The organism is Mucilaginibacter mallensis (genome assembly GCF_900105165.1).
Lineage (GTDB): Bacteria > Bacteroidota > Bacteroidia > Sphingobacteriales > Sphingobacteriaceae > Mucilaginibacter > Mucilaginibacter mallensis.
Genome location: NZ_LT629740.1, coordinates 865,074 through 922,744, shown reverse-complemented (window position 1 = coordinate 922,744; position 57,671 = coordinate 865,074). Strand labels below are relative to the sequence as shown.

Sequence of the window (57,671 nt, the reverse complement as noted above, 5' to 3'; positions counted from 1 at the left end):
TGCTGCTCATCAAAAAGTACATTACTGATCTTGGTATCATGATGGATAACCCTTACCGGCACTTCCTTATTGGCTAAAATAGTGCGGTAGGTTTGCAGGATGTTATTGTGCTTATAAACCTCTTTTATCTCTTCGAAGGCTTCTGCGATTCTTTCGCTGGTTGCATTTCTTGAGGCTGCTTCAAATTGCTCAAACCTTAGCTCAAGGTTATGAAAATCAGTTAACGTATATTTAAGTGCAGTTGGATCAAAGTCCTTAAGCAAATAAGTGAACTTGCCAAATTGCTTTGCTGCCTCAAAGGCCTGTTTTTCGTTACTTATAAAATTGATGGTTTGCGATCCCTTTACAAAAGGGAACAGCCTGTAAAATTTACCACCATCCGATTCAACTAAAAAATCACCAGAGATGGAAGGTATGGGCCCAACAAATAAATAATCGGGGTATAGTTTATTCAGATAATCTTGTATCAGCGTTAAATTGTTGGCAATATATTCCGGCGACTTAAAAACATCACTGTTTATTTGTTGTAGAATATATACTTCTCCCCTGCCCGATACTTTGAATGTATGGTTGATGAGCCCCGACCCAAAAAACTGGATCTGGTAGTCAGCTGCATTCATTCCAAAACTTTGTAATATCTTTTCAAGCATGCTTATTGTGTGTCAAGGTTTCAGTTGGTAATTTTTATAAGCTGATCTTTATCTGTTTTTAACCAGCTGGTTTTTATGTGTACAGTTCCTTTTTTATCACCGGCATCAAAATAACATCCTGTTTTTGCACGGTTAAATTCATCTGCCGAAGCATATATCTTCACAGGCGCGCCATTAACAGCAACAGATTTAGGTGCTGCGGCCTGATGAACATCAAGCACGTAAACCCTTTGCAGATATTTGCCTGCATAATTACCCACAGCAGCGTGTATGCTTACCTGCACATCATTAGCGGCTGCAACCTCTATTAAAGTTTTAGCAAATGCCCCTTCGCGGTAATCGCGGGTTAGGCCATCATCTTCATATAAGTTAAAGGATGATTTTTTATATGGATAGATCTCCAGTGTTAAGCTGTCGGCTCTCTTTTCGCCATCATAGTTCATGGCGGGGTACATTGGGATGATAGCGCCTTGTTTTACAAATAGCGGCAACTTATCCAACGGAGCAGGGTAATTATTTAACCAGGTGTTACCGGTATAGGCCTTGCCGTCCCAGTAATCATACCAGGTACCTTTTGGCAGGTAGATGCTATCTCTTTTGGCCTGGCTTTTATAAACCGGAGCCACTAAAAACGATTCGCCATTCATGAACTGGTATTGTGTTTGTTTGCCCCAGGTAACCGGGTCATTAGGAAACTCCAGCACCATGGCTCTTGAAGTAGGTACACCGGTTTCATGCGCCTGGGCACAATAAGTATACATATAAGGTGTTAGGCGCATTTTCAGCTCGAGGTACTTGCGATTGATGGTTGTGTAAGGTTCGCCGTAAATATAAGGTTGTTTATCCTTTTTTGCCCAACCACTCATCACCATAAATACCGGTGTAAAGCATTTCCATTGCAGATCGCGCACGTAGGTGGAATCACTGCCCCTGAAAATACCGTCAACATCGCCCGTAGCCGCATTAAATGCTGATAAGCCCGAGCCAATCACTGTTGGGATATGGAAACGGATATACTCCCAGTTGCCTGATTGATCGCCGCTCCAAACTGTTGAATATTTTTGTGTACCAGCCCAGCCCATTACGCTCCATATAAAGCCGCGTGCGTTGCTGTTATTCTCAATACCATTATAGGCGGCCTTACAGCCATCCAAAGCAAATTTATACCCCGGACCAACCCATGCCACATCCAGTTTACACAAACGTGTGCCCGACTGGCCAACTTCTCTTGCTATTTTATCAATGCCGTTTTCCGTCCATAGGCCGGTATAAAAACCACGTTTATGCAGCTCTGCAACTGTCGAATCAAGCTTTACATATCCGCAGCCGTAGCCATCATTAGGCAATATCCAACCGCGCGGCATGTTGTTATCTACATATTTATCAGCCACCAGCTTAATAACATCTGGCGTAGTGCCATTTATGCCGCTGCCAACGTAATTTTTAGTATCATAACCTTTTGTACCTCGGTTATAACAATTGGCATCGCCCAGGCTAAGTGCCCAGCGTGGCATTAAAAATGGGCGGCCTGTTATTTGGGTATAACCGTTAAGTATTTTCTTTAACGATGGCCCGTAGAAATAAAAGGCATCAAAACGGTTCTCATTGTGGGTGAATTTCAGATTTTGTTTGAAGGAATATACACCTACATCAAACGTGTTCCTGAAAACACCATAACCAGCTGTCGACATATAGAATGGTGCCGGGTTTGCCCTGCCACCATCGTCCCAGCCATTACCTTTTTCAATTAATATATCTTTATCCCTGTGCGAGAAATAACCGTTTTGCATACCGCAGCCATAAAAGTATTCGTTAGGCTGCCTGTCCATAGTTTGCGATGTTTTGGCGCCAAAGCTTATCGGTTTGGTTTCAGCCCATACTTTGTGGGTATCGGTAACATCGTATAAAGCAAAACGCAAAGGCTGTTTGTAAACCCTCAGCACGCATTCCTTGCTTTTTAACTGGTAATACGTTCCTTTATCAATAGCTTTTACCTGCGGATTTTTAATAGCATAATTCTCTACTATATCATTCCCGGCAGGGTTGGTGAACTCCCCATCAGGTGCCAGCCAGATCCTGAAGATATCATCCGTATAAAATATAACCTTAGTTTTTGAGATTCCTGCCGACAGGTCGAACTCATTCTTATCTGCTTTAAACCCGGTTACATTACCTACGTATGATTCCTTGGCATAAATCTTTTGCTCGAGGTGATCGTTATCCGGATTTTCATCACCATCCAGCTTAACAGCAAAAACCAGGCTGTGCAATGGCCTTGTTAACAGGTCGGCAGCTGGAAATTTCACACTGATCTCTTCACCGGGATTAATAGGGTGCGCGCTGGCGACAACCGTGGTTGTTAATGTCTGCTTATTATCAATCAAACAAGTAACTTTAAAATCCTGGCTGATGGTTTCAATACCTGTATTCTTCAGGCTTAAAGCCAACACATCATGGTGCGTAAAGGTATTATCGTTCTCGCTGTTGGAGGTTAAATTTGTTATGGCGATGTCTTTCTTATAACCTTCTGCCAGTGATATATCATCAATCATCCAATACCAGCTATAATAGCCCTTCCAATAAAAGCGGATGAATACTTTAGCCTGATTAGCCGCGACTTTACTGATATTCACCTCCTGGTTTATAGGGTTGAACATATCGGCAGCAGCCGGCAGGTTATTCTTTACATCAAAATCGGTCCAGTGAAGGCTATCGGTACTTACACCAACATATAAGCCTGCACCTGCTGCCGCGTTAAAATCATTATAACGAAAAGTTTGCTGAAAGCGCAGTATTACGGATGAATGTGATGAGCAGTTTATACTCCTGGTTTGTATCCACGCATCAGGATATTGTTTCTTTTTAGCCCAACTTGGCTGATCTTCATCAACCATATAACCTGGTTGAAATTGCAGGTAAAAACCACGGCTTTTTGAAGCGATGGGTGGTGCCTGTTGTTGGTATTGGTACGAACCCGGATAAGGCTGATCTGTTACAATCCATTCCACACCATTGGTATTGCTCATATCCACATTCTTCCAGCCATCGGGAAATTTACCCGCGCTTGAATTAAAATCCTCCTTCCAAAATACTTTTGCATTTTTAGTGCTCACCTGTGCCCATGAGTTTGCAACCGTGATTAATGAAATTATAAGCAGTACCAGTTTTTTCATATGTTGAGTCTACAATTAATTATTGCCTGAAAATGAGCATATACCCATCAATTACAGATTGATAGGTTTAAGTTTCTATACCAAACGTAATTAATTAAAACCCCAAAAAAGTGTGCAAACGTTTGTCTAAAATGATATTGACAAAGCAGGAAAAGAGAAATAGCGATGATTTAAATCGTAGCTTTTTCGTTGATTACTAACTGCGACTCTACAGTTATATTATAATAAGCCTGTTTGGCATCATCCTTAACAGGGTTATTGAGCAGGTCGATCAGGATATCGGTAGCTTTTTGCCCCTGCAGGTATGGGAATTGCTCAACCGAAGCCACAGGCACATAGTCCATGTAATTAATGAGGGGTAAATTGGCATAACTTACAAAGGTAAGCTCCTCGTTTATCGCAATATCTTGTGAGCGTGCGTAACGGATAGCGAAAAGCGCCACATAATCATTAAAAGTAACAATGGCGGTTGGCTTTCTCTTGTTGCTGAGCAGTTCCTGCATAGCGCCGATGGTTCCCGCTTCTGTTAAATCACAATTAACCAGTAATGATGGATCAAATTTAAGTCTGTTTTTGATAAGCGCCTGTATATAGCCTTCCCTGCGTTCGCCGGTGGCATATAAGGTTGTTGGACCGTTTATCATCCCAATAACACGATGGCCGCGCTTTAACAGGAAGCTTACCGCTTCAAAGGTGCCGGTTTCCATATTGCAGGCTACGCTGTGTATGTTTTGCAGGGATGGTATCCTATCGAAAAACACTACCGGAATATTTGATTTTCTAAAAACCTCGAAATGGTCGTAAGATGATGTATTTTTTGTGACAGAGATAAGCATACCATCAACCCGCTGATTTTTCATTTTGGCTACCAGCTTGCGTTCGGTTTCTTCGTTGTCATGTGATTGTGCCAGCAGAACAGTATAATTCCTTTTGTTCGCGGTATCCTCAATACCACTTACCGCTGTTGAAAAAAATGCCTCGGAAAGTTCGGGCAGTATTACCCCAATATTGTATGATTTTCCTTTCTGAAAGAAGATCGCAGTTTGATTTGGTTCGTAGTTTAGCTCCTTTGCCAGCTGTTTAATTCGCATTTTAGTAACCAAGCCAATGCTCGGATGATCATGCAGCGCGCGGGAAACGGTAGAAATTGAGATATTTAATGCTTTAGCGATCTCCTTTATAGTTGCCGGTTTCTTTACCATGATTTACTAAAGTAATTTAAATATTAAATTAATGAAAATTTTGCTGCTATAAATTAAAACATCCAGTTATTTTTATTGTATTCGATGTATTATTATGGTTACAGTTCCGGGTATATAGCGAGCAGTCCCCGGTTGGTAACAGATCATAGAAAGCCTGTTATTCCATTTGCTAACAGATCATACAAACGTTTGCGCTATGTTCCGGCGCTCATGCACTGGTTATGTTATCCTTATATGCATAAATTAGGAATGAATTAATGTCAGTGCATATAATCAGCGAATAAATTCATAAAAGCTGGGATAAGTCAACCTTCAATATTTAATTAAACCATTAATCAATATAACAGTATGAAAAGGCGCAGTTTCCTGGCAAAATCCATAATTGGCGGTGTAAGTATGACCGGTATAGGCACATTACAACCGGTTTTCAGTAAACCTAATGAAAAATTGGCCAAAGGAAAAGCTTTAATTACAATTGGTATTTGTACCGATCTGCACCACGACCTTATTCCTGATGGAGAAGCGCGCTTACAGGCATTTATTAATGAAATGAATGAATTAAAGCCGGATTTCATTATACAAATGGGCGACTTTTGCGTACCCAAACCCGCAAATCAGCCATTAATGGATGTATGGAACCAGTTTAAAGGCGATAAATACCACGTTATTGGCAATCATGATGTTGACGGTGGCTTTACACAAGACCAGGTGCTCAGTTTTTGGAATGCGAAAGACAAATATTATTCGTTCGATAGAAACGGTTACCACTTTATTGTTTTAAACGGGAATGAAAGGCCATCGGGCGATACATCCAAAGGTTACCCTCGTTCAATAACAGAAACTCAGCGCAACTGGCTTAAGCAGGATATTGACAGCACCAAATTGCCGGTAATAGTTTTTTGCCACCAGGGAATAGACAATGACATGGAGGGCATAAAAGAAGGCAGCATGGTTCGCCTTGTTTTTGAAAGGGCAAATCTGAAAGCTGGTTTTAAAAAAGTACAACTCGTGCTAAGCGGCCATAACCACGAAGATTATCTGAATACCTATAATAATGTACATTACCTGCAGGTGAATAGTGCATCGTACCAATTCTCCCATTTAAAAGATAACGGCTACGATTTTGCATTAACCAAAGATCCGCTTTGGGCCGTGCTGACCATATACGACAATGGCACTATACATGTAAAGGGAAAATAATCAACTTATAAGGCAGGTCAGGAAAAAGATTGGGCGCCGTATGATGGTTACCCTACTGTTCCTTATATATCCGACCGGATTATAAATATCGGGTAATTCATTATCAACATAAATTGCTATTTTTATTTTAGCTGTGGATATCATTTCATCAGCCAAACCTTTTTATTATTCTTGACTTTTACAGTAATATCCTAAACGCTATGACATTAAAGTGGCTTATTCCGGTTGTCCTATTATTGAGTTTTAACGCACAGGCACAAAAAAAAATTAAATGGCCAAATCATAAAAAGGCGGTTATTGTGCTTACTTATGATGACGCGCTTGATTCGCAATTGAATACGGCGGTACCCCAACTGGAATCGGCGGGATTAAAGGCAACGTTTTTTTTAACCGGGGATATTAACAGCGTAACTATACCCAAATGGCGGGCGCTGAGCAAAAGGGGCTTTGAGTTGGGTAATCATACTATCTATCACCCCTGCTCAAGCAGCGATGATAATCCGGTTGCATCTGAAACTTATACCCTCGGCGCTATAGTGCGCGAAATTGAGATCATGAATAATTATTTATTTGCTATAGATGGCAAAGCGACCCACACCTTTGCCTACCCGTGTACAGAAACAACTGTAGGCCACGGACAAGATTATTCGGACTCGTTACGTAAATATGGCCTGGTGAAATATGCGCGCATTGGAGGCGATGTTGATGATGGTGTGATCACAGATTTTAAACACCTCGACCTGATGAAAATACCATCCTACGGACTGGAAGATAATACCCCCGGCGAGAAGCTAATTGACTTTGTAAAGCGCGTAAAGAAAAGCGGTGGCATGGGTATTTTCATGATCCATGGTGTAGGCGGCGATTATATCACCACATCAACCAAAGCACACAGGGAATTGATTACTTATCTTAAAAATAATAAAAAAGATATTTGGATAACCACCTTTCAGCAGGCTATGGATTACGCGGTAGCAGCCAGCAAAACTAATTAACATGAGTTAGGAATAAGCACTATTCAATATCAGGCTTTTTTGTGTCGCGACTATTTTATATTGTTAAAATGTTTAAATTAGATACATGAAAAAAGTAACCGGTATAGGCGGCATCTTCTTTAAATGCGATGATCCGCAGAAAATGCAAGACTGGTATGCCCAAAATCTGGGCCTGCCAGTTGAAAAATACGGAACCATGTTCAAATGGAGAGACGCAGATGATCCGGATAAAGAGGGAACTACTGTTTGGAGCCCTTTTAAAAACGACACCAAATATTTTGAGCCTTCGAAAAAAGATTTCATGATCAATTACCGTGTCGAGAATATTGAAGCCTTGGTAGAACAGCTAAAAACTGACGGTGTAACCATTATTGATGAGATAGCTACTTACGATTACGGCAAATTTGTCCATATCCTCGATCCCGAAGGAAACAGCATCGAGCTTTGGGAAGACATTTAGTGCATGGTGAACAGTGAATGTTTACCCGCTCTGTTTCACAGTTCATGAATAAAAGACCTGCTATATTAAATTAAGCTTTAGCTATACAATTCAATCAGCGTTTTTAATTCCGTTTGCAGGGTATATGTTTTATTGGCATTGTACCAGGCATGCACCCGTGGGATGATATCGTGCAGGGTTAAGCCTTCACCTTTCCACGCTTTCAGCAGGGTTTGCAGTTCGGCAGGCCTTGGGCCCCAATGGCCAAGCACCTGCAGATCTTCACTCAACACCACCATTTTTGGTATAGAACGGCCGCCATCGGTTAGATTGTCATCCATCACATCCAGGTTGCTATCACGAAACAACACACGCAGCTTTACTTTCTCAGGTATGGCTTTTTCAATAACATGCAGCATGGGCACATTAAAGGCGGCATCGCCGCACCAACCTTCGGTAAGTACCAGCCATGTAGTGGCAGGCGCTTTTTCAAGCGCTGCCTTTAAGCTGTCGAAAACCTGGTAGCTATGGTCATATTCTTCCATCAGCTTTATATTATTGATAATGTGCGGCCTCACTTTTTCGGCTATCGCGTCCGCTGGTGGTAAGGATAGCATTTCATCCAGCTTTTGCCTGTAAGCGGTATAAGTATATGCGCTATCAATTAGCTGATGTGTATAGGTAAACGACATAGACCTTATTTTATAATGTTAAGCGGATGGCAGTTATTTCACCTCCGCCAAATATTTATGTACAAAACTAATAGCCATTGAACCCTCGCCAACTGCCGATGCCACCCTGTTCATCGCACCTGAGCGTACATCACCGGCGGCAAAAATACCTGGGCAACTTGTTTCTAACGAATATGGCTCACGGGCTTGTTTCCATATTTTATTAAAGCCATCGTAGTTTTTGAGCATACGGCCGGTCTCCAAAAAGCCTTTATCATCTTTAATAATATCCAGTTTGAGCCATTCGGTAAAAGGCTTTGCCCCTATAAATATATACAGGGCCGCTGCCGGGCAGGTTTGCTTTTCGTGGGTATCTACATTACATAAAACCAATTGTTCCAGCCTGTCTGACCCTATGGCCTGCGCAATTTCGGTTTTGCCTTTTACATATATATTGGTGGTTTCCTTTATCTGGTCGATAAGGTAGGCTGACATGGTGCTCGTCAAATCTTCCTTGCGCACCAGTATATATACGTTTTTAGCAAATTTGGAGAGGTACATTGCTGCCTGCCCCGCCGAATTACCACCGCCAACTACATAAACTTCCTGATCTTTGCAGGCAGTAGCTTCGGTCATGGCGGCACCGTAATAGATACCTGCGCCTGTGAAATCCGAGATGCCCAGGGTTTCCAATTTGCGGTAATCAACCCCAGTGGTAATTACAACACTACGTGTATCCACGCAACCACCGTCCTCAAACCGTACTTTTTTATAACCATCATTTTGCTCGATAGCCTCTACCGATTTTGGCGATAAAAACTCCGTACCCAAACGTGCAGCCTGTGTCATGGCGCGGCGGGTAAGTTCTGACCCGCTTATGCCTGATGGGAAACCTAAATAGTTCTCAATCCTGCTGCTGGTGCCGGCCTGGCCTCCCGGCGCACGGCGCTCAATCAACAATGTTTTTAAACCTTCGGATGCACCGTAAACCCCGGCAGCCAATCCCGCAGGACCAGCGCCAATGATCACCACATCATACATATCGTTCTTCAGCTCAGGGTTAAGGTTTATTTTGCTGGCGATAGCTGCAATACTTGGCCTGATGAGATATGATCCATCCTCAAAAAACACCACTGGCAGGTCTTTAATATCCAAGCTATTTAGCTTCAGCAAGATTTGCCCCTCGTCATTAGCCTGGATATCCAGCCATTGGTAAGGCACCAGGTTACCCGCTAAAAAGTCTTTGATCTCGTGCGATAGCTGAGAGTATTGATAACCCACCACCCTGATGCCTGTAAAGCCGGGGCGGTATTTATTTTGCCAGTCGTCCAATAAACCATCAATAACCGGGTATAATTTTTCTTCAGGCGGATCCCATGGCTTTACCAGGTAATAATCCAACTGAACAGTATTGATAGCTTTTATAGCTGCTTCCGTATCAGCATAAGCGGTAATCAGTACACGCTTTGCTTCAGGATAAAATTTCATTGCCTTTTCCAGGAAGGCTACACCCTCCATTTCGGGCATGCGCTGGTCTGAAAGGAACATGGCAATGGTTTCGCCTTTATTTTTAAGTTCCAGCAAACTATCAATACCCTCCTTAATTATGGTTGTACCCAGTATGCGGTAGCTATTGCGGTAGCTGCTTTTTAAATCGCGGGTAAGCGCGCGCAGTACGTGGGCATCATCATCAATACAAAATATAATAGGAAGGCTCATAGGTGTGTTTTACGTGATCTAAATTAAAAAAAATCCGGCTTACCCGTCAATAGGGAAACAAACTATAAATTCTGTTCTGCCGGGAACAGAGTTTACTTTTATGGAACCGCGGTGCTGCTTTACAATACGGCTAACCACATCAAGCCCTAAACCCGTTCCTTTGCCAATTGGCTTGGTGGTAAAAAAGGGATCGAATATCTGCGAACGGATATTATCAGGTATGCCCGGTCCGTTATCAATAATGGCTACCTCTACAAACTCTTTATCGCGCCTTGTTCTTATCTCTAGTACTCCCTTACCTGCCGGCTCCATGGCATCCAGCGCGTTATCCACCAGGTTTGTCCAAACCTGGTTCAATTCGCCTATCATGGCCTTAACAGGCGGCAGGGTTTTATCAAAATCCTTCTTTAGCTCTATACTGCCCTTGCGTATCTTGTACAACAGCATCACTAAACTATTCTTTATACCATCGTGGATATCGGCATATTGCTTATCATGCCCCTGATCCATATGGGTAAAGTTTTTTACAGAGCCCACCAGATCGGCAATACGCCTTGATGCGCCTTCAATATCCTGTACCATTTTTTCGGTCACCAGGTTATTATTCACCCAGTTGATCACCGAATCAGTGTATTGCTCTGGAATATGCTTTAAAAACTCCTCCACTTCCTCAATACTTACGCCAAAGTCAACAAAGTTTTCGGCTACATCCTGCGCGTTAGTAATATTATGATCGTCAAGCCACACAACCATGTCATCCTCCATATCACTCCGCTCCATCATGCTCAGGGTTGGTTTTTCCTTTTCATTCAGCAAGCGCCATATCAGGTTATTTACTATCTCAACATCCTCCCTGCTTATCTCTATTTCAACAATATCCTGTAAGGTTTTCCGTACCGATTGCAAATGTTTTTTTAATGAGTAGGCCCCACGCACAATGGCCGATGCAGGGTTGTTCAGCTCATGGGCAAGGCCTGCCGAAAGTTTACCCAGCGCCATCATCTTTTCATTCTGCTGTTGCAGGGCAGTAAAGTTGCGTACCCTGTTAGTGAGGATATGCACCAGCGCACGCGTCAGTTCAAAATGTGTGCGTATCATCTCCGGTATTTTTGCAGCCGGGAATGACAGTATTTGCGTGTCAGTCATCACCTCGCCGTAAGCGCTCCCTATCTTTCCTCGTGAGAATGGCAGGTAGCCCATTATATCCTTCGGACTAAAACTTATAAATTCCCGTATTTCCTTATTTTGCAGCATATACATCCTGAGGCTGCCCTCAACCACAATATAGGTTGCATCCATAGGTTTGCCGGGCTCCATCAAAAAATCACCCTGCTTAAGCATTATGTTTTCGCTGTTATCAATAAACCATTGCAGCTGTGGTGCAGGCACATCCTGTAAAGCTTCGATAGATAATAGCCAGTCGGTTGTTACTTTCATTTCAGTATATTACTTACAGCATGAAGTTAGGACAAAAGATCGAAACTTGTGGCTGTCATTTGTTTTTTAAGGGTCAGTTTTTTTGTGCCGGTGTTATCCTGAACTCCGTTTTATAGTTATTGCGCAGTATGCCAATGTATTGGAACTGGCCTATTTTATCCTCAGTCAATGCCTTGTACAAACTATAAGAGCTTTCAATAGGCTGGTTATTAAATGACAGTATAATATCACCGCTCAAAATACCCGCTTTCTCTGCCGGGCTACCCACTGCAACCTCCGAAATAAACAAAGCCTGCTTGTTCACCAGCTCATGTATGGCGCGTAGTTTAGGCACCAGATCTATCTGCTGCATTACTACGCCCAAATAGGCCCGTTTCACCTTTCCAAAGCGGATGAGCTGATTAGCCACATCCTTAGCGGTATTAATGCTGATGGCAAAGCACAAGCCCTGCGCCCCCCTGATGGTTGCAGTATTAACACCTACCACCTCGCCATCGGCATTGATGAGCGGACCACCGGAGTTACCCGGATTGAGCGCTGCATCGGTTTGGATCATGCTATCCATCATCCTGCCGGTTTGCCCTTCAAGCGTTCGGCCCAAAGCACTTACCACGCCAGCCGTAACCGTATGCTGAAAACCCAGCGGATTACCGATAGCAATTACCAGCTGACCAATCTTCAATCCCTCAGCATCACCCAGTTTTACCGGCTTAAAATCGGCTTCCGAAATTTTGAGGATGGCCAGATCTGTATCCGGGTCTTCGCCAATAAGCTCGGCCTGACTGGTACTGCCATCATGTAGTTTTACCCTTATGATTTGTGCCTTATGCACCACATGGCTATTGGTAAACAAATAGCCATCCGAAGAAAACAGGAAGCCCGAACCTGTGCCGGCTAGTACTTCCTTGTTCTTTTCTTTTTTATAGAGTTCTATTTTAACCACCGCTGTTTTTACTTTCTCAACAGCTTCAATAATGGTTTCGGAATACGCATCCATGGTTGTCCTTTTTTTGAAGATAGGGTAGCACAAATCGCATTCCTATTCCAAAAAAATATAAAATCCGGTTATTATGTCGTGTTTTGCTAAAAACGACCTGATTTGCTGGCATGCAATGGCTATAAAAGCGGCGATAATAACCGGCACAGCTTTTCGGGGAGCTGTTTAAACAATGTGCGCTTTGCCCATGTTTTGCGGTTGATCTGTACCGCATCTTTTATATCATCATAAAAGGCATCGCGCAGTTGTTGCGCTATTTTAGTGTCGTAGATCATACTGTTCACCTCAAAATTAAGCTCGAAGCTACGGTGATCCATGTTAGCTGTGCCGATGATAGCCAGTTGTCCATCCGCTACCATGGTCTTGGCATGAACGAAACCTTTTTTGTACAGGTAGATCTCAGCACCAGCATCCAGTATCTCGCCATAGTACGACCGTGCCGCCGCATTTACCAATGCCGAATCCGACACATCGGGTACCAGCAGCTTTATCTTTACACCACTTAATGCCGCTACACGCATAACATCCAATATACTTTCACCAGGGATAAAATAAGGTGATGTAATCAGCAACTCATCCTGTGCCATGCCTATGGTTTCCATCAGCGAAAACATGATGGTAGGTGTATCTGAATCGGGACCACTGGCGGCTATCTGTACAATGGCCTTGCCATGTTTGCTTGGGGTTGAGCAGAAGTAATCGGGCAGGATGGGCAGCTTTTTTCCCGAGCAAAAATTCCAGTCGCATATAAACAGGTATTGCAGGTAATATACACCCGGGCCATCAATACGCACATGCGTATCACGCCAGTAAAGCTGCTTTTTGTCGATACCGTTGATATACCTGTCGCTCACGTTTATACCGCCTACAAAACCCGTACAACCATCAATAACAATGATCTTGCGGTGATCGCGATAATTGGTGCGGTTGGATAAGGCGATGAACAATATCTTATAAAAAGGATAAGCCTCTACCCCTGCCGCGTTCAGGTCATCCACAAACTTATTACGGATGGATCGGCTCCCAAAATCATCATAAATAAACCGCACCTTAACCCCTTCGGCAACCTTTTGTACCAGGATGTCTTTCACCTGGTTGCCAATGTTATCATCCTCAAAAATATAATACTCCATGTGGATGTGGTGCTTCGCATCCCTTAATGCCTGCAATACTTCGGGGAACTTATTCTCGCCGTTCAGCAACAGCTTTACCTCATTGTTGCCAGTGAGCGGGCTGTTATCATTCATCAGCATCCGGGCCAGTTTTTTATGGCTCTTTACCTCATGCTCGCCGCTATCCAATGATTTTTCCGATTCATGCACTATCTTCTCCCTGATCTCTGCCAGCAGATGGTGATCGTTCACTATCTTTTTGCTGTACAGCTTGTTTTTTCGGTAGTTGGCGCCTACGGCAAAGTAAATGACCATGCCTATCACCGGCAGAAAAATAACCACCAGCAAGTAAGCAAACGTTTTGGTGGTCGACTGGATATCATACAGTATCCTAAGACAAACAAATATAATGAGGAGGATATAAGCTGTCCCTATAAGTATGTCCAGGTGCATTCTGATTTTATTTAGTTTGAGTTTGCCTTCCGGCGATACGTTCTAAATACAGTTTAAACGATTTTTTGTTCCAACCGGTTAGCCTGCCTTTCTGTATGATCATGTTTTCGTTATCCATAGCCGATAAAGGGTAACGTAATGCAAATGGCTCCCGCGTATTTTGCCAGCCCTGTACTTGCTCAAACCGCAGGATATTTACATAGATGGTTTTACCCGAATCAGTTACGGTATAATAATCATCGGCAAAGGTTATTAAGTTATTTTTCAGGCTGGCATTGCCTGATTTATTTATTAAGAAATCATTTTTAGGATGAAACCCATAAACAATGGCCGACTTATCCCAAATAGAACTATACCCCGTATAATAACCGCTACCGGCATTAGCTACCACATACCACAGCATATTATTGAACGGCGCAGGTGTGGTAAAATAATTTTGCTGTTTGATAGTGGCATCAACCTTATTATCGATTGCTATTTTATTGATAGCCGAAAAGCACAAATAAGCCACCGAAACCGCAATAGCCATTGACGCCCATGTAACACGATGTTTAGCCTTACTGCTTTTAAATATCAACAGCAATGCTACCACCACCAGGCTGATAGTAAACAAGGGGTCAGCCACATATAGCAAATTAATGGAGAAGCGGTGATGACTGAATGGCTCCAACAACCCGGTGCCGTAACTGTTGCAGGTATCGAGCAGGTCATGCAGCCCTAATTGAAAACAGAAGAAGAATGCCAGCGTTGCAAAGGGAATGTTAGGTTTTCGGTGGATATTTTTTGCCAGCCAGGCCAGCAGCAAGCCAATTACCAAAGCAAAAAACAGGGAATGCGTAATACCCCGGTGAAACAATAGAGCCCTATCGCCGCGCATAAAAATACCGGGGAGGGTATCAATATCAGGCAAGTTTTGCGCGACGATGCCCCATAGCAAAGCCTTTTTACCCAGCTTTTTACTCAATAATATTTCGCCAACACAAGCACCTAAAGCTATATGGGTAATAGAATCCATAAATGATAGTATATCCTCTTTGTTTTAAAGGGGCGGAAGATAATAATGTTTGAGGGAAATAGCTGAACCCGTCCGTACCTAATTTGGTGAAGTACATTAAAAGCGTCCGTCCGCTCAAGGTATGGACAACAGCGGACACGCTACGGACCCTGGCTACCGCAAGCGTCTCGCTTGTGGTTAATAGACTACTATCATTTTGTATGTAAACCACAAGCGAGACGCTTGCGGTAGCGAAATGTTAAAACACCTTTGCAATTACCGTTAAAATACCCCCCTATTAAAATTATCTATCTATTAACTTTATGAAATTAAATCCTGCCAACCTAATATTTAAGATCTATAACCTTTTTATAAAAACTTATCAAAATGAAAAAAATAACAACCCTGAAAATAATCGGCATAGGCCTGGTTATTTTTGCATCTTTTTTTTTTACCGGTTGTGCTACCCGTAACAAAACAGTAAATATAAACGGAGTGGCGCAAACACCGGTTGACCTTAATGATGTTATTGCAGCCTTGAAAGTACAATATGAAATTGCTAAGGAGCAATTAAACGGTATTAAAATAACCCCTGATAATGCATCAGTTACCGTACAAGTTACAAATACATATACAGCAGCAGGGGATATATCGGTTTTAATATTTAAACCGACATATACTAACAAAGTGTTAAAATCCAGTTCGGTTACATTTGATCTGCAGGCCCCACAAGCAGATGCTATAAAATCCCGTGTAAGCTTAATACGATCCAACGCAAAACCTGATTCTTCCCTGGCTAAACTGATAATATCAGCAGCTAAAGCATACGATAAACTTGACCCGACCCCTATACCCGGCTTAAATAAACAAGACTTTGTTATTGATGTAATATTTTCTATAGAAAATGATGCCAATTTAGGTCTTACATTTAAGGTACTGGGTACTGGTGTAGATGCCAGTTATGAATATGATAGGGCTGTTCAACATGAGTTAAAACTTACCTGCGAAATAAAACAATAGCATATAAATAAGGATATTTTCAGCACTCTTATTGCACCCCCTGCTGGCTCATGCATGCCGCGGGTACTATATGCAATAGACTATATCTTGCCTTAAAAGCGACTGTACAGAGCAGATTGCTATCTATTGAGTCGCGTGAAGCCGCTCATGGGCGCGGAGCCCTAGTCCTTTTGTCTTCGCCACAAAAGGACCAAAAAGACAAGTCAGTAGAAATGCTTCTTTGCCGCACGGGGCCAACCCTGCAAATCAGGCAAAACCTGGGCTGGAATCTTTTTGCGGCCATATTGCGCACCATCCTATGCGCTGCAAAAATTTCCTATGCCCTGCCACGCACAAGGCCGCCATCGTTTTGCCTGATTTCACCCGAAGCTGTTCTACTGACAGGGGAAGAAAAAGCTTCATCCAATTTTCAAAAACAAAATACTTTAATTGAACCGTGATAAAAAGTGGGCAAAGGCTCGACAAAAAGCGCGGGCCTGGGTGTTTTGCCTGTGGGCGGAAGGATCTTTTTGTCTTGATCTTTTGGTTACTTTTGGATCAAGCCAAAAGTAACTAGTGTCATGTCAACAGTCTTTAGTCGTAAGTCTAAAGCCATATTTCGTTCTTTTTGAATTTTGACTCAAGACTTTAGGCTCATGACTAGCGACATTTTATGATTGACACGACACTAGGGCTCCGCGCCCATGAGCGGCTTCACATGATAGGTCAACGATATGCTAATTCGCCCTGCACAATAGAGGATTACTTCGTCCCTCGCAATGACGTACGGTAATGCGATGAACGGCTTTTTGACTTTTGACTTCTCAGTCTCATTGTTTCCTAACAATCTGACTATTCACCTCTATCTCCTTCAGCAACCCCGGCGAATTAACCGTGCTGCTAAAGCTCTTATCGGGATTGGTTTGCGATATTTTAGCCAGATCGTTATTGGTTTGATCCAGTTCCCTCATCAGGCTGTTGATCTCCTTTAAGTGCGAGTTGAAGAATTTCACCTTGTTGTTATAGGTATCTACCTTATAATTATTAGCTGCCGCGTTTGCCGATTTGGTGGTATCCGATGCCATAGCCGTATATGGGGACAAATTATTTACCGTTGTCTCAATCGGCACCAATGATGGCGTTGCATCCTTCGGATCAATAGCTTGCAGGCTTAGTCGTACCGGGTCGGGGTTGTAGGCTACCAGGCTCTTGTATTCATCCACAATGGCAGCTATAATTTTATGCTGATTATCATAGGTTTCGGCTATGATCTTATTCTTTACATTGTTTTTAAAGCCATTAAATAGTAGCGATGTAAAGTCGTAAGCCTTGGTTCGCAGCACTGCGCCTTGTACCGAGTAGTAATTACTCAGCGTTTTATTTTTGGTATACATTACCCCCAAACTGGTGCTGAAAACCTGCGCCGGGGTGCTTAGGGAAAGATCGGCCTCATTACCGAAGTTGTAGAATTGTTTGCCGTATATCTCCAAATCGTCTATCCGTTCATACGACGACAGGAAGTATAACCGGTAACGCTGGTACTCCTGATCGGGGTTATCGATCTGGGCGTAGCAGTTCTGTAAGAATGCCTCTACTGCCTTATCATTAAATATCTGGTAGATATCCGCTTCAGCCGATGGCTTCCACCTGATGAGGGAAAGCTTGGCCTTAAATTCCAGCTCGGCGGTATTGTTTACCCGTAACGAGTCGAACATCTTGGCTACAAAATAGCCAACCTGCGCGTTAGCCATGCCGCGCTGCTCCTTGTTCACCATGGCGTATAAACTATCCTGTATCGTCAGGTAGTTTTCGCTGTTGTTCCAGAATGATGGCTCCAGTGGCGGCAATAATAGCCGGTTGGTTTTGGTATCCACAAAAATGAAGGTCCCCAGCGGGTAAACGTTCTGGAAGTTGTTCTCCAGCATGGATAGGCTGCTCATGGATGATGAATCCATCTTCAGTAAAAAGTTGAGCACCTTGTTATGTTCCAGCTTTACGCTCAGGCCCTCCAGCGACTCGAAATTGGAAGTTTGTTTTTCGGGGATGATGATGGGGATATAGTAAACCGTGCTCTTGTTCTGATCCAGCATAGCGAAATCCCGCTTTACCGTTACCGAGGTTTGATCTTCCGCATCCTGACCGTAAAAGGCAACCGTATCGCCCTTCTCCACCGAAACTTCTTTCACCTTTTCCTCACCGGGTTTCAGGTTCATCAATGTTTTTAACTTAAACCCTCCCGATTTTTTATTGATGCGATAAAACACTGCCACATTGGTTTTGGCGGTGTTTTTTATCTTGAATTTAAAGCCGATAGCGCCTGCAAAAAAAGGCGATAGCAGAAATATGATCAGCAATAAAATTTTGGAAATAGCTTTTAATGCGCTTTTGTAGTAATTGGCTGTTGTTTTCATAGAGGTATCTACAGTAACGTTTTAAAAGCCGCTTTAGTTTCATTTTTTGTAACAATGGCATTACGGAAGAAGGATGCGGTTGAGTAAATTACCAAATAAGCTTAGGTTACCGCAAGCGTCCCGCTTGTGGTTCTACGTCCGCAAGTGTTCGCACTGGTAGCGGACAGACAGAATAGCCACAAGCGGGACGCTTGCGGGAGCGAAGGTTAACATTTGAGCGGACGGAATAGCCATAAGCGGAATGCCTGCGGTGGCGAGAATGGTGAGTAGTAGCTTGGTTTTGAAACCCTTACCTCCCTTCCCCGAGGAAGGAATCGCACAAGCCTCTGCCTTAGAAATCTTTCAAAACAACTAATACAAAAACAAAAAAAGCCCGGATCGCTCCGGGCCTTTACATTGAATTAAACACCCCAAATTATTTCATGCTATCATGGATCTTGTTGATCGCATCCAGGTGCATTTGTACGGTTGGTGCTACTTTAGCAGCAAAAGCTTTCAGTTGCGGATCGGTTCCGTTTTTGGCTTCATCCTGCATCAGCGTTAATGCTTTTTTATGCCCACCTATCATGGCATCAACATAAGCTTTATCAAAGTCGGCACCGGTTTTTTTGCCTACATCATCCATTTTTTTCATGGTGGCACTATCGCACATGGTTGGCAGGGTAATATTCTTGGTTTTAGCTATCGCCGCAAGCGTATCATTTGCCTTGCCATGATCAGTGACCATCATGTTAGCAAAATCTTTGATCTGGGCGTTGCTGGTTTTTGTGAGGGCCAGCTTGGCAAATTCAACTTCGGCCATGCCGCCGTTGGCAGCTGCGGTAGCAAATTTGGCATCATCGCTGTTTACGGCAATACCACCTGTTGCCGCAGCATTGGCTGTGGTATCCTTAGTTTTATTAAGGCTATCGGCGCTTTCTTTGGCGTCTTTAGCGCCATGATTACACGACTGGAAAGTTAGTGCTCCAGCAGCAATCATTAATACATAACTTAGTTTTTTCATGGTAGTACAATTTAGTTTTTCTTATCAACAGCCTATCTGCCAATAAGTTTTAACTACCTGTTTCATCTATGTTTTTATGGATCTCTTTTACATCGGTGCTGGATTTCATTTCTTCCAGTTCCTTATCTCCCGCATGGGTTGCTATGCCTAGTTTTTGCTGTATCTCGTGCAACATGGTCAGCATTTTGGTAATTTCCTCTTCGGCACGCACATTTACTTCAAATTCAACCTGCTGACTAACCTTATCTATCTTCCCCTGCCTGTTTTGGTTGATGAGCACCGATACCGATAGGATAATAGCGAATATAGATACCGTCATCTCCAATACAGGAAAAGGAAACGGATCGAATGGCTTTGACGCACTAAGATTATAGGTTATCCATACCACGAAAATTATGATGCAGATGATCAAAAAAGTGATGCTGCCCAATATACTGGCCACAAAAACCGCGAAATGGTCGGCCCTTGTTCGTGTAAAATCCAGCGACGACTTCAAATTTGGTGTTTCAACCTGCTTAGTAATTATTTGCTGCTTTGCCATTAATTGATGATAAATAATTCATTATCACAATAAATGCTCAAACGACAATAATGTTTCAGCTGCTTTTTAGGGTGATGACGGTTATCTCGGGCCATATGCCTATCCGGCCCTGGTAGCCCAGGAAACCAAAACCTCGGTTTACATACAGGTACTTGCCCGCGTTTTCATAAAGACCGGCCCATTGCGGGTACATATATTTTACCGGGCTCCATTTAAAGCCGAACAGCTCAATACCAAACTGCATACCATGGGTGTGCCCTGCTAATGTCAGGTTGATATGCTTTTTATTCTCCAATGTCTTAGCTTCCCAGTGTGATGGATCATGCGACATCAGGATTTTAAATTCATCATTCCGCACATCTTCAGTTGCCTTGGTTAAACTGCCATATTTATGAAAGCCACCCTTGCCCCAGTTTTCAACGCCTATCAACGCGATAGATTCACCGTTCTTTTCAATCTGCACGGCCTCATTTAGCAATAACTTAAAGCCGATATCGCCATGAACTTCTTTCAAGCGTACAAGATTAGCGGCTTTTTCTTCCTCGCTATCCCACTTGGTATAATCACCATAATCATGGTTACCCAATACCGAGTATTTACCCATAGGCGCTTTTAGCCTTGAAAAGAATGGGATCCACTGATCCATTTCAGCTGCGCGGCTGTTCACCAGGTCGCCTGTAAATAGTATCATATCACTCTTTTGAGCGTTAACCATGTTGATGCCTTTTTCAACACCTTTTTCACTGGTAAAACTACCGGAATGGATGTCGGATAACTGGGTAAGTGTAAATCCGTCAAATGCTTTGGGCAGGTCATCAAACTTTAGCGTTACCTTATGCACTTTGTAGCGGTGACGGCCGCCTATCATGCCGTATATGAGCCCGAAAAATGGTATGGCAGCAATGATGAGCGCTATTTCGCTTACCCATTCCCTGCGGGCAGGATAAACGGAGGTGGTGATATAAAGCAGCATCCGGCTCAGATCTTCGAGCAATAAGATAGGGAATACCAAAATTTTAGGTACCAGCGATATCAGCATAAAAGCCATCAGCCATGAGGTTAACCTCGGCGGCGTTGTACCCGGTTTACTGAGTAATGTACCATATACAACAATGCAGCTAAGTACGATATCAAACAGCCAGTAGATCCAATAAATGATGGTGGCCTGCGTTAAAGTTTCAATTGCCTGGAAAAAGTAAATATCGGCTACTATCCAAAGTAGCAGTATAAAGGGGATTCTTTGTTTCATGTATAATTACAATAATGACGATTTTAAATATCTATTGTTTTGATGCTGAGGGATTTTTACATCCGCATGAGTATCGAACAATAAATTAGGGCGAAAGGTGCGTAATTTCATTTATAGATTACGCCCATTATTATAAATTTGACAAATGATCATCAGAAATAATGAGAACTGGTTCCGGATGCTTTTTGTATGGCAAGGCTCCGTATTACCAAAAGTATTACCGCGCTTACTGCTATTGCTTGTACTTTCTATTGGTGTGGTGTATTTTAAAGGCAAGCTGTTTCATTATAAAATACCGCTAAATCCGGCCCCATTTACCTTATTTGGTATAGCGCTGGCGCTTTTCCTGGGTTTCAGGAACAATGCCAGTTATGAGCGCTTTTGGGAAGCACGCAAGCTTTGGGGCGCGCTGCTTAATGATACACGCTCACTGGCCCGGCAGGCATTAACCATCAGTGGTTACTCGCCCGAAAGCGAAGAGGTTGCCACTTTTATAAATTACCTGATCGCTTTTACCTATGCTCTAAAGCACCAGTTACGACACACTGATGCCAATAAAGATCTGCAACAACGGCTATCCCCGGAATTGGCCGATCAACTTAAAACCACCATCTATAAACCCATTATATTAATGCGTGAAATGAGCGCATGGGTACAGCGGGCAGGTACACATGCTATACTCCGGGCATCATTCGACCAAAATCTGGATAAGCTTTCAGATATTGTTGGCGGCTGCGAACGTATCGCATCAACACCCATACCTTATACTTACCGGGTATTGCTGCACCGTACCGTTTATATCTATTGCTTTTTACTGCCCTTTGGTTTTGTTGATAGTTTGGGCTGGTTAACACCGCTCATTGTTACCTTCATCGCTTACACCTTTGTAGCCCTTGAAGCTATTGCTGAAGAAATTGAAGACCCCTTCGGCATGGAATCAAACGATCTGGCGCTAAACACAATGAGCCTGATGATTGAAACCACCTTGCTCGAAATGGCCGGAAAACCATTACCCAAACAAACTAAAATTAAAGATTATACGCTGGATTAAGAGCTATTGTCAAGTCAACAGTCTTTAGTCGTAAGTCTAAAGCCCATATTTCGCTCTTTTTGAGTTTTGACTCAAGACTTTAGGCTTATGACTAGCGACATTCTATAATTGACACTACACTATGTATTCCTTTATACAATTTGTTGTATATTAGTTTATAAACTTAAATAGCCTAACCGTTTATAAATGGAAGTATTCAGTCACATAAAATATGTTATTGCCATAACCCTTAGCTTTAGCATAGCACATTTATTGAGGGGTACGGTAAAATTCATACAGCACCCTAACCGCGTAAAGCCTTATATCACCCATTTGTTGTGGGTAATATATATGTATTTAACCCTCATCCACTTTTGGTGGTTCGAGCTCAGGTTAACCGAAATTAAGCAATGGTATTTCTTCTCGTACTTCTTTATCGTTCTCTACATCACCAATTATTATGTGATATGTACCATCCTCTACCCCGACGATATTAACGATTACAAAGATTATAAGGACTATTTCTTTTCCAGACGGGGCTGGTTTTTTGGCTTGCTGTCAGTTGCCTTTGTTGCCGATATTTTTGATACGCTGATAAAAGGTACAGATTATTTTTACCATTTTGGATGGGAGGTACCTGTCAGGAACGCGGTGCTTTTAATACTTTGCCTGGTGGGCATAAAGGTTAAAAGTCCTAAGTTCCATTTAGCACTGGTCATACTGTTTATTTTATACGAGCTCCTCTTTATAGCGCGGCTGTATGATATCCCGATAAAGTAATATCAGATAATAAACGGTTAGTATTTGTTAAGAATCATCCGGACCAAAGCTTAACTTTGTGGGCATTTTAACACCGTAATTATGACACACAAAGAAAAGTTGAGTGCTATACGCCAGCAGATGAAAGCCAATGGTGTAGCAGCATATATCATCCCCTCGTCTGATCCGCATATCAGCGAATACCTGCCCGATTTTTATAAATGCCTGTACTTTGCATCAGGTTTTACAGGCTCAGCCGGAACGCTGGTGATCACCCAGGATTTCGCAGGCTTATGGACCGATTTCCGCTACTTTGTGCAAGCCGGTGAACAACTGAAAAACAGCGGATACGAATTGGTGAAACTTAAGGTACAACACGCTCCCGAATATATACAATGGCTGCATGATATCCTGGATGACCATGCCGTGGTAGCTTTTAACGATAAACTGTTATCCGTGCTATTAGGTGAACTACTGGAAAAACAACTCGCCGATAAACAGATCGTGTTTAAAAGTTATGACTTCTTAGATCCAATCTGGGCAGGCAGACCGGCATTGCCAACCGCTCCTGCTTTTTTGATAGATGAAAAATATACGGGCCAGTCTACTGCCAGTAAGCTATCGGCCTTAAGGCAATCATTAAACACTTCAAAAGCAAGTCACCATTTTATCTCTTCATTGGATGATATTGCCTGGTTATTTAACATCCGTGGTAAGGATGTGAGCTATAACCCGGTAGTTTTAAGTTTCGCGCTTATCAGTGCCGAAAATGCCGCGCTGTTTATTGATCCGGCTAAATTATCAGCAGAAGATACAAGCACCTTACATAAAGCAGGTGTACAGGTTTTGCCTTATGATGATATTGCAACATCATTAGCCGCGTTGCCTGCAGACAGCAGCGTATTGATTGACCCAAAACGTAACTGCTTTGGCTTGTATAAACAAATACCTGCATCTGCAACCATTATACAGGAGCTTAACCCTACCACGCTTTTCAAAGCCCTTAAAAACGAAACCGAAGTTGAGAACATGCGCACTGCCATGGTAAAAGACGGCATAGCCATGACCCGCTTTTTTAAATGGGTTGAAGAAAACATCGGTAAAACAAAGATCACTGAACTTTCTGCTGCCGAAAAACTACAAGGCTTCAGGACAGAACAGGATGGCTTTGCCGGGATCAGTTTTAATACCATTGCAGGCTTTAAAGGCCATGGTGCATTGCCCCATTATTCTGCAACGCCTGAAAGCGACAGCGAAGTTTTATCTGAAGGTTTATTTTTGGTTGATTCGGGCGGACAGTACCACTACGGCACTACCGATATTACCCGCATGATACCTATGGGTAATAATACTGAAGAAGAAAAGACCGATTACACGCTGGTATTAAAAGCGATGATAGAGGGTTCAAAAACCTTATATCCAAAGGGGACATGTGGCTACCAGATCGATGCAATTTGTCGCCGCCCGTTATGGGACCATGCCATCAATTATGGTCATGGTACTGGTCATGGCATAGGTTTTTATTTAAATGTGCATGAAGGTCCGCAGGTATTTAACCCAACCAATGTTGCAATACCGGTTGAGCTGGGCATGGTCACCTCAATAGAGCCGGGTATATACCGCCCCGGCAAACATGGCGTGCGTATCGAGAACCTGGTGCTCACCATTAAACACAGCACCAATGAATTTAACGAATTCTATGCCTTTGAAACACTCACACTGGCATTGATAGATACCTCACTGATCCAAAAAGACTTGCTGGAAAAAAGCCATATCAACTGGCTTAATCATTACCACCAGCTGGTATATGAAAAACTGAGCCCGCATTTATCGGCAGATGAACAGGCATGGCTTAAGGAGAAAGCGAAAGCGATTTAAATAAGAAAAGCACCCGTTTATGGCGGGTGCTTTTTTGTTTGAAAAATTAATTAGCCTGCTTTTTACTGCTGCTAATATATGTATGCAGATGTTGGAGGAAAATCTTACATTTAGCTATGGCATTGAGAGACAAATTTGATAGAACGTTTATAGTAAATACATCACTGCCCAAAGCTGTTATTGTAAACACTTTTAAAGAACGTATAGAAGAGTCCTCAAAAGATAGTTGGCTTACGATCAAAGACATCAATTACAAGAAAATACAGGTTGATGATTACCGCGCGGTAATCAAACAAGATCCATTTTTCTTTGGTCAAATCGGAGGTATCGGCGTAGCCATATTACATTTTGAAACAAGTAGTAGCTTCACGGAAATAAAAGCGGTTGTTAAGCCGTTTGTTAATGGTATTTGGTTTCTAATTGGTTTCCTGGTATTATTCAGCGCAGTTTGTATTTGGTTCACGCCCGGAATAGGTAAATTCCTTTTTGTTGCACTTGCCTGGATTATGTTTTTAACCCCCGTGTACATAAGTTTTGCTATTAGAAGATATAGATTAACGAATTACTTGAAGGCCGTATTAATTGACATTGGGGTTCAGGAAGATTTGGTTAAAGCTTAATCCTTCTCATTATAACTTACTCATTGTTTTATATAAATCCTTCAGATCGCCTGATTTTAAATTAAAAGACAAGGAAGTATGCCTTGAATAAATTGTTTCCCCTGTACCCGAATTGATAACACATACGATTTTGCTTGAGCTGTCCTTGATAAACAACAGGTAATATATAGGCTTATTTTCATTCAGGATCAGCGAATCCAGCCCCTTTTTCGTAACAACTTTGTATGGTGCATGATAATCTGCCAACACATTACTGGCGTCGTATGTTCCAGTGTCATTTCCAACAAAAGTATTGTATTTAATAAAGTTAAAATCAGGCAGGTATAGCGTACTATTCGCTAATTCGGGTAGCTGTTCTTTATTGGTAATATCATCGTAAGCCTTAATCTTTTTGCCAGCACGAAGCAATATGGTTAATTGTTGCATATAGTTTTTTAGCATACCTGGGCTCCAATTATACAGTACTCCCCCGCCATCGAAGTCCATGTCGTTAAAAAAATCTCTGATCTTAGAAAAGCTTCTTGAAATGAAAGCTTCCGGGGACACGGAAAGGGCTATGCGGGCTATTGGGTCTTCATCGCTTTGTTTAAGCGCACGGTCTTTTTTGAAGAATTTATCTTTACAGGTCCAAAAACAGAGATAATAATAGATGTTGGTAGTATTATTTTCTGTTACATACGTAGCTTCCAAACTTAAAAAACTGTCTCCCGGGCTAATATTTACATCAGGATCATTACCCGAAAGTAAGCGTATATTTTTTGTCAGTGTCCAATTTTCTTGAAGCGCACTCAGATAACGGTTGGCATCTGGGAAATTAACGTTTTTAACCATCACATAGGTGGTGCCGTTTCTTATATTATCAAGTTTCCGGGCATCCACGATAGTAATCTGGGCATTGGCATTCAGGACAAGAAAAGCCCATAAAAGAGTGATGAGTGTAAGCTTTATGTTCATGATAAGGTTGAAACTCCAAATTTAATATTTTTAACGGTATTTCTTAAAAGGTTTCCATTGCTCCCGCTGTTCGAAGTTTCCAAACTTCGAACCCAGATGTGCGTAGTCTCCGACTACAGCAAAATAATTCTCTCATTTCCTCCACATTTTGTTGACTTTTGATTGTTTTTTATGTAATATTGATATTACAATCGTTCGTAAAGTCGTTATTTATTATACCAATTATAGATCTTATGAAAACGCTCGATAAAATTCATGAATGGGGTGACAGTCATTACCCAAAATGGTTAGATTTTGTAAGGATCGCCCTCGGATTAGTCCTCATATGGAAAGGGATTGAGTTTATATTTAATCTCAATGTACTCGCAGATTTCCTGAACGAAACCGGGTTGACGGATGAAATAGGCACGTCAGTATTTTTAACTTTATTAACATACCTCATCATCGCTTTGCACCTTGCAGGCGGCATTTGTATTGCCCTGGGTATACGTACCCGTTTATTTTGCCTGCTTAATTTACCGATACTGTTTGGCGCGGTGTTCCTGGTTAATTTCCGGGAAAACATATTCAAACCTTATTCTGAATTCTGGCTATCGCTGTTCGTGCTACTGGCTGTTATCTGCTTTTTTGTGGAAGGCAACGGTTATTTGGCCATTGAACGTGGAAGAGATGGAATGTAGTTGTAATCAGTGAACGATAAATTAACTAATTTGAAGATTTGAGAATGTGCTGATTTGAAGATGATTTAAATACACAAGTTGATTTTCAAATTTTCAAATCACCAAATTTTCAAATCACTCAATCACTAATTCACTAATTCACTAATTCACTAAATATTAAAAGCCATAATACTTAAAAAAGCATTTATCTTTGCCACCAAAATTTACGAATCATATAATTCATGGCAAAGGCATCTGAAATTAAAGTAGGAAATATTTTACGCTTCAACGGCGAATTGGTAACTGTTATAGAAGTGCTGCACCGCACACCGGGTAAAGGCGGCGCATTTTATTTAGATAAATTCCGTAACATTAAAACCGGAAGAATTGTGGAGGCGCGTTTAGCAACCGACGAACAGGTTGAAATTTGCCGTGTAGAAACCAATGATTACCAATACCTGTATGAAGAAGGCGACCATCTGGTGATAATGGATAATACCACATATGATCAGTTTAATATCCCAAAAGCATTGTTCGGCCCATCAGCAAAATTCCTGAAAGAAGGTATGAACGTGATCGTATCTTTTGAAAGCGAAGAACCCATCATGGCGCAAGCGCCTAACTTCGTGGAGCTGGAAATAACCTATGCCGAGCATGCTGTTAAAGGCGATACATCCTCAGGCGCGTTAAAAACCGCGACAACAGAAAATGGCATCGAAATAAAAGTACCCTTATTTGTAAACCAGGGCGATAAAATAAAGGTAGATACCCGCACGGGAGAATATGTTGAGCGTGTAAAATAAATAACTGATATAAAAATATTTTTAGCGGCTCTATGCAATGAGAGCCGCTTTTTTTGTGGGTTTCGGTTTAAGCATACGTGGTTGTTCTCTCTGTGGTTTTATACCATAGATGTCCGGAAGATTGCATTTCTATTTTAATTCCCTCCCACGGGAGGGGTGTGGTTGATGTGAAGTGGCAGGGAGGGGTTTATACATCAAATAAGCTGTTAAACCCCACCCTTCCCCGCCCCAAGGCGGGAATCGCACAAGGCCAATGCTTCCTTTTTTCATCTTCCGAGCACCTATGCGTCTTATACATATCATATGAATAAACATCCTATCTTAGTGTTATCAATGAAACGCTATCGCAACCTACTCTTAGCCATCTGTCTCATCAGTATGAGTAGAACCGTTGTTGCTCAACAACATTCATTTAATAGTTATAATGTCCCATTGTATAAAGGGCATCCCGCAAAGCTAAAGCTGAAAGGTAACGCACTGGCAGAGCAATATCGAACCGCAATACGAACCACGTATTATTCTACAAAAGACCAAGTAGCGTACCATGGATCAACCGGTCTGAACTTTGGAGGCCATTATTGCTTTGTATACTGGGGCTGTGGATCAGATTGCCAGTACGCTGTTGTTGTTGATTTAAAAACAGGAATCGTGTATCCTGGTACAGACGCTGAGCGGGGATATAAGTTCCAGCCCAACAGCAGGCTAATTATTGTAAACCCTGATCCTGAACCTACCACTACAACGTATAAAGAAGAATATTGGGTATGGAATGAAGCTGGGAAGAAGTTTACTAAGCTTCGTTAGTCCGCTGTTCGAAGTTTCCAAATCGGACCAATATGCACGTAGTCTCTCACTACCCATCCAGACATAATAATAAATACCTCATTATAGCTGTTAAACCACTTTTAATAGCTATCTGTTACTTAAACAGTAACCTGATAATTATACACTTATATACAATTCAATCATATATTTATCCAAATTAAGACTTATATTCAATTTTGGATTAGATGAAGTATAACCCGATGATATCTAATTATAAGATAATTATTAAGAAAAATATCTTATTATAATTGCTGTTATAATCTTAATTTAACCTAACCGATTAATGAAATAGTTGCATGACAAAACCTTTACCCATAAAACTGCATCTTTATATATTTTGGAGTATTCTATATGGTACAATAACTTTTATATGTACTTCCTCCTGCTTCGCCCAAACTGACCATATCAAGGTATTTTTTGAGAAACTTAGTACAGCTAAGCATGATACGGACAGGGTAAATATCTATTACTCTATTTCCAGGCTCTATTGGAATAAAAATGCCGACAGCGCGCTGTTAATGGCAGATAAATCCCTTGAACTTGCAAAAAAGATCCATTTTGAAAAAGGTATTGCACTGGGGTATCTTGCAAAGGGAGTAGCCCTGGGATACAAAGGGAATTGGCCAGAATCCCTCGACTGCCACTTACAATGCCTGCGCATCAGTGAAAAACTGGGCATGGAGGGATTAACCGGAAACGAATATAATAATATAGCCGGCATGTACACCTCTTTGGAGGATTATGCAAAAGCACTTTATTATAACCGGCAAGCTTATAAGATAGCCCTGAAACAGCATGATCCTACAGGCTTTGCTACCTATCCCCTACTGGTAAACATGGGGGAAATATTTAAGTACAAAGGCCAGCCTGATTCTGCCATTGCCTATAATTCCCGGGCGCTAATTATAGCAAAAAGAGTAAAAGACCCCAGCAGCATTGCCACCGCATTATATAATATAGGCGAAAATTACATTACCAAAAAAAACTACACACAGGCGCAAACTTCCTTTTATGAGGCCCTTAATATTGCGCAAAAAGCAGGCGATGATGAAGATGTTGCCTACTCCCATACCGGCCTGGCGCTTACCTCATATTATACCGGTAAATATGATTCCAGTATGCTGTATGCACAAAAAGGTCTTGAAGAGAGCAAAAAATCTGGCATTGTTGAACTCATTCAAACAGCTTATCATGTATTATACTTAACCCATCAAAAAATGGGCAATTATAAGCAGGCACTCTATTACCGGAACCTTGAAGTTGAATTAAACGATAGTTTAAATACGGTAGGAAAACAAAAAGCCATCAGGAATATACAGTCGACCTATGAACTGGATAAAAAGCAAAGGCAAATTGACTTGCTGAATAAGGATAAAATTATAAGTCAGAAAGAACTGGAAAAAATAAAATTAAAACGGGATATTTTAACGGCTGGGGCCGTGCTTTTGATATTACTTGCGTTCGTTCTTTTCAGAAACTACACACAAAAAAGAAGACTTAGCGAGCAATTGGCCTTGCAAAATAAAAATATATCGGAACAAAACGAACGCCTGGAAGAACTGGTACTGGTTAAGGACCGGCTTTTTTCCATTATAGGGCATGATTTGAGAGGCCCCATCCACGCGCTCTATCAAATGATAAATGTATTAAAGGAAGAAGATTTATCTGAAGAAGAAAGTGAATTTTGGATTGAGAAAGCAGGCGAATATCTGACAATAACCTCACATTTACTTGAAAACCTGCTGTATTGGGCGAAAAGCCAGATGGATGGCATCCACACAAATCCAACCCGCTTTGATGTGCAAAAGGTAATTGAACAAAATATAACGCTGATAAAAGCAAGGGCTGCCGAAAAAAAAGTGACGGTAACCGCTATGAATATAACCACACCTGAAATTGTTTATGGGGATGAAATAATGATTGATATCGTGATCAGGAATTTGGTGGAGAACGCCGTAAAATTTTCAAAAGCTGGTGATATTGTTACGCTAGGCGCTGAAAAAAAAGAATCATTAACACTGATAACAGTAAAAGATAACGGAAAAGGCATCCCGGAGGAAGCACAGGCAAAAATATTTGACAAGCTTTCATCCTACACAACCTTTGGCACAGCCAGCGAAAAAGGAAGCGGGCTCGGTCTTTTATTATGTAAGGAACTTGTAGAAAAAAATAACGGTACTTTATGGTTTGAAAGTAAGACAGATATAGGAAGCTCCTTCTATTTCACCATACCATCATCATAAGATTGCCGTTTTAAACACTGATTATTTGCAACCAATTCACATTATTTGAACTTCCGCTATTCGAAGTTTCTATAAACAACGGCGTTAACATTAACTCCGGCACCTACGGCGGCAAATAAAATGGTTTCGTTTTTATTAAAGCTATGGCCCGGCATTTGCGCTTTATTAATCAGGTCGTATAAAGTTGGTAAGGTGGCTACGGAACTATTGCCCAACCATGATATCGTCATCGGCATAATCTCAAAAGGGATACTCTTAGTTTCGCAGAGCTCAAACAAGAGTTTCAAAATTGCCTCATCCATTTTATTATTGGCCTGATGGATGAGCACTTTGCTGATATCTGTTAAAGATAAATTAGCTTTTTCAATACATTTTTTTATGACGCCGGGCACTACTTTTAGTACCTGCTCATATAATTTATGCCCGCTCATTTTTAAAAAAAGCCGGTTATCGCCGAACCCCGGTTTATTGGAGGCACCCATTTTTAAAGCGTAAACCAATTCGTCGGCAATTGTTTCCGCGTGATGGGCCAGTATACCTATTGGCACTGCACTTTCCTTAGCAGCTAGCACAACTGCTCCGGCACCATCCGCAAATATCATACAGTCCCTGTCATGCGGATCGCTTATCCTCGAGAGCGTTTCAGCCCCAATAACCAATACTTTTTTTGCGTTTCCTGAACGCAGGTAACCATCGGCCTGTATCATACCCTGTAACCAGCCTGCACAACCAAATGGAAGATCATAGGCAACGGTTTGAGGGTTAACAATACCCAGGCGGTGCTTTACCCTTGAAGCCAAAGCCGGCACCATATCGCTCACCAGGTTTTTGGAAGTAACATCGCCAAAATTATGTGCCACAATGATATAATCGAGCGACTCTGCATCAATCCCCCCAGACTCTAATGCACTCTGAGCTGCAAAAAAAGCGATATCAGATGTAACCAGGTCATCAATAACATATCTTCTTTCACGAATACCCGTTATTTGTTCCAGCTGTGAAATGACCACTTCGTTTGCTTTGGATAAGGCCACGCCATTCCTGTCAAAAAAGGTATGATCTAAAAAATCGGCATTTTTTACGGTAACTGTTGGGATATAGCTACCACTGGCTACGATGATGGAATACGTTTGAACAGACATGATAATTTTCGGAAAAGTAACACATTTTATATGAAATTTGCAAATACTTTTCCCACTGTTCGAAGTTTCCAGATCGGATGAATATGTCCGTCGTCTCCGGATGGTATCAGCCGGGAGCAAACCCAATATCTTAACTATTCATGAATTTCCTTCAACAGGTAAATTATGCCCGCCGGGTAGCTTGCCATCTGTAATGAATCAAAGTCGATTTTTAAATTAGGTACGTTAATTTCCAGGTTTTTTTGCTGAAAGCGGACAATTTTCCCCCCGCGTTTAATTTCAAGGATATGCTCAGGGTCTTTGTTCGATGTGATCTCTTTCAGTAAACCGGTTTGCCCGGGTAATATATGCAGGGGCTGACCGCCAGGGGCATGATCGCCCAGGTTGAAGATTTGTTTAGCTGCCGAATTCATAAATAGAACTTCCGCCTTTTCATTGGTACCGATAATGGCATCCGGCGTTTCCTCTATAAGCTTTGTTACCCGGTTCTCGGCCGCTAAAACTTTACTGAGGCTTGCGTTTTCCAGCGTACCAAGCTCAACCGCCATAGTATTAAAAGCATTGGCAAGCCGGGCAAACTCTTCACTCCCCTTGAAATCCAGACGGGCATCATAATTTTTCCGGCTTATCTCCTGCAAAGCCTCTATCAATGCCTCCAGCGGATTAAGTATAAAGCCGGGGAAACCGGCAATCAAAATGAAAAGAATAAAAAAAGTAATTAATACCATGCTACCCAGGTAAAGGGTTGCCTTGTTGACGGTTGCATGCGTGCTATCATTTTTAGAAACAATCGCCTGCATGTTTAATCCATCGATCGTGGTGAGCAGGGACCGGATCTTTTTTTCTGCCTGGCGTTGTTCATTTAAACCTGATGATGGGTTCGTCAGCACGCCAAAACAGTAACGCACACCACTTGTAGCCTCCCGCTCCCCATGTTCGGTAATATTATTTTCCTGTTTTTTAAGAGCCAGATCAAATGTTCCAGCTGCAAGGGAATTCAGCGGCAGATCCTGCTCATCCAATACCGAGCGCATCGCCCGCGTAAAAGTTAATGTCTGGTAATTATTTTTTAAGGTGATGCTGGCGGTTTTGGAGATGACTTCGATATAATACAGGGAAACGGCTCCAAAGACCAGGACTACTATAAATAATAGCCCGAAACCCAAAAAAAGCTTTTTTTTGATTCTCATGATGCAATAATAAAGGCCGGGGAAAGATTAAAAATAATAACAAAAGGCCACATTTACAATACATCAGCTAATTTTTATTTCCGGTTGATTTGGTTATCCCAAGTTTCCATCCGAATGAATATGCCTACAAATTATCAGGACTCCGGTGCTACAGGAGTAGCTTTCCTGGCGGTTAGTGCTGCGCCGGCGCTCGCGATGATAATTAACGCTACGGCTATCCATTCGTATAATGAAAGGTATTCATGCAGGAAAATCAGGCCGGATATCGCAGCCACAGCCGGTTCCAGGCTCATTAAAATGCTAAAAGTTTTTGCCGGAATTTTCCTTAAGGCACTCATCTCCAAAGTAAAAGGTATGGCACTGGAAAGTAAGGCCAGTGCAAGGCCTGATAACAACATCCATGGCTTCAAATGGGTTATTAATCCGTCACCTATAGCCACCGGCAATACAACTACAGAGGCGAAGATCATGCCGATGGTAACAGCCTTGTTTGCATTCATCATTTTAGAGATACGGCCGCCCAGCAGAATATAGGCCGCCCAGAATGCGCCGGCAAGCAAGGCCAGCAGTACACCTGTTAGATTTAAACCATTGTGATGCCATGGCGCAATGAGCGCTATCCCTACTGCTGCGAGAATAACCCATAAAAAATCTATTATGCGTTTAGAGCCTACTAAAGCCAGCGCCAAAGGACCGATAAACTCGAGAGCAACACCCACCGCAAGCGGTATACGGGCTATAGCCATGTAAAAAACAATATTCATCGCACCCAAAGTCAAACCATATAAGGCAACTGCTTTCCATTGCGCAGTGGTCAGGTTTCGTAGGTTGGGCCGGTTAAACAGGAGCAGGATCAGGGCTGACAAAACAATTCTTAAGCATGATGTAGATGTCGCACCCAGGATCGGAAATATCCCTTTTGCAATTGCGGCACCACCCTGCACACTGATAATTGACAGCAGTACTGCGGGCACTGCCGGAATTTCAAATACTTTTTTATTTTTCATTGATTATAATTCGCATGCAAAAATACACGAATCGCTCTACCGTTTCCAGGGTGTCATTTAAATAACATCGCCGTCCAATTTCAGATCCAGGTACCGCTCCTTAATAATTTTTATATGCCTTAATTCGTGTCCGGCAATATGATAAATCAAGGCCCTCACTGTCCTTATATTGAAAACGTTTCCGTATTCGTCAACACTGCCGCCAGTCCTCAACATAGAATCCTCAGGCAAATGCTGAAACAGTAAAAGGGTAGCACGTCTTACTGCCCAATATTCTTCAAATATGTCATCTAAACTCCGTTGGTCGGCTTGTGCATATTTGGTATAATTATTTTCATCAAATCCATGAAGCGGAGTGTTGTCATTCCTGGCATACCGCAAAGCCCTGTATGAAAAAATCCTTTCGTCATCAATTAAGTGTACTAATATTTCTTTTATGCTCCATTTATTTTCAGCATACCTGTATAAAAGCTTTTCTTCAGAAAGGGAATAGATCAGGTCCTTTATTTTATAAAAATTCTCTTCTAAATGATCGAGTATTAAATCATCATTTTTTAATAAATCCATGTAGATACTCGAATAAGGGGGATATTCGGCTGCGTTGGGTTTGCGTATCTTTCTGTAAGCAGACATTTTACTGGAATTTAACCGACCATTCTTTTGCCAACTTTCCCATTGGTTCAAGCAGATCATAAATACTTCTTCCTAGTTCTGTGAGCGCATAACCATCCATCGTTTTCTCAATGATGAATGCATTTGTCAATTCTTTAAGCCGTGTATTCAGCGTTGTTGGAGAAACGGATTCACAATAAACCTGAAGTTGCCTGAATGTGCTTGAACCATTTGATAAATGCCAAATAATGCCCATAGACCAATTTCGACCTAAAAGATCAAACAGGGCCATTATTGGCTGCCCGGATCTGGACCCCCGAACGGGTTTGCCTGGAATGGGTAATGCCATAATTATTTGCCTTTCACAATGCTACGCAAAAAGTAGCATTGCTACAAATAATGTAGCATTATATTTATAATTTCCCGGCTGTTTTCGTTTTTTATGTACTTCTTAAATCGATGCAGCCAAAACGCGATGAGTTTATCGCTGTTCCTTTATTCCCGTACCATCGTCTTTTAGCTGATATGGTAAAATCACGTAATCTTTCACCGCCATAATTCAATATGGCCGATCCTCCTGAAAAAGATACCGCGCTTTAATTTATTTATGTACCTCAAAACCAATACTTTCTTATTGTAAAATAATTAATTTTATAAAATACCCCTTTAAAAAAATGATTCAGGAGGTACCAATAAAAATGTTAATCCGTTGACAGAAGTATCATATATGAGTAGTTATATTTGCCTGACACAAGCGTCAAACATTTTAGTTTAAACATGGCAGTTAGAGACACCGGCACTGAGCAGATAATTAAGGATACCGCAAAACAGATTTTCTTTGCTGAAGGAAAATTTAATGCGACTACCCAGGATATTGCAGAGGCCGCGGGGGTTAGCAGAACTGTCATCAATTATTATTTCCGGTCTAAGGACATTCTTTTTCAACAAGTATTTCGGGAAGCTATGGCCGATACCGGCGCTAAAATGAACGAGGTATTGGGTGCAGATATGCCTTTCAAGAAAAAGGTGATTACCTTTATTGATATGTTTACTACCGAGTTAACGAAGTATCCTTATAAAGAATCCTTTTTAATAAGCGAAATAAACGCCAATGGATTTAGCTTCCCTGCCAGGGATCCATCACCGGGTATGCAGCAATTTTTAAAGGAGATAAAACTGGCATCTGATAGTGGTGAGATCAAGAAGGTGTTGCCTATTAATTTCATGATCAATATATTATCCCTGGTTGCCTATCCGTTATTAACCCGGCGGCTATTTGAGCAGATGCTTGAACTTAACGATACAAACTTTGAAAAACTGATGCAGGAAAGAAAGAATATGATAATCGATATTCTATTCAACTGATTTTTTTGAGATAATACTGACATAGCCGTCAAACATAAACGTCAATAACAAATCAAACTAGAAACTACATGAAAATGATGCCTTATAAAATGAAGAAAACCAGTGCCGGACTAGCTATGATTAGCGCGATGATCATTGCTTTAAGCTCCTGCGGCGGCAGCGCTAATCCAAATGGGGGCGCACAGCAACCACCAGCAACCTACGAGGTATTTACCGTTACAGCGCAACCTGCTACGCTGCACACCAGCTATCCTGCAGTAATGCAGGGTGAGCAAACAATAGATATCCGCCCCAAAGTGGATGGCTATATTGAAAAAATATATGTTGATGAAGGCTCGGTAGTTAAAAAAGGACAACTATTGTTCAAACTCAGCGCACCTGAGTATGAGCAAACTGTTATTAATTCCATAGCAGCAATTAACAGCGCAAAGGCAGATATCAACTCAGCAGAAATAGCGGTAAATAAAACCAAGCCGCTGGTTGAAAAAGGCATCATCTCCGAATACGAACTGCAAACAGATCAAAACACCCTCGATACAAAAAAAGCCGCATTGGCACAGGCCCAAACTGCTTTGGCCACTGCCAAGGTAAACCTGGGTTATACATATGTTACCAGCCCGGTAAATGGTGTTGTGGGCTCAATACCTTATCGTTTAGGCAGCCTGATCACCAGTGCAACTGCAAGCCCTTTAACTACTGTAGCCAATATTGGCAAAGTATATGCCTATTTTTCACTAAATGAAAAACAACTGCTGGATTTTTCCCGCTCGGTAAAAGGCAGCACTTTGGATGAAAAGCTGAAAAATACGCCGGATGTAAATTTAGCACTGGCCGATGGTTCAGCATATCCCGAAAAAGGGCGTTTAGAGACAATTAGCGGTGTATTGAATACCAGTACCGGTTCGGCAAGCTTTCGGGCAGGCTTTCCCAATCCACTGCACTTGTTAAGAAGCGGCAGCTCCGGAACTGTAGATATCCCACAGGCATTAACCGCGGCTATTTTGATTCCTCAAAAATCCGCATACGAATTACAGGGTAAATACTTTGTGTATGTGCTCGATCAAAATAACCTGGTGAAGAACCAGGAAGTAGATATCATGGAACTAACCGCAGGACAGTATTATGTAGTTACCGGTGGCATAAAAGCGGGTGATAAGATAGTTTATGATGGTACCATCTCACTAAAGGATTCCACCAAAATTACGCCACAATCCATGAGTGCTGACAAGGTTTACCAGGATCTAAAAAACTAAAAAGATGATAAAGACATTCATTGAAAGGCCGGTATTATCTACCGTAATATCGGTTATACTGGTTATTTTGGGCCTTATTGGGCTGATAGAGCTGCCGATAACCCAATATCCAGACATCGCACCACCTACTGTAGTGGTGTCTGCGGCCTACTCCGGTGCTAACGCCGATGTGGTATTGACCAGCGTAATCGTTCCTTTGGAAGAGCAGATTAACGGTGTGGAAGGCATGACCTACATGACCTCGACCGCAGCTGATGACGGTAGCGCAACCATTACCATTTATTTTGCTTTGGGCACTAATCCGGATATTGCTGCTGTAAACGTGCAGAACCGCGTTTCGAAGGCTGCACCCCTGTTGCCTGCTGAAGTTACCCAGTCAGGTGTAACCACACAGAAACAACAGAGCAGTGACATCATGATCTTTTCATTGTCAAGCACTAATAAGTCATACGATCAAACTTTTTTGCAGAACTATGCTAATATCAATTTGCTGCCGCAAATTAAACGTATAAACGGTGTAGGCGATGCTTCCGCTTTTGGTAGCAAGGATTACTCTATGCGTATTTGGTTGAAGCCAAGCGTTATGGCAGCCTATCATTTGATACCCGATGATATAAACGCCGCTCTTGCAGAACAAAACGTTGACGCAGCGCCCGGAAAGGTTGGTGAAAACAGTAATCAATCCTACCAATATACACTAAAGTACAAAGGGCGTTTAAAATCTGTGGCCAACTTTGAAAACATTGTTATCAAATCAACCAGTAGCGGGCAAACTTTGCTGTTAAAGGATGTGGCCCGCATTGAATTGGGTTCACTCGATTACAGTGGTTTTACGACTACCGATGGTAATCCATCAGTTGGTATAGCTATATCTCAGGTGGCCGGTTCCAATGCACACTCATTGATCCAACAATGCGAGGCAACCATCGCCGGCGCTTCAAAATCTTTTCCGCCGGGCGTAAAGTATACTTCGTTGCTAAATGCCAACGACTTTTTGGATGAATCCATAGCCAAAGTTATTCATACACTGGTAGAGGCGTTCATCCTGGTATTTATCGTGGTATTTGTATTCCTACAGGATTTCCGTTCAACGTTAATTCCAGCAATCGCTGTTCCTGTGGCAATCATTGGTACGTTCTTCTTCCTTAACTTATTTGGTTTTACCATTAACTTACTAACGCTGTTTGCAATGGTATTGGCCATTGGTATTGTGGTTGATGACGCGATCGTCGTCGTCGAGGCGGTACACGCCAAGCTCGACCAGGGCGCCAAATCGGGCAAAGAAGCATCCATAAGCGCTATGCGCGATATTAGCGGGGCCATTGTTTCTATTACCCTGGTAATGGCCGCGGTGTTCATCCCGGTATCGTTCATCTCCGGTTCGTCAGGTGTATTTTATAAGCAATTTGGTTTAACACTGGCCATTGCCATTATCATTTCGGCGGTTAACGCGTTAACTTTGAGCCCGGCGCTTTGCGCCCTGTTCTTAAAACCGCATCCCGAAGGTGAGCATAAGAATTCCAGCTTAATTCAAAGATTTTATGCTGCTTTTAATGTTGGATTTGAATCGGTAACCGGAAAATACAAACGTTCGGTGCATTTTCTTACCGGGAAAAAATGGCTCGCCGGATTGATCATTTTAATTTTTGCCGGCATTTTCTACTTCCTTATAAAAACCACTGCAACCGGTTTTGTGCCGAATGAGGACCAGGGAGTATTGTTCGCCAACATCAGCTTACCTGTAGGTTCATCGCTTGAACGAAGCACGGTAGTTGCCAAACAGGTTGAAGATATCATCAAAAAGTTGCCTGAAGTAGAATCAACCCTAACCATTACCGGGCAAAGCTTTATTGCCGGATCCGGCGGCTCATATGCTATGGTGGTAATTAAGTTAAAACCATGGGACAAGCGTACCGGCAAGGGTGAGGATATAAACAGCGTTACCGGGCAGCTTTTCGGTATGACGGCAGGCATTAAAAATGCCGAGGTCATATTTTTTGCGCCACCTACTTTACAAGGCTTCGGTATCAATAGCGGATTTGAGTTCCAGCTACAGGACAAAACCGGTGGCGATATCAATAAATTCAATGATGTGAGCACTAAATTCCTGGCTGAACTTGCCAAACGCAAGGAAATTCAATATGCTACTACCTCGTTCAACACCAAATTTCCGCAATACATGATCAATGTTAATGTGGCCAAATGCCACCAGGCGGGTGTAACTGTTAACTCAGTATTGAGTACACTGCAAGGTTATTATGGTGGTGTATATGCTTCAAATTTCAACGAATTTGGAAAACAATACCGTGTAATGATGCAGGCTGATGCCAACTATCGTAGCAATACAGCAAGCTTAAATGATATTTATGTGCGAAGCGACAGTACCAGCGCTATGGCTCCCATTTCGGAGTTTGTAACACTTACCAAGGTATATGGCCCGCAATCCATCAACAGGTTCAACCTGTACACTTCTATTGATATACAGGGCGCACCAAATGCTGGTTATAGCTCAGGCGATGCCATTAAGGCTATTAATGAGGTGGCCGCGCAAACGCTACCTGTAGGCTACGGCTTTGAATACGCCGGTATTACCCGGGAAGAGATTGCAGGCGGCAGTCAAAGTATTTACATATTTATACTTTGTCTTATTTTCGTTTATTTCCTGCTTAGCGCACAATATGAAAGCTACATACTGCCATTTGCGGTTCTATTATCGCTGCCCGTGGGCTTGGCCGGGGCCTTCATATTCGCGAAAATATTTGGCGTCGAAAATAACATCTATTTACAGATCACACTTATCATGCTCATCGGCTTGTTAGCCAAAAATGCCATCCTGATTGTTGAATTTGCAGTAACCCGCAGGCGACATGGCCTGACGCTGATAGATGCTGCTATTGAAGGTGCAACCGCAAGGCTGCGCCCCATCCTGATGACCTCATTTGCGTTTATCCTGGGCCTGCTTCCGTTAATGCTGTCAACAGGCGCAGGTGCGGTGGGTAACAAATCAATCGGTACAGGCGCGGTGGGTGGCATGCTCATTGGTACGCTGTTCGGCGTTTTCGTGATCCCTATATTATTCATCGTTTTCCAGGGATTACAGGAAAGGATCAGCGGCAAACCCGATGTTCAGCCTGCGGAGCCGATAGTCAACTAAATTTTAAGCTTAAGTTCAATCAAATGAAAACAAGATATTTTTTATTAACCCTGACAGGATTGATCATTATGGCATCCTGTAATGTGTCGCAGCATTATAAACGGCCAAATGTAACTGCGGAAAATTTATATCGCGACAGCACGCAGGCAGATACCAACTCTATAGCAAATCTGCCATGGCGGTCGTTATTTGCAGATACGGTATTGCAAAACCTGATACAGGAAGGGATTGATCATAACCTTAACCTGCAAACCGCTATACTAAAAATAGCAGAAGCCAATGCCTCGTTGAAAGAGAGCAAGGCCGCTTATTTTCCAACGCTAAGTGCAGGCGCAACGGTTACTAAAGCTAAATCATCTCAGGCGGCACAGTCGTTCCCAGCCGGATTGGGTATCGATTTGAATACAACTACCTACCAGGCTAACCTGAGCGCCAGCTGGACGGTTAATGTATGGGGCCAGCTCAGTAGTTTAAAGCGGCAGGCTATCGCTAATTTTTTGGAAAGTGATGCATCAAAACGCGCTGTGCAAACGGCACTCGTAGCCAATATTGCCAACGATTATTATACACTTTTATCTTATGATCAGCAGTTAGCTATCACCCGGCAAACCGTAAAAAACAATATTCAGGATGTAGAGACTAATAAGTCGTTACTAAAGGCAAATGTGGTTACCGGCGCAGCTGTAGTGCAAAGCGAAGCAAACAGATATGCTGCCGAGATCACTATTCCTGATCTGGAAACGAGTATAAGACAAACAGAGAATGCATTATGTATTTTGCTCGGTCGCGGGCCGGGGCCAATCAAACGGCTGACCATGGAAGAGCAAACACCTGTTGAAACACTCAATACAGGGCTTTCAACACAATTATTAAAGAACAGGCCTGATATACAGCAATCTGAATTTGCTTTTATGGCGGCTTTTGAGAACACCAATGTTGCTCATTCCTATTTTTATCCAACGCTTACCATAACGGCTGAAGGTGGCTTATCAACATTGCAATTGAAAGATCTGTTCAACAACTCCATCTTCTACAATTTGGTTGGCGGGTTAACGCAGCCCATATTCAACCAGGGACAAAACAAGGCACGTTACCGTATAGCAAAAGCTCAGCAACTGGAAGCCTTTAACACTTATCAACAAAGTATTTTAACGGCCGGACAGGAAGTGGCAAATGATTTATTTTCTTATAAACAAGCATTAAAGAAAGTAGATTTAAGGAAGAAAGAACTCGATGCATTGGAAAAATCGGTGGATTACACTAAACAACTGTTAACCTATAGTTCAGCCACAAACTATACCGATGTTTTAACCTCTGAACAGAGTTTGTTAGCAGCACAATTGGCCAGCGTAAGTGATAAATTACAACAATTGCAGGCTATTGTTAATTTATATACCGACTTAGGCGGAGGTTGGAGATAACGTAATCCCGCTGTCCGATTTCTAAATCGGACTAATGCCCATAGTCTCCGACTACACCAACACAAAAGCCTTCAGAAATTAATCTGAGGGCTTTTGTGTTGGTTATTGTGCAAACCTCGAACTATTTCTTGGCTGATTTGGATTTATATTAATGGGCTTATTCGGCAGAAGGATATTTCATTGAAAATAATTCCACCTACAATAATGAAAAACTGTATTTTTATCAAACGCCCTTTTCATTTACTATAACCAATTGATTCAGAATTCTTAATAACCTAAAACCATCACATTATGTTATCAAAAAAATATCTAAACAGTGTAAAAAATTTACCTGCGATAATGAAAAAGATTATTGAAGGTACAGCACCGGATAAGTTTACTACGGAGCATTTAAAAAAGATAGGTTTTGCAAGCAGCAATGATAGAGCTGTATTGGGGCTTCTCAAAGATCTTGGATTTATTTCTGAAAATGGAGGCCCAACACAACGATATCATGATTATAGGAATACATCAAAATCCAGTAAAGTTTTAGGAGAAGCGTTAAAAGATGCTTATTCTGAAATATTTCATATAAACGAAAAACCGTCACAATCAGATAGGCCTGCTATAACCGGCTTATTTAAATCCACTCACAATGTCAGCGACCAAGTTGCTGGTTATATGGCTAATACGTTTCTTAGCCTTTTAAGCATTGCAGACATTGCAGGAACAAATAAGCCTTCTACAAAAAAAGACGTTGACAAGACGAAAACAGAAGGCGAGCACCCTGAAGCAGGTGCAGAAAATCCTCAGCAAACAAATAACAATGGGTTTAATGGCACATTTCCCATTGTTCCTAATCTAAGATATAATATAGAAATTCATCTTCCATCTACAAAAGATATTGAAGTTTATAATGCGATATTTAAATCATTAAGAGAACATTTATTAAATGAATGATAAACCGAACATAAGAGAATGGATGTTCCGAGCATTAATGTTTGAAGCTGAGGCGGAGCAATTCAAGAGTGCCGGTATAAGAATTGGTGCTGATAACGAGCATGTAGAAAAAGTTTTAATGGAAGAAACTTTATCCCCATTTTCTATTCCTATACGTAATGAAGGGCTTCGAATGTCCAGAATTTACGCGTTGATTAATTGCTTTGAAAATTCCGTTCGTGATTTAATCAAAGAAAGATTGAAAGAGAAGTTCGACACAGACTGGTGGGAAAAAGGTGCACCAAAAAATGTCAAAGAATTTGCTCAAAAAAGACAACAAGCTACCAAAGACAATTCTTGGTTAGAAGGTGACAATACAGAATTGATTGAGTTTATAGAATTCGGACATCTATCTGATATTATAATTCAAAATTGGTTGGATTTTTCTGATCTAATACCAACTCAACATTGGCTTAAACAAAGAATGGATGAATTAGAAAAAGCAAGAAACTATGTAGCTCATAATAGATTATTGCTACCGTCTGAATTTCGGCGTATTGAACAATATATTAATGACTGGAACAAGCAGGTTGGATTTTGATTTTATATTTTTATAAAATCAAAACATTCGCAAGTGCTTAGCAACTTGCGAATGTTCGTGGTATTAGCCTGGGGTCAAACCCAATGACTTAACTATTCATGAATTTCTTTCAACAGGTAAATTACGCCCGCCGGGTAGCTTGCCCGCTGCTGAAAAGCTAGGTATCCAGCTAAACGTTCCACGTATAGGGGAGCCTTATACTTTGGGTGATCCGCCCAAGAACGTAGACTGGTGGGATTTTGAATAAATTATTCAGCCTATAGCTGATGTTTGCCTAACGAATCTTTCGGCATTAAGGTGTAAACAATCTCCAATGCCCTTCGGAGACAATTTCAACAATGCCGCCGACCACTTTAATAGCAGTCTGATCATCAATAGCATACACCGGTACCGGCAGCATTGCAGCCCATTTTTCCGCGTTAGCCATGGAAGCGTCCGGATGGTTCTCATTATTCAGGTGCGGAATCAACGCAAAATCAACCAATCCTGCTCCCCGGGCCATAACGAATGTTCTGCTTATTTCTCCCTGAGGAGTAGAGAATAAAATACTTTGCGACATCAGCGGCGTGCCACTTCCACCGCGAGGATTGCTATAAGTCTCTCCGAAGGTGGAACTCACCGCCATGCTTCCGGCGCTCACGCCCACATACACCATCTTGTGTAGCAGCGATGGCAAAAGGTCTGCCAATCCCGACTGTTGCAGCCAGTAGCTCAGGTACAAGGGATCGCCTCCCCAAACCAGCAATGCGTCAGCATCCTGTACCGCAGGGAGCCAAACATCTTTTTCGATACTGGGGAGCGCAGTGAGTTCCAGCAGTCCCATAGACTTCCAACCCAACTGACAGAAGGGGGATTGGCTTTGCCCACTGATTGGATTCCATGCATAACGAGCGCCATAAGGGAACGGGTATATCGCCGTCGGAATAAAGAGTGCATTAGATTCGGCGATGGGTTTGCCCAAAAGGTCGACCAGCGCATTCTTAATGCTCGTGTTGCTAATGCCGCTTGATGTGAGAAGAAGCTTCATGATGTTGGCGTTAATAGGTAAAAGTATTATTTTCATTGTGAAAACAATAAACTTAAATCAAGTTTATACTGTAATGCAGTTAAGATTGACTAATACGCCTGTAACCTCCAGACTACAGTAAAACCTACTGTACAAATCTCGAACGCTATAAGTGAATATGAAATGATATATAGGATGTCGGATGGCCGATCTTGATATTATTTATAATAAAATGAATATGGTCAATGATGCAGGAATGTCCAATTAGGATCGGGATTGCCAAATCATTGTAAACCATGCAATTGTTCTTAAATCCTTTATAAATTAGTTCCAATTACCCCATGCCGGGCTGAATTAATTAATCAGAAAAAGTATCCGGCCAATGAAGTTAAAAAACAATTATTGTCTAAACTGATGCAATAGTAATTTTATGGATCCACGCTACTTTGTCCATGTAAACCATTAGTTACCGCATTAATAAACAGCGCATTATATCCTTTACGTTTTCTTTTTAGAATAGTACTGTATTTGGGTAACGATTAACTAATTATTAATTTATTTTTAATACCTGCCTATAATTTGCAAGTAAATCAATTATATCTCAGATCATTAGTTGAACCTCATCACTATGCAGATTCTTGCTTTAAGACCTCCTTAACGGTATAAATACGTTAAGGAATTCTTTTCTCTCTTATTTAACCAAATAAACCAAATCATGAAAAAAATTAAGTTAATCGTATTAGCGGCAATTGCAATTATAGCAGTTGGCTGTAAAAAAAATAGCAGTGATCAAGCAAACACAACACTAAATAGTAAACTAAAGTCGAGGGCATTAGCATCGGCAACTGGTGATGTTGTCGGAAAGATTGTGGTAGGTTACCAGGGATGGTTTGCTGCAATAGGCGATGGCTCGCCTATAAATGCATGGTGGCATTGGTCCAATGATCAGTCACAGGCACCATCAACAAGCAATGTAGGTATAAAATCATGGCCCGATGTGCGTGATTACACATCCATTTATCAAACAGGATTTGCTAACCTTAACAACGGGCAGCCTGCATCTCTGTTTTCATCCTTTACCGATCAGACGGTGAATACACAATTCCAGTGGATGCAGCAAAATGGAATTGATTGTGCCGCTTTGCAGCGATTCGACCCCAATGGATCTGAAGGGCCAATCCGGGACGCAATAACGGCTAAGGTTAAAACAGCAGCTGAGGCTACAGGCCGTAAGTTTTACATTATGTATGATGTAAGCGGCTGGACAAATATGCAACCGGAAATTAAAACCGATTGGACAAATAAAATGTCGGCCTATACCTCATCTTCTGCTTATGCCAAACAAAACGGCAAGCCGGTAGTATGTATCTGGGGCTTTGGTTTTAATGATACCAATCACCCATGGACCGCCGATGTATGCCTTGATGTAATTAACTGGTTTAAAGCACAGGGTTGCTATGTTATTGGCGGGGTACCAACCCAATGGCGTACAGCTCCAAGTGGTCAGGATTCAAGGCCGGGCTTTTTAGCTACTTATACCGCTTTCAATATGCTGTCTCCATGGATGATCGGCAGGATCGGAAATGTAAGCGATGCTGATAACTATTATAACAATGTAAACATTCCTGATCAGGCTTACTGTAACTCAAACGGCATTGATTATCAACCATGTGTACTGCCAGGCGATTTACAGGAGCATCAAAGGGTACATGGAGATTTTATGTGGCATCAATTTTATAACATGGTGAAATTGGGCTGTCAGGGAATTTATATTTCGATGTTTGATGAGTATAATGAAGGTAACCAGATCGCTAAAACCGCCGAAACACAGGCCTCTGTGCCCGCAGGGTCTGGCTTTGTTTCATTAGACGAAGATGGTACTGCCTGCTCTGCAGACTATTATATGAGGTTAACCGGAGATGGAGGAAAGATGTTAAAAGGTCAAATTGCGCTCACAGCTACCCGCCCAACATCCCCAGTAGTAACTGTAAGCAGTGTTGCACCTATTGGGCAAACGGTAACTTTTAAAGGTTCAAACAACTTATATGTAAGCAGTGAAAATGGAACACAGCCCATGACTTGTAACCGTACTACGGCACAAGGCTGGGAAACATTTTTAGTTGTTGATGCCGGAGGCGGAAAAATAGCATTACAAACCCAGGGAAAGTACGTGTCATCAGAAAATGGCACCCAGGCAATCACCTGCAACCGAACAACATATGGCCCCTGGGAGGAATTCAGCTGGGTAAGCAATGCTGATGGAACAGTTTCTTTATTAGGGAATAATGGGAAATTTGTTTCCAGTGAAAATGGCACACAGGCCATGACGTGTAACAGAACCACTGCCGGGCCGTGGGAATCATTTAAAATAAATCAATAGAAAGCTGAGGCAACTAATGATCTAAAAAGGAGCTGTTTAAACAGCTCCTTTTTATGTTTAATGACAATGTTGCCTAGCATCCAGGATTTGCCTTAAGTAGTGGACAAGTAATAAGTTACGAATGGTAAGATCGGAAGAAGATCCCTGAAAATGCTTCGGACGATATCAGGCAAAACGGAAGCATATACATTGTTAAATAAAATAGCAGAATAATATCACCCTTTGTGACCATACATTTTTTATTCCCGGATACCAACGAAATATTTATAAATATTATTTAAAACTAAAAAATAAATACAATCGATTGCCGAATATTCTTAATAAGTCATTTTTTATGGCATTTATAGTCAATCATTAATCTATTATTTATCTTTTATTAATTCTCCACTCTTCTTTTGTTATCATAATTATAAACCAATTACCATGTTGATTAACCTTTAATCGGCACCTGGTAATAACTTAATCAACCAAATCATGAACAATTATGACCCTAACCCTCCGTGAAAAAGATTTGCACTTTTTCAAATTTCAAGCCCTATTCAAGGGCATACCAATCCATAAACTTAATTATTAACAGAGAGACAATATGAAAAAATTAAAGTACTTACTTATTCTTTTCTTTCTTTTCCCGCTTAGTTTGTTAGCCCAGCAAACCTCGATCAGCGGAAAAGTGATAGACTTAACCGATGGGTCAACACTTCCGGGGGTAAGTGTAAAAATTAAAGGCACAACCACCGGCGCTGTTACTGATGCAGGCGGAAGGTTCACGCTTACCGTACCCGGCACCAATGCTATTTTACAGGTATCCTTCATAGGTTATGAAATAAAGGAAGTCACCGTTAAAAACATAAAAGGTGGCGTAATAGCTTTAAATCCCACCAATAAAAGCCTTGATGAAGTGGTAGTTGTAGGCTACGGTGTGCAAAAAAGGGCCACTGTAACCGGCTCAATAGCAACGATTCAGAATAAAGACATCATAACAACAAAAAATGAAAGCGTTGTAAACATGCTAACCGGTAAAATACCAGGTATCCGTATTGTTCAAAAAACTGCCGAACCAGGATCTTATGACAATGATTTGAATATCAGAGGTTTTCAAACAGCTCCATTAATTGTAATTGATGGTGTAATTGGCGGAGACCAGTCAACATTAGGCAGGATGGATCCAAATGAAATTGAAAGTATCTCTGTGCTGAAAGATGCCGCGGCGTCTATATATGGTGTAAGGGCTGCTGGCGGTGCCATTTTGATAACAACTAAAAAAGGATCAACAAACGGACAAGTTAACATCAATTATTCAGTTAATGATGCAGTACAAACATTTTTGGGAATGCCCCAGGGCGTAGGCGCTGTAGATTATATGCTGCTGACTAATGAGAAAGCCAAACGCGATTTCCAAAATAACTTTGTTAGCAATGTAACTCCGGTATATTCTTATGCAGACATACTGCCATGGCTCAACGGCACTAACAAATCTGCCGATTGGTCGGATCTTGTTTTCAACAAAACAGCCAACCAAATCAGCCATAATTTAAATATTGATGGCGGAAATGACAAGATAAGCTATTTCTTCAACTTTGGTTACCAGCAACAGGACGGCGTTTATAAAACCGGGGATTTAAACTACAACAAGTATAATTTCCGCTCAAACGTTACCGTTAGCATAGCCAAAGGGTTAAAAGCACAGATATTAACATCGGGCTGGATGGATCAGAAAAACCAGCCTTTAACCCCCGAGTGGGAGGTTTATAAGTATACCTGGAATCAGATCCCTATAAACCAGATCTATGCTAATAACAATCCTTTATACCCTAATGTAATGCCTGATAACCAGAATCCTGCTATCATGACTAATGACAGCGAGGTAGGTTCAATTGTGGCCAAGAATAAAAGCTTTACAAGCCAGTTAAACTTAACGTATAGCATACCCGGCATATCCGGACTAACTGCCAAGGCTTTGTTTAATGTTGATTACGGGGTTTATGACTATAATCAAATACAAAACACATTTAATTTATATACTTACGACGCCGCTAATGATGTTTATTTACCACAATCAGTAAATTCCCCTTCTGGCATAACCCGCCAATATTACACGCATTTTAATACGTTAAGCCAGATTACATTAAATTATGCGCATACCTTCTTCCAGGATCATAACGTAACTGCCATGTTTACCTATGAGCAAAGCCATAACACTGCTGATAACTTTAATGCTTACCGGGACACTAACATACCTATAGACTATTTATTTGGGGGCCTGGCAAATTCAAATATGAGTGGCGGTCAGGATGCTGGTGCTTTACAGGATTTCGCGCACAAGAGTTTTATAGGAAGGCTTAACTACGATTATAAAGGAAAGTATCTTGCTGAATTCAGCTTTCGCCGTGATGGAACCAGTTTGTATCAGCCGGGTCCCGATCAATGGGGCTTCTTCCCGGGCGCATCAGTAGGCTGGGTTTTAACTAAAGAAAGCTTCGTTCGTAATTTAGTTTCTGATAAGATCCTCTCCAACCTAAAGCTTAGGGCTTCTTATGGTAAAGTTGGTGATGAGGCTGGTAATGCATACAATTATGTAACCGGCTATACCTACCCCGTAAACTCTTATATTTTTGGAGCTACTCCCGTGAACGGCTCAGCGCCAAAACTTGGCAACCCGGGTTTAACATGGCCGGTAAGTACCATAAAGAATATAGGACTTGATTTCGGCCTGCTTAATGGAAAAATTAACGGAACTATTGAAGTTTTCAGAAACGACAGGACAGGATTGGTAGCCACACCTTCCACAGTTCTACCCGGCACTGTGGGTGCCCCTACGCCACAGATCAACTACAATAGCGACAGGGTGCAAGGTTTGGACTTTAGCGTATCCTACAGGAATACATTTGGCCAACTGGGTGTAAACCTTACCGGTAATATAGGCACAACCCGCTTAGAGGACATGACTGTTTTACAAGGCACTTTTGGCAACGAATTTCAACAATGGCAGTCAAGCCAATCCAACAGATACCAGAACATATGGTGGGGCCCTACTTACGCCGGGCAGTTTACCAGTTACAAGCAAATACAGAATTATGGTGTGAACATGGGCGGAGGTAATAATAGTGTGATTCCCGGTGATTATTATTATCAGGACACGAATCATGACGGGGTAATAGATTCAAAGGATAACACGCCTATTGCAACTTCTGATATTCCATTATATAACTATGGCCTCACCATTGGCTTAAATTATAAAGGGTTTGATATGACCCTGCTTTTACAAGGTGCCGCCGGTGTTTACGTGCAATACGGCGAGCAATTTGCGTCGCCGCTGATGTATGGCAGAAGCGCGTTAACCCGCTTCCTTGACAGCTGGCATACAGTAGACCCTAGTGCAAATGTTTTTGACCCTAACACGCAATGGGTACCAGGGTATTACCCTGCAATGGGCTCGCCAGATGCGCAAGGCACAAAAGCAATACAGAATGCCAGTTACCTGCGTGTAAAAACACTTGAATTTGGTTATTCTATATCCCCTTTAGTTTTGAAACATATAGGCGTTAAAAAATTAAGGTTTTATGTAAACAGCTACAACCTGCTAACATTCACCGGGCTGAAGAACTACGACCCTGAACACCAGGGCCCTAATCCAACAGACAATGGCAATTTTAGTGTAGCATTAGGAGGATATACATATCCAGAGAACAGGACTTTTAACTTGGGAGCTTCCGTTTCCTTTTAAATTATTGACATATGAAAAGTATAAAAAAATTACTTATTGCGATATGCATCGTTACAGGAGCTTTGGTAACCTCCTGCCAAAAGTTAAATATTGCACCAACAAATATCTTCACGTCTGATGTTATATTTAACAGTCAGGCGGGCATTCAGTCGTTTTTAGCAACGATATACCAGGATTTACCCATCGAGGATTTTAAATACGTGCCCAGCACAAATGATGGTGCTGAAAGTCCTGCAGGCTTCGAACACGGAGGTAATGATTGGCAGGAATTTTATAACGAAGCCGCATGTACAGGCGAAGAGGTTGGCCCCTGGAGCGGTATGGATATTGGCACAGGCTTTGGCTTCTGGCCATACGGCGATATCAGGAATGTTAACATAATGATAGCCGAGCTGCCTAAGCATGCTTCTGAACTAACCCAGACAGGTGTAGATCAGCTTTTGGGCGAAGCTCACTTTTTAAGAGCTTACTATTATTTTGGTTTGGCTAAACGTTATGGCGGTGTACCCATTATAACAGTTGCGCAAGATCCGGGCGCACCATTGGCAACATTGCAGGTACATCGCGATAAGGAACAAGCTGTTTGGGATTTTATCGCTGCCGAGCTTGATCTGGGTTACAAAATGATGCCCGCAACCAGCGATGCTGGAAGAGCTAACAAGTATGTTGCAGCGGCGTTAAAATCACGGGCAATGTTATATGCTGCCTGTGTTGCCAAATATGGTTCCGTAAATTATGTTGACGGAGAAGCACGTGCATCAGGTGCAGTAGGCATCCCCGCCTCAGCAGCTACCGGGTATTTCCAGGCAGCTTATGATGCCGCAAAATTACTTGATGGCGTGTACTCGCTTTATAATGGAACCCCGGGTGATAAGGTACAGAATTATGTTGATCTGTTCCTGAAACCCAACAGCCCTGAGAATATATTTATAAAACAGTATTCTATAGCTAACCACACAGCCCATAGCTGGGATGATACCATGTCGCCGCGCTACTTTACAGCTAATGCACTTTCACGCTCATACCCTACGCTGGATTTGGTAAGCCTTTGGGGAAATTTACCGGTAACCAACCCCGATGGCACACCTACGCGTTTTAATAACCGTGCGGATATAATGCAGGGTCTTGAACCAAGGTTGCTGGCTACTATTTATTTCCCGGGAGCAACATTAAGAGGGCTTACCTTTGATATGCAAAGAGGTATTTACCCATCTTTTAGCGGAACAGCTGCCGCTGAAGTTGCAAAACCGGCTAACTCACGCTCATACATACTTTCAGGTTCTACAGCAACACTGTACCAGGGCTTGCAGGTTATTGGCTTTACAGGGCCATGGACAGGCGGTGATGAATTAACGCGCACAGGTTTTTATGTACGTAAATATATTGATTACACTAAGCTCCAGTCAACGGTTAATCTGAACACGAGCGTACAGCCATGGATAGACTTTCGTTATGCGGAAATATTGTTGAACCGTGCCGAAGCTGCTGTTGAATTAGGCAATACCAGCGATGCACTAGCCGATATCAACCTGATAAGGGACAGGGCCGGTGCGGCACTTTATTCGTCTATCGACCTGACTAAGGTACGTAATGAAAGGTGCATGGAACTTGCCTTTGAAAACCAGTATTACTGGGATCTGAAAAGATGGCGCACCGCTGATGTGGTGTTGGACAAAGCGCATTTTAAAGGCCTGATGCCATATTATGTATATGACGAAAACAAATACATTTTCCTTGCCGAACCCGAGTTGTTTAACCGTGAATATACTTTCCCGAAACAAAATTATTACGAACCAATTCCGGGTGGAGAAATTGCAAATAACCCGAATCTGCTGCCTAATAATCCTGGTTATTAAAAAATTAAAAATCAAAAAATTAAAGATATGAAAAAACTGATTAGCAGAATTTTAATGGGCGTAGCAATACTTGCGAGTTCTGCGTGCACAAAAATAGATAATTACCCCGGTCCAAACGCTTCATTTCAGGGTAATATAATATCATCAACAGGCGGTAATTTCCCTACATCAGGCGGCAGTACCCAAATTTGGATGCAGCAAATTGGCTGGACCGCTCCGCAAACTATCCCTAGTAAATTCGATGGGACTTTTGAGGACACTCAACTGTTTAGCGGGGGCTATAAGGTTGTACCTACCGGAGGTGCCTTTTGGCCTGTTTATGACACGGTAACCGTCAATCTTACTAAGGGTACAACGCATAACTTTACCGTTACGCCTTACCTGGTGATCAAAAATTTCACCGCGACTTTAAACGGTACAACGCTAACCCTAACGTATGATATTGATGCGCCGGTAGTAGCGGGTTTGCCTACTATTAAGGATACGCAGCCTTATGTTAATACAACCGCCCTTGTAGGTACAGGAGCTTCAATACAGGTTTTCTCTGACGCAAACGCCGTAACCATTAATCAAGACTTTATTGATATGACCGCAGCCGATAAATCGAGGACCTTAACAGTGCCTAACCTTATACCGGGCCGTACATTTTTTGTACGCGTTGGGGTGCGTTTAAGCGATAGTTACAACAGCTCCAATTTTTCTAACATAATACAGATAGATGTTCCTAAACAATAATCTTAAGTAAAAGGAAATGAAATTCATTAAAATAATGATGGCATGTTCCATCTTCGTAATAGCACTTGCAGTTATTAGCTGCCAAAAAGTGCAATATAAATCCAGAGACACCTCGTACCTGAAACCACCACCTCCGGATACAACTAAACCGGTAATTGATACCTCGGCTGTGCTTAGTAATTGTGATCAACTAGATGGTTGGAATATAGTAAACGGAGGAACATTAATAACAGTCGCCCCAAAGGAGGGGAAAGGCTATGTTCAGGGAACCATTGCACCGGGGGGAAACTTTATGCAGTTTCAGCTGGCGCTCGCTACCCCTGTTAATACAAAACAAACCTTAGCTACCGGCGAATTAAAATTCTGGTGGTATATTCAGGATGTTTCCCAGATAGACCCGGGTGGCCAGATACAAATGAGCAGTGCCAACAATCCGGATGATTTCCGTCTTGGTTGGGGGCTGTCTTCAATTCTCGACACATTGCACGCTGGCTGGAATCACTTACAGCTGAGATTTGCCGATGCATACGGGTTAACAGATGCAGATCTGGTCAATTTAAAGGCTATAAATTTTATGAGGATATTCTACAACACCAAAGCTAACGTAACAACAGCTCAAACCTACGGTATTGATGATATGAGGGTTGATGTAGCAGCCCCTGTTATGCTTAGTAATTGTGATCAATTAGATGCTACCTGGAACATAGTAAATGGAGGGTTATTAGTAACAAAAGGCCAAAAGCAAGGTACCGGCTATCTTCAGGGAACCGTTGCAGTGGGGGGAAACTTTATGCAGTTTCAGCTAACACCAGCTGCCCCTATTGATACAAAAACAACTAAAGATGTCGGCTATTTAGAATTCTGGTTTTATGTTCAGGATCCTACCCAGTATGCAACTGGTGGCCAGATACAAATTAGCAGTGCCAACAATCCGGATGATTTCCACCTGGGTTGGGGATTGGATGCCATTATGCCAACATTAAAACCTGGCTGGAACCACTTAAAGCTAAAAATGACCGATGCATACGGGTACACCGATGCAGATCAAATCAATTTAAAAGCTTTTAATTATATGAGGATATTCTTTAATATCACAAAGGCAACAACAGCTCAAACCTATGGTATTGATGATGTGGAAGTTGATGTAAAATAATTTTTTCTGAAACTTATTAATTTAATCTATCAAAATGGCGGAGAGCATCTCTCTCTCTGCCATTTAGTTTTTACATTTTATAATTAATAAATACTCTTTAATGATATCTATATCTCATTTATTAAAAACATCATCAGGCAAAACCATGTTGAAACACTTTTCTGCAATTATAGGCTTAACTATGTTACTGGCTTCCCCTGCCCTCGCCCAAGGGAAAACTGATACCGCAGCTGTGGGCAATCCTTTCATAACGGACATCTACACTGCCGACCCGTCTGCACATGTTTGGAAAGATGGCCGGCTTTATGTGTACCCCTCGCACGATATAGCCCCTGCGCGCGGCTGTGACCTGATGGACCAGTACCACGTTTACTCAACCGACGACATGGTGCACTGGAAGGACGAAGGCGAAATATTGCGCGCCAGTCAGGTTGAGTGGGGCCGCCCCGAAGGAGGCTTTATGTGGGCGCCTGATTGTGCCTATAAAAATGGTACTTACTATTTCTACTTCCCGCATCCAAGCGACACCAAGTGGAACGATTCCTGGAAAATTGGCGTTGCCACCAGTAAAAGCCCGGCAAAAGGCTTTGTATCAAAGGGCTATATAAAAGGGCTTGAATCCATGATCGACCCATGTGTATTTGTTGACGATGACGGACAAGCCTATTTTTATTACGGCGGGGGCGGCACCTGCAAAGGCGGCAAGCTAAAAGACAATATGGTAGAGATTGATGGTGAAATGCAAAAAATGGAGGGTCTGGAAGATTTTCATGAAGCCAGCTGGGTTCATAAAAGAAATGGCATTTACTACCTTTCATATTCTGATAACCACGATGTTAATGGCAAACATAATCAAATGCGCTATGCAACCAGCACCAATCCTTTAGGGCCATGGACTTACAAAGGTATTTACATGGATCCCACCGATAGCTATACCAACCACGGTTCAATAGTAGAGTTTAAAGGCCAGTGGTATGCATTTTATCATAATAGCTCTATTTCGCACCAGGATTGGTTAAGATCAATTTGTGTGGATAAACTTTACTACAATGCCGATGGTACAATTCAAAAAGTTGTGCCAACTGCTGCTATAAGCAAATAAACCAATTACAAACAGCTGTTTATGTATAAGAGAACCATTTATAGCCTACTTTTAACCGCATTTGTTGCCCTAAACAGCAGCTGTTCAAAAAAAGTAAGCGTCGCTAAGAATGACCCGCCTGTGGTTATTGAAAACCCTAATGGCGACGGGATGAAAAACCCCTTTGTTACGCAAATATACACAGCAGATCCGTCTGCTCACGTATGGGCGGATGGGCGTTTGTACGTGTATCCATCGCATGATATAGCCCCGCCCCAGGGGTGCGACCTGATGGACCAATACCACGTTTATTCGACCGCTGACCTGGTAACATGGAGAGACGAGGGTGAGATATTGCGTGCCAGCCAGGTATCATGGGGGCGTGCCGAAGGAGGCTTTATGTGGGCGCCTGATTGTGCTTATAAAAACGGCACTTATTACTTCTACTTCCCGCATCCAAGCGGAACAGATTGGGCAAATACCTGGAAAATAGGAGTGGCTACCAGCAAAAGCCCGGCAAGTGGTTTTGTATCCCAGGGCTACATCCCGGGGCTTGAATCATTAATAGACCCATGTGTGTTTGTTGATGACGATGGGCAAGCGTATTTGTATTATGGTGGAGGCAACATTTGCAAAGGCGGAAAGCTTAAGGATAATATGATGGAAATCGACGGCGCAATGCAAACCATGCAGGGGCTTAACGATTTCCACGAAGCAACATGGGTACACAAAAGGAACGGTATATATTACCTGTCATACGCCGATAATTTTGACGAGGCCGGTAAACACAATCGAATGAAGTATGCTACCAGCAAAAGCCCATTAGGCCCCTGGACATACCAGGGCGTGTACATTGACCCTACAGATAGTTTTACCGATCATGGTTCAATTGTTGAATTTAAAGGCCAATGGTATGCATTTTACCATAATAGCTCCCTTTCAAATAACGACTGGTTACGGTCTATTTGTGTAAATAAACTTTACTATAACGCTGATGGTACCATACAAAAGATCATCCAAACCGATATAAACGGGGTAAAAGAACAATAAACTAACGCATATTAAATAATAAAGATCATGAGAATTAATAAGATGAATGGATTGCTACTTATAACTGCGCTGTGCCTGGCAAGCAGTTGTTCAAAAAAGGGTACCGCTCCTGCACCTGTTACACCAACAGATACTACTACTACCCGCAAGCAGTCGCCAGTAGGCGATGTGGTAGGTAAAGTGATTGTGGGCTACCAGGGATGGTTTGCAGCAATAGGCGACGGGTCGCCGATTAACTTGTATTGGCATTGGACCCAAACCTGGGAGCAGCAGCCGTCGCCAACTAATACTGGAATTAGTGCATGGCCCGATGTGCGCGAATATACCAGCACCTTCCCCACAAAATATCCCAATTTGAATAATGGCTCGCCGGCAAACGTATTTTCGTCATTTAGTGATCAAACGGTTGATATCCAATTTAAATGGATGAAGCAGTATGGAATTGACGGTGCCGCCCTGCAGCGGTTCAACCCCAGCGGTATTGAAGGCCCCATACGTGATGCGATGGCTGCCAAAGTAAAAATTGCAGCTGAAAATAATGGTGTTAAATTTTACATTATGTACGATGTAAGCGGCTGGACAAATATGGCTACCGAAATGGAAGCTGACTGGACAAACAAAATGTCGGCGCTTACTTCATCTTCGCAGTATGCCAAACAAAATGGCAAACCGGTAGTGTGTATCTGGGGTTTTGGTTTTAGCGATGATAATCACGATTTTACCGCAGCTACCTGCCTCAGTGTTATCAAGTGGTTTCAAAGCAAGGGTTGCTATGTTATTGGTGGCGTACCAACACACTGGCGTGATCAGAATAGTGATTCGAGGCCTGATTTCTTAGGCACTTATAAAGCTTTTGATATGCTTTCGCCATGGATGGTTGGAAGAATTAGTAATGCGAATGATTCTGATGGTTTTTATGCAAACACGAACCAGGCCGATGAAGTATATTGCCGCGGCAATGGCATCGACTATCAGCCCTGCGTATTACCAGGCGACCTGAGTGCCCA

The 57,671-nt window shown here is 42.0% G+C and carries 47 protein-coding genes (2 of these 47 cut by a window edge); 27 read left to right on the top strand and 20 right to left on the bottom strand.

All coding sequences use genetic code 11. The annotated features are described in order from the left end of the window. The 3 genes from BLU33_RS03755 to BLU33_RS03745 form a co-directional block, all read right to left on the bottom strand. On the bottom strand, nucleotides 1-650 hold the 5' portion of the coding sequence (locus BLU33_RS03755) for a phosphotransferase enzyme family protein (RefSeq protein ID WP_091369481.1). It extends 421 nt beyond the left edge of the window; only the first 650 of its 1,071 coding nucleotides appear in the window; it begins with the start codon at nucleotides 648-650; its stop codon lies off the left edge, out of view. A 20-nt stretch (nucleotides 651-670) separates the two neighbouring features. After that, a complete protein-coding gene (locus tag BLU33_RS03750) occupies nucleotides 671-3,823 on the bottom strand; it encodes a glycoside hydrolase family 31 protein (RefSeq protein WP_091369479.1) in 3,153 nt (1,050 codons plus the stop codon). Between the two features lie 170 nt (nucleotides 3,824-3,993). Next, on the bottom strand, nucleotides 3,994-5,025 hold the full coding sequence (locus tag BLU33_RS03745) for a LacI family DNA-binding transcriptional regulator (protein ID WP_091369475.1): 1,032 nt from the start codon (nucleotides 5,023-5,025) through the stop codon (nucleotides 3,994-3,996). A 348-nt stretch (nucleotides 5,026-5,373) separates the two neighbouring features. Between BLU33_RS03745 and BLU33_RS03740 the strand changes: the two genes are divergently transcribed. The 3 genes from BLU33_RS03740 (at nucleotide 5,374) to BLU33_RS03730 (ending at nucleotide 7,680) form a co-directional block, all read left to right on the top strand. Beyond that, nucleotides 5,374-6,225 carry a metallophosphoesterase family protein gene (locus tag BLU33_RS03740; protein WP_091369472.1) on the top strand — a complete coding sequence of 284 codons (852 nt, stop codon included), beginning with the start codon at nucleotides 5,374-5,376 and terminating at the stop codon, nucleotides 6,223-6,225. Between the two features lie 200 nt (nucleotides 6,226-6,425). Then, entirely contained in the window at nucleotides 6,426-7,220 is a 795-nt protein-coding gene (locus tag BLU33_RS03735) for a polysaccharide deacetylase family protein (protein WP_091369468.1), read from the top strand. Nucleotides 7,221-7,305: 85 nt separating this feature from the next. Beyond that, the gene (locus tag BLU33_RS03730; RefSeq protein WP_091369465.1) at nucleotides 7,306-7,680 is read left to right on the top strand and encodes a VOC family protein; all 375 of its coding nucleotides are present in this window, start codon (nucleotides 7,306-7,308) and stop codon (nucleotides 7,678-7,680) included. 77 nt (nucleotides 7,681-7,757) lie between these two features. On the opposite strand, the gene BLU33_RS03725 is transcribed toward BLU33_RS03730, so the two are convergent. From BLU33_RS03725 to BLU33_RS03700, 6 genes are all read right to left on the bottom strand, one after another. Then, a complete protein-coding gene (locus BLU33_RS03725) occupies nucleotides 7,758-8,351 on the bottom strand; it encodes a thioredoxin family protein (protein WP_091369461.1) in 594 nt (197 codons plus the stop codon). Nucleotides 8,352-8,384: 33 nt separating this feature from the next. After that, the gene (locus BLU33_RS25635; RefSeq protein ID WP_091369458.1) at nucleotides 8,385-10,049 is read right to left on the bottom strand and encodes an FAD-dependent oxidoreductase; all 1,665 of its coding nucleotides are present in this window, start codon (nucleotides 10,047-10,049) and stop codon (nucleotides 8,385-8,387) included. Nucleotides 10,050-10,088: 39 nt separating this feature from the next. After that, nucleotides 10,089-11,486, bottom strand: coding sequence for an ATP-binding protein (locus tag BLU33_RS03715; protein WP_091369456.1), 1,398 nt, complete (start codon nucleotides 11,484-11,486; stop codon nucleotides 10,089-10,091). Nucleotides 11,487-11,559: 73 nt separating this feature from the next. Continuing rightward, nucleotides 11,560-12,483 (bottom strand): S1C family serine protease, encoded by a 924-nt coding sequence (locus tag BLU33_RS03710; protein WP_091369451.1) that lies wholly within the window; start codon nucleotides 12,481-12,483, stop codon nucleotides 11,560-11,562. A gap of 119 nt (nucleotides 12,484-12,602) precedes the next feature. Continuing rightward, nucleotides 12,603-14,048 carry a cardiolipin synthase gene (gene cls, locus BLU33_RS03705; protein ID WP_091369448.1) on the bottom strand — a complete coding sequence of 482 codons (1,446 nt, stop codon included), beginning with the start codon at nucleotides 14,046-14,048 and terminating at the stop codon, nucleotides 12,603-12,605. A 7-nt stretch (nucleotides 14,049-14,055) separates the two neighbouring features. After that, nucleotides 14,056-15,063, bottom strand: a complete 1,008-nt coding sequence (locus BLU33_RS03700) for a metal-dependent hydrolase (protein ID WP_091369445.1) — start codon at nucleotides 15,061-15,063, stop codon at nucleotides 14,056-14,058. 366 nt (nucleotides 15,064-15,429) lie between these two features. On the opposite strand from BLU33_RS03700, the gene BLU33_RS03695 reads away from it, so the two are divergent. Both BLU33_RS03695 and BLU33_RS03690 read left to right on the top strand, forming a co-directional pair. Further along, nucleotides 15,430-16,062, top strand: coding sequence for a hypothetical protein (locus BLU33_RS03695; RefSeq protein ID WP_091369443.1), 633 nt, complete (start codon nucleotides 15,430-15,432; stop codon nucleotides 16,060-16,062). A 212-nt stretch (nucleotides 16,063-16,274) separates the two neighbouring features. Next, entirely contained in the window at nucleotides 16,275-16,502 is a 228-nt protein-coding gene (locus BLU33_RS03690; RefSeq protein WP_091369440.1) for a hypothetical protein, read from the top strand. A 369-nt stretch (nucleotides 16,503-16,871) separates the two neighbouring features. On the opposite strand, the gene BLU33_RS03685 is transcribed toward BLU33_RS03690, so the two are convergent. From BLU33_RS03685 to BLU33_RS03670, 4 genes are all read right to left on the bottom strand, one after another. Beyond that, nucleotides 16,872-18,452, bottom strand: coding sequence for a hypothetical protein (locus BLU33_RS03685; RefSeq protein ID WP_091369437.1), 1,581 nt, complete (start codon nucleotides 18,450-18,452; stop codon nucleotides 16,872-16,874). 415 nt (nucleotides 18,453-18,867) lie between these two features. Further along, nucleotides 18,868-19,455, bottom strand: coding sequence for a DUF4142 domain-containing protein (locus BLU33_RS03680; RefSeq protein ID WP_091369434.1), 588 nt, complete (start codon nucleotides 19,453-19,455; stop codon nucleotides 18,868-18,870). A 49-nt stretch (nucleotides 19,456-19,504) separates the two neighbouring features. Then, a complete protein-coding gene (locus BLU33_RS03675) occupies nucleotides 19,505-19,996 on the bottom strand; it encodes a DUF1003 domain-containing protein (protein WP_091369431.1) in 492 nt (163 codons plus the stop codon). A gap of 55 nt (nucleotides 19,997-20,051) precedes the next feature. Further along, on the bottom strand, nucleotides 20,052-21,245 hold the full coding sequence (locus tag BLU33_RS03670; RefSeq protein WP_091369427.1) for a metallophosphoesterase: 1,194 nt from the start codon (nucleotides 21,243-21,245) through the stop codon (nucleotides 20,052-20,054). A gap of 145 nt (nucleotides 21,246-21,390) precedes the next feature. Here BLU33_RS03670 and BLU33_RS03665 point away from each other — a divergent pair, with 145 nt between their 5' ends. The 4 genes from BLU33_RS03665 to BLU33_RS03650 all read left to right on the top strand — a co-directional run bounded on the left by BLU33_RS03665 (nucleotide 21,391) and on the right by BLU33_RS03650 (nucleotide 25,532). Then, a complete protein-coding gene (locus tag BLU33_RS03665; RefSeq protein ID WP_091369424.1) occupies nucleotides 21,391-22,296 on the top strand; it encodes a bestrophin family protein in 906 nt (301 codons plus the stop codon). A gap of 186 nt (nucleotides 22,297-22,482) precedes the next feature. Next, on the top strand, nucleotides 22,483-23,055 hold the full coding sequence (locus BLU33_RS03660) for a hypothetical protein (protein WP_091369421.1): 573 nt from the start codon (nucleotides 22,483-22,485) through the stop codon (nucleotides 23,053-23,055). Nucleotides 23,056-23,136: 81 nt separating this feature from the next. Beyond that, nucleotides 23,137-24,912 carry an aminopeptidase P family protein gene (locus BLU33_RS03655; RefSeq protein WP_091369419.1) on the top strand — a complete coding sequence of 592 codons (1,776 nt, stop codon included), beginning with the start codon at nucleotides 23,137-23,139 and terminating at the stop codon, nucleotides 24,910-24,912. Nucleotides 24,913-25,028: 116 nt separating this feature from the next. Further along, nucleotides 25,029-25,532 carry a hypothetical protein gene (locus BLU33_RS03650; RefSeq protein ID WP_091369416.1) on the top strand — a complete coding sequence of 168 codons (504 nt, stop codon included), beginning with the start codon at nucleotides 25,029-25,031 and terminating at the stop codon, nucleotides 25,530-25,532. A gap of 9 nt (nucleotides 25,533-25,541) precedes the next feature. Here the strand turns inward: BLU33_RS03650 and BLU33_RS03645 are convergent, their stop codons facing one another. Next, nucleotides 25,542-26,486 carry a hypothetical protein gene (locus BLU33_RS03645; RefSeq protein ID WP_091369412.1) on the bottom strand — a complete coding sequence of 315 codons (945 nt, stop codon included), beginning with the start codon at nucleotides 26,484-26,486 and terminating at the stop codon, nucleotides 25,542-25,544. A gap of 233 nt (nucleotides 26,487-26,719) precedes the next feature. Here BLU33_RS03645 and BLU33_RS03640 point away from each other — a divergent pair, with 233 nt between their 5' ends. The 4 genes from BLU33_RS03640 (at nucleotide 26,720) to BLU33_RS03625 (ending at nucleotide 31,016) form a co-directional block, all read left to right on the top strand. Beyond that, complete coding sequence (locus BLU33_RS03640) at nucleotides 26,720-27,166, top strand: DoxX family protein (protein ID WP_091369409.1); 447 nt, start codon at nucleotides 26,720-26,722, stop codon at nucleotides 27,164-27,166. Between the two features lie 221 nt (nucleotides 27,167-27,387). Further along, complete coding sequence (efp, locus tag BLU33_RS03635) at nucleotides 27,388-27,948, top strand: elongation factor P (protein WP_091369406.1); 561 nt, start codon at nucleotides 27,388-27,390, stop codon at nucleotides 27,946-27,948. 378 nt (nucleotides 27,949-28,326) lie between these two features. Continuing rightward, entirely contained in the window at nucleotides 28,327-28,752 is a 426-nt protein-coding gene (locus tag BLU33_RS03630; RefSeq protein ID WP_091369403.1) for a hypothetical protein, read from the top strand. A gap of 317 nt (nucleotides 28,753-29,069) precedes the next feature. After that, the gene (locus tag BLU33_RS03625) at nucleotides 29,070-31,016 is read left to right on the top strand and encodes a tetratricopeptide repeat-containing sensor histidine kinase (RefSeq protein WP_091369400.1); all 1,947 of its coding nucleotides are present in this window, start codon (nucleotides 29,070-29,072) and stop codon (nucleotides 31,014-31,016) included. Nucleotides 31,017-31,072: 56 nt separating this feature from the next. On the opposite strand, the gene BLU33_RS03620 is transcribed toward BLU33_RS03625, so the two are convergent. The 5 genes from BLU33_RS03620 to BLU33_RS03600 all read right to left on the bottom strand — a co-directional run bounded on the left by BLU33_RS03620 (nucleotide 31,073) and on the right by BLU33_RS03600 (nucleotide 35,316). Continuing rightward, entirely contained in the window at nucleotides 31,073-32,158 is a 1,086-nt protein-coding gene (locus BLU33_RS03620) for a 3-oxoacyl-ACP synthase III family protein (RefSeq protein WP_091369398.1), read from the bottom strand. A gap of 134 nt (nucleotides 32,159-32,292) precedes the next feature. After that, a complete protein-coding gene (locus tag BLU33_RS03615; protein ID WP_091369395.1) occupies nucleotides 32,293-33,348 on the bottom strand; it encodes a HAMP domain-containing protein in 1,056 nt (351 codons plus the stop codon). 134 nt (nucleotides 33,349-33,482) lie between these two features. Further along, on the bottom strand, nucleotides 33,483-34,355 hold the full coding sequence (locus tag BLU33_RS03610) for an EamA family transporter (protein ID WP_091369392.1): 873 nt from the start codon (nucleotides 34,353-34,355) through the stop codon (nucleotides 33,483-33,485). Between the two features lie 57 nt (nucleotides 34,356-34,412). After that, nucleotides 34,413-34,988: a DinB family protein gene (locus BLU33_RS03605; RefSeq protein WP_091369389.1), complete on the bottom strand. Its 576-nt coding sequence runs from the start codon at nucleotides 34,986-34,988 to the stop codon at nucleotides 34,413-34,415. Nucleotide 34,989: 1 nt separating this feature from the next. Then, nucleotides 34,990-35,316 (bottom strand): winged helix-turn-helix transcriptional regulator, encoded by a 327-nt coding sequence (locus tag BLU33_RS03600; protein ID WP_091369385.1) that lies wholly within the window; start codon nucleotides 35,314-35,316, stop codon nucleotides 34,990-34,992. 428 nt (nucleotides 35,317-35,744) lie between these two features. Here BLU33_RS03600 and BLU33_RS03595 point away from each other — a divergent pair, with 428 nt between their 5' ends. The 6 genes from BLU33_RS03595 to BLU33_RS03570 all read left to right on the top strand — a co-directional run bounded on the left by BLU33_RS03595 (nucleotide 35,745) and on the right by BLU33_RS03570 (nucleotide 43,679). Further along, the gene (locus BLU33_RS03595) at nucleotides 35,745-36,332 is read left to right on the top strand and encodes a TetR/AcrR family transcriptional regulator (protein ID WP_091369381.1); all 588 of its coding nucleotides are present in this window, start codon (nucleotides 35,745-35,747) and stop codon (nucleotides 36,330-36,332) included. Nucleotides 36,333-36,406: 74 nt separating this feature from the next. Further along, complete coding sequence (locus tag BLU33_RS03590) at nucleotides 36,407-37,585, top strand: efflux RND transporter periplasmic adaptor subunit (protein ID WP_232009388.1); 1,179 nt, start codon at nucleotides 36,407-36,409, stop codon at nucleotides 37,583-37,585. 4 nt (nucleotides 37,586-37,589) lie between these two features. Beyond that, on the top strand, nucleotides 37,590-40,739 hold the full coding sequence (locus BLU33_RS03585; protein WP_091369378.1) for an efflux RND transporter permease subunit: 3,150 nt from the start codon (nucleotides 37,590-37,592) through the stop codon (nucleotides 40,737-40,739). A gap of 23 nt (nucleotides 40,740-40,762) precedes the next feature. Continuing rightward, entirely contained in the window at nucleotides 40,763-42,160 is a 1,398-nt protein-coding gene (locus tag BLU33_RS03580; protein ID WP_091369374.1) for an efflux transporter outer membrane subunit, read from the top strand. 291 nt (nucleotides 42,161-42,451) lie between these two features. Further along, nucleotides 42,452-43,099 (top strand): DUF5343 domain-containing protein, encoded by a 648-nt coding sequence (locus tag BLU33_RS03575; RefSeq protein ID WP_157682042.1) that lies wholly within the window; start codon nucleotides 42,452-42,454, stop codon nucleotides 43,097-43,099. After that, complete coding sequence (locus tag BLU33_RS03570; protein WP_091369367.1) at nucleotides 43,092-43,679, top strand: Swt1 family HEPN domain-containing protein; 588 nt, start codon at nucleotides 43,092-43,094, stop codon at nucleotides 43,677-43,679. The genes BLU33_RS03575 and BLU33_RS03570 overlap by 8 nt, the downstream gene beginning before the upstream one ends. Nucleotides 43,680-43,971: 292 nt before the next feature. Here the strand turns inward: BLU33_RS03570 and BLU33_RS03565 are convergent, their stop codons facing one another. Beyond that, entirely contained in the window at nucleotides 43,972-44,742 is a 771-nt protein-coding gene (locus tag BLU33_RS03565; protein WP_197684553.1) for a Type 1 glutamine amidotransferase-like domain-containing protein, read from the bottom strand. 658 nt (nucleotides 44,743-45,400) lie between these two features. Between BLU33_RS03565 and BLU33_RS03560 the strand changes: the two genes are divergently transcribed. The 8 genes from BLU33_RS03560 to BLU33_RS03525 form a co-directional block, all read left to right on the top strand. Beyond that, nucleotides 45,401-47,065: a lectin gene (locus tag BLU33_RS03560; protein WP_091369364.1), complete on the top strand. Its 1,665-nt coding sequence runs from the start codon at nucleotides 45,401-45,403 to the stop codon at nucleotides 47,063-47,065. Between the two features lie 586 nt (nucleotides 47,066-47,651). Beyond that, nucleotides 47,652-50,789: a SusC/RagA family TonB-linked outer membrane protein gene (locus tag BLU33_RS03555; RefSeq protein WP_091369361.1), complete on the top strand. Its 3,138-nt coding sequence runs from the start codon at nucleotides 47,652-47,654 to the stop codon at nucleotides 50,787-50,789. 11 nt (nucleotides 50,790-50,800) lie between these two features. Then, on the top strand, nucleotides 50,801-52,645 hold the full coding sequence (locus BLU33_RS03550) for a RagB/SusD family nutrient uptake outer membrane protein (protein WP_091369358.1): 1,845 nt from the start codon (nucleotides 50,801-50,803) through the stop codon (nucleotides 52,643-52,645). A gap of 27 nt (nucleotides 52,646-52,672) precedes the next feature. Next, nucleotides 52,673-53,380 (top strand): DUF3823 domain-containing protein, encoded by a 708-nt coding sequence (locus tag BLU33_RS03545; RefSeq protein ID WP_091369354.1) that lies wholly within the window; start codon nucleotides 52,673-52,675, stop codon nucleotides 53,378-53,380. Nucleotides 53,381-53,396: 16 nt separating this feature from the next. Then, complete coding sequence (locus BLU33_RS03540; protein ID WP_091369352.1) at nucleotides 53,397-54,533, top strand: hypothetical protein; 1,137 nt, start codon at nucleotides 53,397-53,399, stop codon at nucleotides 54,531-54,533. Nucleotides 54,534-54,633: 100 nt separating this feature from the next. Further along, nucleotides 54,634-55,635: a family 43 glycosylhydrolase gene (locus BLU33_RS03535; protein WP_197684552.1), complete on the top strand. Its 1,002-nt coding sequence runs from the start codon at nucleotides 54,634-54,636 to the stop codon at nucleotides 55,633-55,635. Between the two features lie 21 nt (nucleotides 55,636-55,656). Continuing rightward, complete coding sequence (locus tag BLU33_RS03530) at nucleotides 55,657-56,664, top strand: family 43 glycosylhydrolase (protein WP_172829209.1); 1,008 nt, start codon at nucleotides 55,657-55,659, stop codon at nucleotides 56,662-56,664. Between the two features lie 27 nt (nucleotides 56,665-56,691). Next, nucleotides 56,692-57,671 carry the 5' portion of a glycoside hydrolase family 71/99-like protein gene (locus BLU33_RS03525; protein WP_091369348.1) on the top strand. Its footprint extends 319 nt past the window's final position, so 980 of the gene's 1,299 nt are visible here — the first part of the coding sequence; the start codon lies at nucleotides 56,692-56,694; its stop codon lies off the right edge, out of view.

Excerpts from the sequence above, each read along its gene's own strand:
- BLU33_RS03750 (WP_091369479.1), bottom strand. The coding sequence starts at position 3,823 with ATGAAAAAACTGGTACTGCTTATAATTTCATTAATCACGGTTGCAAAC.
- BLU33_RS03745 (WP_091369475.1), bottom strand. The coding sequence starts at position 5,025 with ATGGTAAAGAAACCGGCAACTATAAAGGAGATCGCTAAAGCATTAAAT.
- BLU33_RS03740 (WP_091369472.1), top strand. The coding sequence starts at position 5,374 with ATGAAAAGGCGCAGTTTCCTGGCAAAATCCATAATTGGCGGTGTAAGT.
- BLU33_RS03735 (WP_091369468.1), top strand. The coding sequence starts at position 6,426 with ATGACATTAAAGTGGCTTATTCCGGTTGTCCTATTATTGAGTTTTAAC.
- BLU33_RS03730 (WP_091369465.1), top strand. The coding sequence starts at position 7,306 with ATGAAAAAAGTAACCGGTATAGGCGGCATCTTCTTTAAATGCGATGAT.
- BLU33_RS03725 (WP_091369461.1), bottom strand. The coding sequence starts at position 8,351 with ATGTCGTTTACCTATACACATCAGCTAATTGATAGCGCATATACTTAT.
- BLU33_RS25635 (WP_091369458.1), bottom strand. The coding sequence starts at position 10,049 with ATGAGCCTTCCTATTATATTTTGTATTGATGATGATGCCCACGTACTG.
- BLU33_RS03715 (WP_091369456.1), bottom strand. The coding sequence starts at position 11,486 with ATGAAAGTAACAACCGACTGGCTATTATCTATCGAAGCTTTACAGGAT.
- BLU33_RS03710 (WP_091369451.1), bottom strand. The coding sequence starts at position 12,483 with ATGGATGCGTATTCCGAAACCATTATTGAAGCTGTTGAGAAAGTAAAA.
- cls (WP_091369448.1), bottom strand. The coding sequence starts at position 14,048 with ATGCACCTGGACATACTTATAGGGACAGCTTATATCCTCCTCATTATA.
- BLU33_RS03700 (WP_091369445.1), bottom strand. The coding sequence starts at position 15,063 with ATGGATTCTATTACCCATATAGCTTTAGGTGCTTGTGTTGGCGAAATA.
- BLU33_RS03695 (WP_091369443.1), top strand. The coding sequence starts at position 15,430 with ATGAAAAAAATAACAACCCTGAAAATAATCGGCATAGGCCTGGTTATT.
- BLU33_RS03690 (WP_091369440.1), top strand. The coding sequence starts at position 16,275 with ATGCTTCTTTGCCGCACGGGGCCAACCCTGCAAATCAGGCAAAACCTG.
- BLU33_RS03685 (WP_091369437.1), bottom strand. The coding sequence starts at position 18,452 with ATGAAAACAACAGCCAATTACTACAAAAGCGCATTAAAAGCTATTTCC.
- BLU33_RS03680 (WP_091369434.1), bottom strand. The coding sequence starts at position 19,455 with ATGAAAAAACTAAGTTATGTATTAATGATTGCTGCTGGAGCACTAACT.
- BLU33_RS03675 (WP_091369431.1), bottom strand. The coding sequence starts at position 19,996 with ATGGCAAAGCAGCAAATAATTACTAAGCAGGTTGAAACACCAAATTTG.
- BLU33_RS03670 (WP_091369427.1), bottom strand. The coding sequence starts at position 21,245 with ATGAAACAAAGAATCCCCTTTATACTGCTACTTTGGATAGTAGCCGAT.
- BLU33_RS03665 (WP_091369424.1), top strand. The coding sequence starts at position 21,391 with ATGATCATCAGAAATAATGAGAACTGGTTCCGGATGCTTTTTGTATGG.
- BLU33_RS03660 (WP_091369421.1), top strand. The coding sequence starts at position 22,483 with ATGGAAGTATTCAGTCACATAAAATATGTTATTGCCATAACCCTTAGC.
- BLU33_RS03655 (WP_091369419.1), top strand. The coding sequence starts at position 23,137 with ATGACACACAAAGAAAAGTTGAGTGCTATACGCCAGCAGATGAAAGCC.
- BLU33_RS03650 (WP_091369416.1), top strand. The coding sequence starts at position 25,029 with ATGGCATTGAGAGACAAATTTGATAGAACGTTTATAGTAAATACATCA.
- BLU33_RS03645 (WP_091369412.1), bottom strand. The coding sequence starts at position 26,486 with ATGAACATAAAGCTTACACTCATCACTCTTTTATGGGCTTTTCTTGTC.
- BLU33_RS03640 (WP_091369409.1), top strand. The coding sequence starts at position 26,720 with ATGAAAACGCTCGATAAAATTCATGAATGGGGTGACAGTCATTACCCA.
- efp (WP_091369406.1), top strand. The coding sequence starts at position 27,388 with ATGGCAAAGGCATCTGAAATTAAAGTAGGAAATATTTTACGCTTCAAC.
- BLU33_RS03630 (WP_091369403.1), top strand. The coding sequence starts at position 28,327 with ATGAGTAGAACCGTTGTTGCTCAACAACATTCATTTAATAGTTATAAT.
- BLU33_RS03625 (WP_091369400.1), top strand. The coding sequence starts at position 29,070 with ATGACAAAACCTTTACCCATAAAACTGCATCTTTATATATTTTGGAGT.
- BLU33_RS03620 (WP_091369398.1), bottom strand. The coding sequence starts at position 32,158 with ATGTCTGTTCAAACGTATTCCATCATCGTAGCCAGTGGTAGCTATATC.
- BLU33_RS03615 (WP_091369395.1), bottom strand. The coding sequence starts at position 33,348 with ATGAGAATCAAAAAAAAGCTTTTTTTGGGTTTCGGGCTATTATTTATA.
- BLU33_RS03610 (WP_091369392.1), bottom strand. The coding sequence starts at position 34,355 with ATGAAAAATAAAAAAGTATTTGAAATTCCGGCAGTGCCCGCAGTACTG.
- BLU33_RS03605 (WP_091369389.1), bottom strand. The coding sequence starts at position 34,988 with ATGTCTGCTTACAGAAAGATACGCAAACCCAACGCAGCCGAATATCCC.
- BLU33_RS03600 (WP_091369385.1), bottom strand. The coding sequence starts at position 35,316 with ATGGCATTACCCATTCCAGGCAAACCCGTTCGGGGGTCCAGATCCGGG.
- BLU33_RS03595 (WP_091369381.1), top strand. The coding sequence starts at position 35,745 with ATGGCAGTTAGAGACACCGGCACTGAGCAGATAATTAAGGATACCGCA.
- BLU33_RS03590 (WP_232009388.1), top strand. The coding sequence starts at position 36,407 with ATGATGCCTTATAAAATGAAGAAAACCAGTGCCGGACTAGCTATGATT.
- BLU33_RS03585 (WP_091369378.1), top strand. The coding sequence starts at position 37,590 with ATGATAAAGACATTCATTGAAAGGCCGGTATTATCTACCGTAATATCG.
- BLU33_RS03580 (WP_091369374.1), top strand. The coding sequence starts at position 40,763 with ATGAAAACAAGATATTTTTTATTAACCCTGACAGGATTGATCATTATG.
- BLU33_RS03575 (WP_157682042.1), top strand. The coding sequence starts at position 42,452 with ATGTTATCAAAAAAATATCTAAACAGTGTAAAAAATTTACCTGCGATA.
- BLU33_RS03570 (WP_091369367.1), top strand. The coding sequence starts at position 43,092 with ATGAATGATAAACCGAACATAAGAGAATGGATGTTCCGAGCATTAATG.
- BLU33_RS03565 (WP_197684553.1), bottom strand. The coding sequence starts at position 44,742 with ATGAAAATAATACTTTTACCTATTAACGCCAACATCATGAAGCTTCTT.
- BLU33_RS03560 (WP_091369364.1), top strand. The coding sequence starts at position 45,401 with ATGAAAAAAATTAAGTTAATCGTATTAGCGGCAATTGCAATTATAGCA.
- BLU33_RS03555 (WP_091369361.1), top strand. The coding sequence starts at position 47,652 with ATGAAAAAATTAAAGTACTTACTTATTCTTTTCTTTCTTTTCCCGCTT.
- BLU33_RS03550 (WP_091369358.1), top strand. The coding sequence starts at position 50,801 with ATGAAAAGTATAAAAAAATTACTTATTGCGATATGCATCGTTACAGGA.
- BLU33_RS03545 (WP_091369354.1), top strand. The coding sequence starts at position 52,673 with ATGAAAAAACTGATTAGCAGAATTTTAATGGGCGTAGCAATACTTGCG.
- BLU33_RS03540 (WP_091369352.1), top strand. The coding sequence starts at position 53,397 with ATGAAATTCATTAAAATAATGATGGCATGTTCCATCTTCGTAATAGCA.
- BLU33_RS03535 (WP_197684552.1), top strand. The coding sequence starts at position 54,634 with ATGATATCTATATCTCATTTATTAAAAACATCATCAGGCAAAACCATG.
- BLU33_RS03530 (WP_172829209.1), top strand. The coding sequence starts at position 55,657 with ATGTATAAGAGAACCATTTATAGCCTACTTTTAACCGCATTTGTTGCC.